Origin of the sequence: Streptomyces umbrinus (assembly GCF_030817415.1) — a bacterium.
Taxonomy (GTDB): Bacteria; Actinomycetota; Actinomycetes; order Streptomycetales; family Streptomycetaceae; genus Streptomyces; species Streptomyces umbrinus_A.
The window spans coordinates 9159499-9217169 of record NZ_JAUSZI010000002.1 but is presented as its reverse complement, the minus strand read 5'-3'; the positions used below and the strand labels follow the sequence as shown (position 1 = coordinate 9217169).

At 70.8% G+C, this 57671-nt stretch carries 45 protein-coding genes and 1 pseudogene (2 of these 46 only partly in view); 15 read left to right on the top strand and 31 right to left on the bottom strand.

The genetic code is table 11. From position 1 onward, the window contains the following. Positions 1–610: the 3' end of a hypothetical protein gene (locus QF035_RS40730; protein WP_307526296.1), read on the top strand. The gene continues 797 nt to the left of window position 1, outside the view; the window shows 610 of its 1407 coding nt (coding positions 798–1407); its start codon lies off the left edge, out of view; the stop codon is at positions 608–610. Positions 611–690: 80 nt separating this feature from the next. On the opposite strand, the gene QF035_RS40725 is transcribed toward QF035_RS40730, so the two are convergent. The 21 genes from QF035_RS40725 to QF035_RS40625 all read right to left on the bottom strand — a co-directional run bounded on the left by QF035_RS40725 (position 691) and on the right by QF035_RS40625 (position 31291). Then, positions 691–1587, bottom strand: a complete 897-nt coding sequence (locus QF035_RS40725; protein WP_189840058.1) for a peptidoglycan-binding protein — start codon at positions 1585–1587, stop codon at positions 691–693. Continuing rightward, the gene (locus tag QF035_RS40720) at positions 1587–3179 is read right to left on the bottom strand and encodes a DUF6519 domain-containing protein (protein WP_307526293.1); all 1593 of its coding nucleotides are present in this window, start codon (positions 3177–3179) and stop codon (positions 1587–1589) included. Before QF035_RS40720 ends, QF035_RS40725 begins: the two co-directional genes overlap by 1 nt. 96 nt (positions 3180–3275) lie before the next feature. Further along, positions 3276–5417 carry a hypothetical protein gene (locus tag QF035_RS40715; RefSeq protein WP_307526291.1) on the bottom strand — a complete coding sequence of 714 codons (2142 nt, stop codon included), beginning with the start codon at positions 5415–5417 and terminating at the stop codon, positions 3276–3278. A 55-nt stretch (positions 5418–5472) separates the two neighbouring features. Beyond that, positions 5473–9444, bottom strand: coding sequence for a putative baseplate assembly protein (locus QF035_RS40710; RefSeq protein WP_307526289.1), 3972 nt, complete (start codon positions 9442–9444; stop codon positions 5473–5475). Further along, on the bottom strand, positions 9441–12614 hold the full coding sequence (locus QF035_RS40705) for a putative baseplate assembly protein (protein ID WP_307526287.1): 3174 nt from the start codon (positions 12612–12614) through the stop codon (positions 9441–9443). Before QF035_RS40705 ends, QF035_RS40710 begins: the two co-directional genes overlap by 4 nt. Beyond that, the gene (locus QF035_RS40700; RefSeq protein WP_307526285.1) at positions 12611–12997 is read right to left on the bottom strand and encodes a GPW/gp25 family protein; all 387 of its coding nucleotides are present in this window, start codon (positions 12995–12997) and stop codon (positions 12611–12613) included. The genes QF035_RS40705 and QF035_RS40700 overlap by 4 nt, the downstream gene beginning before the upstream one ends. Next, complete coding sequence (locus QF035_RS40695) at positions 12994–13347, bottom strand: hypothetical protein (RefSeq protein ID WP_307526283.1); 354 nt, start codon at positions 13345–13347, stop codon at positions 12994–12996. The genes QF035_RS40700 and QF035_RS40695 overlap by 4 nt, the downstream gene beginning before the upstream one ends. 20 nt (positions 13348–13367) lie before the next feature. Continuing rightward, positions 13368–13904 (bottom strand): phage baseplate assembly protein V, encoded by a 537-nt coding sequence (locus QF035_RS40690; protein WP_307526281.1) that lies wholly within the window; start codon positions 13902–13904, stop codon positions 13368–13370. Positions 13905–13958: 54 nt separating this feature from the next. Continuing rightward, a complete protein-coding gene (locus QF035_RS40685; protein WP_307526279.1) occupies positions 13959–15098 on the bottom strand; it encodes a hypothetical protein in 1140 nt (379 codons plus the stop codon). Further along, entirely contained in the window at positions 15091–15471 is a 381-nt protein-coding gene (locus QF035_RS40680) for a hypothetical protein (RefSeq protein WP_307526277.1), read from the bottom strand. Before QF035_RS40680 ends, QF035_RS40685 begins: the two co-directional genes overlap by 8 nt. 10 nt (positions 15472–15481) lie before the next feature. After that, positions 15482–16183 (bottom strand): hypothetical protein, encoded by a 702-nt coding sequence (locus tag QF035_RS40675; RefSeq protein WP_307526276.1) that lies wholly within the window; start codon positions 16181–16183, stop codon positions 15482–15484. After that, entirely contained in the window at positions 16180–16842 is a 663-nt protein-coding gene (locus tag QF035_RS40670) for a hypothetical protein (RefSeq protein ID WP_307526274.1), read from the bottom strand. Before QF035_RS40670 ends, QF035_RS40675 begins: the two co-directional genes overlap by 4 nt. Before the next feature lie 7 nt (positions 16843–16849). Further along, positions 16850–22087, bottom strand: coding sequence for a hypothetical protein (locus tag QF035_RS40665; protein WP_307526272.1), 5238 nt, complete (start codon positions 22085–22087; stop codon positions 16850–16852). Positions 22088–22094: 7 nt separating this feature from the next. Then, positions 22095–23675 (bottom strand): eCIS core domain-containing protein, encoded by a 1581-nt coding sequence (locus QF035_RS40660; RefSeq protein WP_307526271.1) that lies wholly within the window; start codon positions 23673–23675, stop codon positions 22095–22097. Beyond that, a complete protein-coding gene (locus QF035_RS40655) occupies positions 23672–23992 on the bottom strand; it encodes a hypothetical protein (protein ID WP_307526270.1) in 321 nt (106 codons plus the stop codon). The genes QF035_RS40660 and QF035_RS40655 overlap by 4 nt, the downstream gene beginning before the upstream one ends. Next, positions 23983–26100: an ATP-binding protein gene (locus QF035_RS40650; protein WP_307526268.1), complete on the bottom strand. Its 2118-nt coding sequence runs from the start codon at positions 26098–26100 to the stop codon at positions 23983–23985. Before QF035_RS40650 ends, QF035_RS40655 begins: the two co-directional genes overlap by 10 nt. Positions 26101–26133: 33 nt before the next feature. Further along, positions 26134–27204 carry a DUF4255 domain-containing protein gene (locus QF035_RS40645; protein WP_307526266.1) on the bottom strand — a complete coding sequence of 357 codons (1071 nt, stop codon included), beginning with the start codon at positions 27202–27204 and terminating at the stop codon, positions 26134–26136. Between the two features lie 76 nt (positions 27205–27280). After that, positions 27281–28057: a hypothetical protein gene (locus QF035_RS40640; RefSeq protein WP_307526264.1), complete on the bottom strand. Its 777-nt coding sequence runs from the start codon at positions 28055–28057 to the stop codon at positions 27281–27283. Then, positions 28050–28778 carry a T4 family baseplate hub assembly chaperone gene (locus tag QF035_RS40635; RefSeq protein WP_307526262.1) on the bottom strand — a complete coding sequence of 243 codons (729 nt, stop codon included), beginning with the start codon at positions 28776–28778 and terminating at the stop codon, positions 28050–28052. The genes QF035_RS40640 and QF035_RS40635 overlap by 8 nt, the downstream gene beginning before the upstream one ends. Positions 28779–28844: 66 nt before the next feature. Further along, complete coding sequence (locus QF035_RS40630) at positions 28845–29369, bottom strand: phage tail protein (RefSeq protein ID WP_055614510.1); 525 nt, start codon at positions 29367–29369, stop codon at positions 28845–28847. Between the two features lie 56 nt (positions 29370–29425). Further along, entirely contained in the window at positions 29426–31291 is a 1866-nt protein-coding gene (locus QF035_RS40625; RefSeq protein ID WP_307526260.1) for a phage tail sheath family protein, read from the bottom strand. A gap of 374 nt (positions 31292–31665) precedes the next feature. Here QF035_RS40625 and QF035_RS40620 point away from each other — a divergent pair, with 374 nt between their 5' ends. Further along, the gene (locus tag QF035_RS40620) at positions 31666–32088 is read left to right on the top strand and encodes a YchJ family protein (RefSeq protein WP_307526258.1); all 423 of its coding nucleotides are present in this window, start codon (positions 31666–31668) and stop codon (positions 32086–32088) included. 105 nt (positions 32089–32193) lie between these two features. Here the strand turns inward: QF035_RS40620 and QF035_RS40615 are convergent, their stop codons facing one another. Further along, complete coding sequence (locus tag QF035_RS40615; protein ID WP_307526257.1) at positions 32194–32901, bottom strand: FadR/GntR family transcriptional regulator; 708 nt, start codon at positions 32899–32901, stop codon at positions 32194–32196. Positions 32902–33085: 184 nt separating this feature from the next. Between QF035_RS40615 and QF035_RS40610 the strand changes: the two genes are divergently transcribed. The 4 genes from QF035_RS40610 to QF035_RS40595 all read left to right on the top strand — a co-directional run bounded on the left by QF035_RS40610 (position 33086) and on the right by QF035_RS40595 (position 36993). After that, positions 33086–33595, top strand: coding sequence for a gluconokinase (locus tag QF035_RS40610; RefSeq protein ID WP_307531795.1), 510 nt, complete (start codon positions 33086–33088; stop codon positions 33593–33595). A 62-nt stretch (positions 33596–33657) separates the two neighbouring features. Next, the gene (locus QF035_RS40605) at positions 33658–35085 is read left to right on the top strand and encodes a GntT/GntP/DsdX family permease (RefSeq protein WP_307526256.1); all 1428 of its coding nucleotides are present in this window, start codon (positions 33658–33660) and stop codon (positions 35083–35085) included. 25 nt (positions 35086–35110) lie between these two features. Next, a complete protein-coding gene (locus QF035_RS40600; RefSeq protein WP_307526254.1) occupies positions 35111–35869 on the top strand; it encodes an SDR family oxidoreductase in 759 nt (252 codons plus the stop codon). A gap of 86 nt (positions 35870–35955) precedes the next feature. After that, positions 35956–36993, top strand: coding sequence for an L-idonate 5-dehydrogenase (locus tag QF035_RS40595; RefSeq protein ID WP_307526252.1), 1038 nt, complete (start codon positions 35956–35958; stop codon positions 36991–36993). An 88-nt stretch (positions 36994–37081) separates the two neighbouring features. Here QF035_RS40595 and QF035_RS40590 read toward each other — a convergent pair whose 3' ends face one another. From QF035_RS40590 to QF035_RS40570, 5 genes and pseudogenes are all read right to left on the bottom strand, one after another. Continuing rightward, positions 37082–37747, bottom strand: a complete 666-nt coding sequence (locus tag QF035_RS40590; protein ID WP_307526250.1) for a cytochrome b/b6 domain-containing protein — start codon at positions 37745–37747, stop codon at positions 37082–37084. Beyond that, positions 37734–38471 (bottom strand): molybdopterin-dependent oxidoreductase, encoded by a 738-nt coding sequence (locus QF035_RS40585; protein WP_260694997.1) that lies wholly within the window; start codon positions 38469–38471, stop codon positions 37734–37736. Before QF035_RS40585 ends, QF035_RS40590 begins: the two co-directional genes overlap by 14 nt. A gap of 203 nt (positions 38472–38674) precedes the next feature. Then, a pseudogene (locus QF035_RS40580) lies at positions 38675–40245 on the bottom strand (APC family permease). 50 nt (positions 40246–40295) lie between these two features. After that, positions 40296–41246 carry a hypothetical protein gene (locus QF035_RS40575; protein WP_307526248.1) on the bottom strand — a complete coding sequence of 317 codons (951 nt, stop codon included), beginning with the start codon at positions 41244–41246 and terminating at the stop codon, positions 40296–40298. A 200-nt stretch (positions 41247–41446) separates the two neighbouring features. Then, positions 41447–43102, bottom strand: a complete 1656-nt coding sequence (locus QF035_RS40570) for an FAD-binding dehydrogenase (RefSeq protein WP_307526246.1) — start codon at positions 43100–43102, stop codon at positions 41447–41449. Positions 43103–43253: 151 nt separating this feature from the next. Here QF035_RS40570 and QF035_RS40565 point away from each other — a divergent pair, with 151 nt between their 5' ends. From QF035_RS40565 to QF035_RS40535, 7 genes are all read left to right on the top strand, one after another. Beyond that, on the top strand, positions 43254–44141 hold the full coding sequence (locus QF035_RS40565; RefSeq protein ID WP_307526244.1) for a DMT family transporter: 888 nt from the start codon (positions 43254–43256) through the stop codon (positions 44139–44141). Continuing rightward, positions 44138–44653, top strand: a complete 516-nt coding sequence (locus QF035_RS40560; RefSeq protein ID WP_307526242.1) for an NUDIX hydrolase — start codon at positions 44138–44140, stop codon at positions 44651–44653. Before QF035_RS40565 ends, QF035_RS40560 begins: the two co-directional genes overlap by 4 nt. Positions 44654–45191: 538 nt before the next feature. Further along, on the top strand, positions 45192–45584 hold the full coding sequence (locus tag QF035_RS40555; protein WP_307526240.1) for a YidH family protein: 393 nt from the start codon (positions 45192–45194) through the stop codon (positions 45582–45584). Next, positions 45584–45904 carry a DUF202 domain-containing protein gene (locus QF035_RS40550; protein WP_307526238.1) on the top strand — a complete coding sequence of 107 codons (321 nt, stop codon included), beginning with the start codon at positions 45584–45586 and terminating at the stop codon, positions 45902–45904. Before QF035_RS40555 ends, QF035_RS40550 begins: the two co-directional genes overlap by 1 nt. Before the next feature lie 126 nt (positions 45905–46030). Beyond that, entirely contained in the window at positions 46031–46327 is a 297-nt protein-coding gene (locus QF035_RS40545; RefSeq protein WP_307526236.1) for a hypothetical protein, read from the top strand. Positions 46328–46494: 167 nt separating this feature from the next. Then, positions 46495–47517, top strand: a complete 1023-nt coding sequence (locus QF035_RS40540) for a phosphotransferase family protein (RefSeq protein ID WP_307526234.1) — start codon at positions 46495–46497, stop codon at positions 47515–47517. A gap of 6 nt (positions 47518–47523) precedes the next feature. Next, the gene (locus QF035_RS40535) at positions 47524–48747 is read left to right on the top strand and encodes an acyl-CoA dehydrogenase family protein (RefSeq protein ID WP_307526231.1); all 1224 of its coding nucleotides are present in this window, start codon (positions 47524–47526) and stop codon (positions 48745–48747) included. A 79-nt stretch (positions 48748–48826) separates the two neighbouring features. On the opposite strand, the gene QF035_RS40530 is transcribed toward QF035_RS40535, so the two are convergent. From QF035_RS40530 to QF035_RS40520, 3 genes are all read right to left on the bottom strand, one after another. Continuing rightward, positions 48827–49420, bottom strand: coding sequence for a TetR/AcrR family transcriptional regulator (locus QF035_RS40530; protein ID WP_307526229.1), 594 nt, complete (start codon positions 49418–49420; stop codon positions 48827–48829). 82 nt (positions 49421–49502) lie between these two features. Next, on the bottom strand, positions 49503–51170 hold the full coding sequence (locus QF035_RS40525; protein ID WP_307526227.1) for a class I adenylate-forming enzyme family protein: 1668 nt from the start codon (positions 51168–51170) through the stop codon (positions 49503–49505). Further along, entirely contained in the window at positions 51167–51931 is a 765-nt protein-coding gene (locus QF035_RS40520) for an SDR family oxidoreductase (protein WP_307526225.1), read from the bottom strand. The genes QF035_RS40525 and QF035_RS40520 overlap by 4 nt, the downstream gene beginning before the upstream one ends. Before the next feature lie 208 nt (positions 51932–52139). Here QF035_RS40520 and QF035_RS40515 point away from each other — a divergent pair, with 208 nt between their 5' ends. Both QF035_RS40515 and QF035_RS40510 read left to right on the top strand, forming a co-directional pair. Continuing rightward, positions 52140–53405, top strand: a complete 1266-nt coding sequence (locus QF035_RS40515) for an exo-beta-N-acetylmuramidase NamZ family protein (RefSeq protein WP_307526223.1) — start codon at positions 52140–52142, stop codon at positions 53403–53405. Positions 53406–53513: 108 nt separating this feature from the next. Further along, on the top strand, positions 53514–54887 hold the full coding sequence (locus tag QF035_RS40510; RefSeq protein ID WP_307526221.1) for a serine-threonine protein kinase: 1374 nt from the start codon (positions 53514–53516) through the stop codon (positions 54885–54887). A 24-nt stretch (positions 54888–54911) separates the two neighbouring features. On the opposite strand, the gene QF035_RS40505 is transcribed toward QF035_RS40510, so the two are convergent. Beyond that, on the bottom strand, positions 54912–57671 hold the 3' portion of the coding sequence (locus QF035_RS40505; protein WP_307526219.1) for a penicillin acylase family protein. The gene runs 42 nt beyond the window's last position; the window shows 2760 of its 2802 coding nt (coding positions 43–2802); its start codon lies beyond the right edge, outside the window; it ends in the stop codon at positions 54912–54914.

Below are 57671 nucleotides of genomic sequence, written 5' to 3'. Positions count from 1 at the left end.
GCGCCACGGCTCGATCAACGCGATCACCTTCACCGAGGACTCCATCGTCACGGCCGGCTACGACAAGGGCCTGTACCGCTGGCAGGTCATCGGCGGCCGTCTCCGCGGACTGCACGACGGCTGGCACTCGTCACCGCGTACGTTCTTCCGGCTCAACCCGGTGGCTCCGTGGAACCTTCTGGTGGCGGAGGGCGGCAACGTCAACTACCACTACGACATCGCCACCCTCGAACGCTCCCCGGCCCCGCCCTTCCTGGTGCAGGCGGGGCCCGACAGCAAGGACGACGATCTGGCGCTCCCGCGCGCCGTCGGAAAGTTCGCGTCGTCGCCGTACGGACGGCTGGCGGTGTACGAGGGCATGCTCGCGCTTTCCACGAGGAACTCGTCGACGGACTTCTACTCGACGATCGTCCAGGACCTGGAGCACCCGCTCAACCTGCTGATGAAGCCGCTCTCCACCCTCACCGCCGCCGACGCCGACCGGGCCCGCCCGCACCTGGACGCGCCGTCGGGCACGCCGGACACGTACGCCCTCACCGCCACCGAGCGGGCGGTGCTGGCGGCGGCGGTCGAGGCGTGCGCGTGGGCGCCGAAGGTGACCGGCGGCTGACCCTCGGCCGGGTCCGCGGCTCGTTCGCGGCCCCGGCGCGGCCGCGGCTCGTTCGCGGCCCCGGCGCGGCGGGCCGCCGGTCAGTCGCCCGACCTGGGCACCTTCAGCGCGTCCCACGTGACCTTGCCCGGGATGCCGTCCGCGTCCTTGCCCTTGAAGCCCCGCTTCTGCTGCCAGGCCGCGTAGGACTTGCGGTCGGCCTCGGTCCAGTCGGGGCTTGGGCCGCTCTCGTAGCGACCGCAGCCCTCGGCGACGAGACGGCGGCCCATGGCCGTGATCACGGCGGACTTCTGGCCGATGTGGAAGAAGCCGCCGCCCGGGAAGGGCTCGTACGACGGTTTGGGCGCGGGCTTCGGGTCGGGGGCCGGCTTGCCGCTGTCGCCCTTGCCGCGCAGCCGCTCGGCTATGCGCTTGCGCATGCCGTCCATCGTGAATCCGCGCGGGTCCTGCTTGCCGGGCTGCCACTCCTTGTGGCCGATGACGGAGCGCTCGGTCCACCCGTGGGCGCGGCAGATCGCGGCGGAGACCTTCTCGATGGCCTCCTTCTGGGCCTCGGGCCAGGGGTCCTTGCCGTTGCCCAGGTTGATGCACTCGAAGCCGTAGAAATGGCGGTTGCCGTCGGTGTCGGCCTCGTTGTCGGCAGGCAGCTTCGACTCGTTGATCACCGCGCGCAGGACGTCTCCGTCGCCGAGGCCCGCATGGTTGGCGCGGCCGTTGCCGACCAGGTGGACCTGGCCCTTCTTGTCGATGACTCCGTGGCACAGGGGTCCGGGCAGGCCCGAGTAGCCGTCGTAGCAGATGTCGACGGAGGCGGCGGTGCCGGAGGTGACGGTGTGGTGGATCATCACGCCGTTCATCGGACCCCAGGGGCCCTTCGAATTGCGGTTGTGGCGGCGCCAGTTGCGCACCTCGTGGACCGTGAGGCCCTCGGCGCGCAGGATCTCCACCAGCTTGGACGCGGTCAGGGGCTTCGCCATTACTTGTCTCCTTCCACGGCTGCCTCCGCCTCGGCGGTGGTCTGCGACCTCCCGCCGGAGGGGTCGGCCTCCGCTGCCTGTTCCTCCTGTCGCGCCCGGGTCTCCGCCGCGAGCGTCGCCTCGTCCGCCGCCGGGATGCTGCTGGCGAGCGGGCCGAAAGCGAGCCGCAGGTCCAGGGCCTCGCCCTCGCCCTTCACCAGGGCGAGCGGCGCGAAGTGACGGGCGATGCCCGCCGGACCCTGGAGCAGCGGGCGGCGCGCCGGGTCGACCGGCCACTCGACGCTACCGGTGGCCGTACGGGCGGGGACGATCCAGTGGTCGCCGGTGCGGTACGTGCCGCCCTTGGCGAAGTAGACCTCGACACCGTCCTCCAGGGGCAGCCACTCCCCCTCGGTGACCGGAACCGCCCCGCCCCGCAAGGTGGTTGACCCGCCCTTGCGCCTCGGGCCCTCGTGGTGGTCCCAGCGGCGCAGGAACGGGTGCAGGTGCGGGAGGCGTCCGACGCCCGGCTCCGGCTCGGCGGACAGGCGTACGCGTCGGCCGGGCAGGTCCAGTTCCTCGACCCTGAGCAGCGGGAGGGGTTCGAGGCGGGAGGCGTACGCGGTGTCGGTGAACTCCACCCGGTCGCCGACGTCCAGGTCCAGCTTGTCGTCGTGACCGAGGGACGCCAACTGGACCCAGGTGCCGTCGAGTTCGTCGACCGCGAAGACCACGGAGCCGTTCTCGCGGGACCACTTGAAGGTGGCACCCTTCTTCGACTCGCCCCCCTTGGCCCCCTCGCCGGGCGCGCCGCCCTCGTGGACCTCCACGCGGTACAGCTGGTTCTCGGGGCCGCGGTAGCGGGAGTCCGGCCTGACCAGGCAGGGGTCCTCGTCGGCGTGGTCGGGCCGTTCGGCGCGGGCGGCGAGGCGGGCCGTGGGCGCGGCCTGCTTCTGCGCCCAGCGGGCGAAGGCCGCGCGGACGACCTCCTTGGACGGCTCGGGCTCCTCGGTCTCCAGCTCGTCGAGGGCCAGCGGCAGGACCTGCCAGACGACCTTGGCGCGGGCGGCGGTGTCCGGCATGGCCGCACCGAGCGCGACCTCGCGCAGCGCCGGGTCCTCGGCCGCGGTGACCGAGCGCTCCCACACCTGGAGGTAGACCACGAAGGGGGCCTGGGCGGGCGAGGGCAGCCGGTCGCCGGGCTTCTCCGGGTCGCGGTATCCGTCGGGCTGGTCCCAGTAGGTCCAGTACGCGGGCGGCTGCGCGGAGTCCTGCGCCTTCTCCTCCTCCTCGTCGCCCTCGTCGGGTACGGGGACGCCGGGGGCCGGGCGGCCCGCGTCGCACAGGATGCCGTCGACGTAGTAGCGGCCGCCGTGGATGTGCAGGGTGTCGATGTCGTGCTTGCCGCCGACGTACTCGATGCGGAAGCCGGCGGCGTCGCGCGGGCCGCCGTGCTGCCCGATCAGGTCGGCGGTGAGCGCGCGGGCCTGGTACAGCTGGATCGCGGTCTGCTCGTTGGCGTCCGCGTCGAGCTGGACGCGGCCCTGCTGGGCGATGACCGCGGAGTAGTGCCGCTCCGGGCGGAACGTGGAGCGGGAGAGGTCTGCGTGCATGAAGGGGATCCCCCTGGTTCAGGAAGTGCGTGCGGGTTCTGGGGCTCGTCGAGCCGGGTGGGCGTCGAGCCAAGTGCGCGTGGAGGCAGGCGGGGGTCAGGTCACGAAGAAGATCCCCGCGTCCGTCCCCGTGGGCGTGTACTCCGCGAGCCGTGCCCGCAGGCTGTCCTCGCGCTGCGGCCGGTACAGGTCGTGGAAGGCGCCCAGTTCGGCCCCGTCCTCCGCGCCGCGCCGGATCTCCTCGGCACACCGGTCGGCCAACAGCCCGTACCAGGGCGTCCCGTAGCGCTGGGAGGTGAACAACGGCCGTACGCGGGCGGCCTGTTCGGGGCCGGCCAGGTCCGGCTGGCAGCGGTGGCGGCGTGGCGTACGGGACCCGGTCGGCACGTACGAGAAGCGGACGCAGCCGATGCCCCGGCGGGCCACGTGGAGCCGTCCGGTGAAGACGGAGTTCTCGGCGATCCGGACCGCGTGCGTGTGGATCTCGCCGATGACGGTCGTCCGGTGCAGGTGCAGGACGGCGTGGGCGTGCCGGCAGTCGGGGGCGGAGAGTGCCTCGCGGTCGTCGGCGGTGGCGTCGAGGACGCTGTCGCGGAGGTGGATGTCGAGGGGTTCCTCGGAGACCTCGTCGCCGATGACCTCGATCGTGCCGAGGATGCTGTGCTCGACCTGGAGGCACGCGGTGGTGCGCTCCAGGACGATGCTCGGCTCCTCGGGCGAGTGCGGATCGCACTCCGGCTCCAGCGACCAGCCGGGCACGAGCGTCGAGTGCCGTACGACGACCGCGCCCATCGGGCCCGTGACGTTGATGCCACGGCCCGCGACGAGCAGCCCGTCGAGCACGATCCGCGGTCGCTCGCCGGGGGCGCAGTCCTCCGACACCGCACGGATGTTGAGGGCGTCGGGGCGGTTGCTGTACCAGTCGAGAAGCCGGATCACCGGCCGCGTGCCCTCGGCCGCGCGCAGTTCGAGCCGGTCGCCCGGGTCGAGGTCGAAGTCCAACTGCTCCTGGTACGCGCCGCTGTGGGTGATCTCGATGATGCCCTCGGGACCGCAGCGGCCTGCCCGGCGGTCGTTCTGCCAGGCCCGGTAGGCGTCCATGATCTGCCGGTACGTCTCGCCGGGGCCGACCCGGTAGAACTCGGCGTCCGGCCTGGACTCACGATCGCGTACGTACTCGCCGCCGCCCATGTCCGCGCCGAACCCGTAGTGGTAGTCCACCCAGACGCCCTTGCGGGGTGCGGTGCGGGCGCCGAAGGCGATCCGGCCGAGCTCCGGGTCGACCGCGACCTGCCCGCGCTTGGGCCGGTAGCGCCAGTCCGACAGGTCGGCGACCACGATGTCCGAGGGCGGCACGGGCCGGTCCTCGCCGTCGCGGCGGATCACGAAGCTCTTGCCGGGGCCGTAGTAGTCGGCGAGGCGGTCGTGAAGCTGACGGCGGCGGATGAAGGCCGGGACGTTGTCGATGGTCGCGATGTGGGTGGGCGACGGCTCCGGGACCGGCCTGGTGACCAGCGGGGTGTCGTTGCCGAGGATCGAGAAGCTGTAGAGGTTGCGGGCCCGGTCGATGCAGTATGCCGGTGAGGACGTCAGCGAGTACGCCTTCAGCCGCCACACGAAGAGTCCGACCCCGGCCGGGCTCCAACCCCCTTGCCGGTGACGGGAGTCGGCCCTGCGGACGTCGACCGAGCGGGCCACCGCGCCGAAGGGGCCGCCCGCCAGGTCGAGCGCGGAGCTGTCCCTGAGGTCGACCGTGCGGCCGCGTGTCCCGCGCCCGGCGCCACCGGTCCCGTACAGCTTCACGGGCTGCTGGTGGGAGACGTGGCGGGAGAGTTCGACGGCGCGTGCGGGCCAGTCGGCCACCCGCTCGGAGAGTTCTTCGAGGAGGTGGAGGGTGCCCTTGCGGCGGCGGTTGCCGACGGTCGCGGCGACATCGCGGCGCGGAGCGACGGCCTCGGTGAGCGCGGCCGAACTCCCGCCCCGCAGACCGGTGGTGAGGACACGCTCGTAGCCGGGCAGCGTGCGGTAGCCGACCAGGTCGCCGAGGTACGGCAGCACCCAGGGGGCCGCCGTCTCGACGAACAGGTCCTCGTAGCCCTGCTCGACCCCGTCGCGTACGAGGTCGAGTTGCTCGGCCATGACGGCGAGCAGGGCACGCAGTGGTTCGCCCTCCTGGGCGTCGCGCAGCCGGTGCCACTGGGGCAGCAGCTCGGCGAGTCCGTCCGGCTCCCTGGCCATCACACGGCCTCCGTCTCGAACTGGACGTCCGGGAACGTCACAGACATCGCCGCCATCACTTGACCTCCGTCAGAATCAGGGTGTCCGCGGCCTTCGGCGACAGCAGTGCGAGCTGGGCCGGGCTGATGCCGCGGAAGACGTACACCGAACGGTCCTTCGCCAGGCGGCGGGTGTCGGTGATGTCGGGGTTCAGGCGCAGGAGTTCGGCGAGCGGGACCCAGTGCCGGGCACAGACTTCCGAGAGCGTCTCGCCGTCCTTCTTGCGGACGGTGTGGACCTTCTCGTCGTACGTCGCCCCGCGCGCCGGTACCGACGCCTTCGGCAGGCCCGGGTTCGCGAGGAGCCTGGTGAGTTCCTCGGCGGTCGCGGAGGCGGGGACGCCGGTGAAGACGTCGACGTCCATGTAGTCGACGCCGGGCACCTGGTGGGCCGTGGCCAGGATGTCGGAGAGGCGGGCGGGCTGCCCCAACTCCCGTCCTTCATATCCGAGTCGGCGCAACAGGGCTTGGCGCAGGCGGGGTTCGACGATCTGCCAGGTGTGGTCGGGTGCCACCTTCACCTTCGCGGCGACGAGGAGCGCGACGAGTTCACGGACGTCCACGCGGACCGGGAGGTTCGGGTCGCCGTACTCGGTGAGCGCGCCGCGCAGGGCCCGCAGCAGGTCCGAGTCCTCGGCGATCGGCACGTCGTCCGTGCCCGCGACCGTCACGTGCAGCACGCGCCGCCGTCCGTCGAAGAGTTCGCGCGCGGCGGCCCGGCCGATGCCGGCCCGGGAGCGGGCGAAGTCCTCGTAGTCGGTCTCCGAGACCAGACGGTCCAGGGCCGAGACGGCCAGCGGGACCGTGCGCCGGGTCAGTCCGGGGCCGTCGGCGTCGGCGCCGCCCGTGGCGGAGCGCGGGTTGGTGACCGCGGTGACGCCGAGGGGGCGGGTGAGCGCCTGGGTGATGCGGCCGGCCGCCACGTTGGCGGCCCTGCCGGTGCCGAAGCGGTAGCGGGCACGGATGTTCTCGTGGCCGCTGGGCAGTCGGGCGCCGTGGACGCCATCACCGAAGGTCACGGTGGTGCGGCCGTCGGCGGTGGTCCCGGTGATGAACACGCGCTCGCGGGGGCCGCGCCCGGCGAGGCTGTCGACCTCGTGCCAGAGCACTCCGTCGACCCGCACCTCCAGGACGGGGGTGGCGCCCAGGGGGTTGTCGTCGGCGAGCCAGGTCAGCGGGGACTGCCAGAGCCCGAACGTCTGGTTCGTACGGTCCGAATCGCCGCTGCCGATCGGCTCGTCCCGGCCCTCGCCGTGGGTCGCCTCGACCACGTTGCCGAGGATCCGCACGGTCTCGCGGCGGAAGCGGTACGCGAGGTCCGCGGTGAGCGTCAGCTTCGTGTGGACGTGGTCGCCGGGCAGTTGGGGATCGACGGCCGGGTCGGCGGCCGCGATGGTGACGACCTCGGTGGCCTGCACGGCTGCCACCCCGGGGATGTCGCTGCGCTCGCCCGCGACGATCAGCGTGCGGCCCGGCCTCAACCCGTCGTACAGCTCGGCGAGTTCGATCTCGTTGCCGTGCACGTCCTCGCCCAGCGGCTCGTCGGCCAGGCGCAGCGGCTCGCCGTCCGCGTGGACGGTGGTGTCGCGGATGTGCGAGAGCAGGACGTCGAACTCGTCCAACCACGGTTCCGCCAGGACGAGTTCGGTCCCGCGCCCGGTGATCCCGTAGTTGGTGTACGCGGCCGTCCGCGCCGCCACGACCTTCGTGGTGACGAACGCGAGCTTCTTGTCGCCCGGGATGCCGCCCTCGGCTCCCTTGCCGGGCCGCTGGATCGCGACCCAGCTGCCGACCGTGATGCCGTCGTGCACCCGGTCCAGCTGCAGGACGCGGCGGTTGGTGGGCTCCGGCTTCGAGGCGATGACCACCTCCACGTTCGGAGCGGCGCTGCCCACGGTGTACGTGAGGCTCACTTCGTACTCGCCGTGCGTGAACCGCTCCGGGACGCCCGGCCGGAGGGCGACCTGCTCGGACGTGCCGTTGTGCACGCCCACGTGGACCAGGCCGTCCGCGTCCGGGCGGGACACGAAGAGCGTGCGGTTGGGCAGGCCCTCGCGGAGGACCGCGGTGACGCCGGGCTCCTGGGAGTCGGTGGGGCGCCGGTTGAGCCAGCTCAGCTCGCGGTCCTGGCCCGCACGGGTGGACAGGTCCACCTCGCCCGCGCCGAGGCGGAAGGTGACCGGCACCGCGACCGGCAGGTTCTCCGCACGCTGGTCGGAGCTGCTGCCCTCGACGTACTGGAACTCCGCCCGCACCGGGACCTTGCCCGCCGGGTCGAACACGACGCGCATGCTGACCAGGGCGGCACCGGTCAGGGGCCAGTCGGCGGTACGGATGACGCGGCCCCGGTCGTCCTGGACGGGCTTGAGCGGGGCCATGGCTCCGAAGGGTGCCGTGGTCACGCGCATCGCGAGGAGTTCCCGCAGGAGCCCCGGGGTGCCGGGGGCGGCGGCCGTCCGCCAGGCCGGGTAGAGGCCGGTCAGGCCGGGGTTCAGGGCCGAGAGCAGCCGGGCCGTGTCCGCGCCCGGGCGGCGGGGCCGGCCGGCTCCGGTGGTCGGTGCCGGGGCCCTGCCGCGGAGGGCGGGGAGGACTGAGCCGAGGGCTTGGAGGGCGGCTTCGCGGTGGCCCAGAGGGGTGGTCGGGGTGGCGAGGGCCGTCGGGCTCGCGGCGGCGAGAGCTGTCGGGCTCGGGGCGACGGCTGATGCCGGGCCCTGGCCGGTGGCCCCCGCCGAGCCCTGGTCGCCCGAAGCCGTCGTCGCGCCCTGCTCGTCGCCCGTCGGCGGCACCGGCTGCGAGGGCGCCAACTCCAGGGCGCGCTCGGCCAGTTCGGCGAGGACCGCCTCCAACTGCTCGAACCACGCCGCGACATCCTCGTACGGCGCCGCGAGGACCTGGGCCTCACCCAGGCGCGCCACGGGCTCGGCAAGACGGGCCGCGAGGCTCTCCGGGGTCTTGATCCCGTCCAGGTCGGCACGCAGGGGGGCGAGGACCTGGTCGTCGAAGTCCTCGATCAGGCGGCTGACCGGGCGCGGGTTGGGGACCTCCGGGGTGGGCGGCTCGTCGCCGGGGTCGCCCGGCGCCTCGGGTTCGGAGGTCCACCGCCGTACCTCGTCGACGAGTTCCCGGAGCGTGGGCGGGGCCGACTGGGCCAGACCGATCGCGGTGATCTCGTCGTCCCGGTCGATCCGCACCTTCGCGACGGGCAGCAACTTCGGCTCGGAGGCCGCCTGTTCACCGAAGACGAAGAGCAACTGGTCGCCGGTCTGGAGAGAGTTGGCCGTGCCCTCGACGAAGAGCTCCGAGCGGCGCTCCAGGTCCGCCGGGGTGACGAGGAACGGGCGGCGGCGCCGGACCTTCAGCTCGTTCCAGTCCCAGCGGGCCGTCAGGTCGCGGCTCGTCTCGAAGGTCTGCGACTCCTCGTCGGCCGACGCCGGCACGCTGTGGCTCTGCGCCCCGCGCGGGATCACCACGGGCAGCGTCTCGGCGCGCGGATCGCGTTCGAGGCTGTACGCGAGGTGCGTGGAGGCGGCGACGCCGGGGCGCGGCCGGTGTCCGACAAGTCGGCCGAGCAGCGCGAGCGAGCGGTGCTCGTTGGCCGTCCGCAGATAGGCCTCGTCGGCGATCCGCTCGGAGTGGAAGGTGAGCAGGTCACCGAGGACGGCCGTGGCGTCGAGCAGGCCGATCGCCGGGTCGTCGGGGGTGCGGACCGTGAGCCCCCTCAGGGCCGGGTACGCGGGCGAGGCGAGCCGGTCGAGCTGGGCGGCCAGGAAGGAGCCGTATTCGCCGACGCGGTAGTCGAGGGCCGTGCGGCCGGGCGGGTTGTGGAGCGGGGCGGGGGCGAGGCGCTCGTCGTGGCCTCCGCACGCGCCACCGCAATCGCACGTACCGCCGCCACCGCATGTGGCGCCGCCGGACACGCCGTCGCCGTACGCGCCGCCACCGGACGCGCCGTGGCCGCATGCGCCGCCGCAGGTGCAGTCGTCGTTCATCGGGCACCTCCGAGGGATATCGCGAGGCGGCCGTTCTCCGGCCGGTCGGGGTCGTTGTCGCAGGTGGCGATCTCCAGCGGGCCGAGCCGCAGCACGCCGTCCTCCCTCTCTCCTCGGTCCTCGTGGAACAGCCTTCGAAGCCATGTGACATGGACGCTCTCAACACCGGGCACCGCGGCCGCGACGGCGACCAGACGGCTCAGCCGGACCGGTTCGCCGAAGGTCAGCGCGTCCGGGTGGAAGAAGCCGAGCCGTCCGCCCGGGAGGCGGCCGTTGCCGAGTACGCGGTAGAGCTCGGCCAGGATCTGCCCGTGCTGGTGCCCCGGCTTGGCGCACACCTTCAGCTCGATGTCGAGCGGCACGAGCCGGGCGGGCGCGACCACGAGGTCGTGGCCGATGCGCCGGTACGCCTCCAGCGCCTGGGCCACCTCGGCGAGCAGCCCCTCCGAGGGGGCACCGGTGCCGTACGGGTCGACGGCGATGTGGGCCTCCTGGACGCTGCCGGTCCAGCGGATCGCGGCGGCGGCGCGCTGCACGCCGGGCAGGGCGGAGGCGAGGGCCGCGTAGTCCTCGGCGGTGACCGCTCGGAGGCGGGTGCGGCGCAGGTCGAGCGGGGCCAACTGGCGTACTTGCTCGACCGGTTCGGGCTCGGTGCCGCCGACGGCGGGCAGTGGGTTGCGTACGCCGGCCACGGGCGGTTCCGCGCGGTCGCCGTCGTCACTTTCATTGCACAGGACGAGGTGGTTGATGGCCTCCGCGCCGACGTTTCCGGCGGTGCCACCGCCGAGCCGGTAGCGGAGTTCGAGGCGGGCGCCGGGGGTCGGACGGGTGCCGTGGCGGCCGTCGCCGAAGCGGAGGGCGAGGCGTCCGTCGTCCTCCAGTTCGCCGACGAAGTGCCGGTCGCGGGGAGTGCTGTCGAGCAGGTCGCGGTGCGGCTCCCACACCACACCACGGTCGCCGTCGCCATCTCTGTCGCTGTCGCTCTCGTGGAGGCGTACGGCCGGGAGTGCCTGGCGCGGGTCGTGGCGGAGCGCCGCCGAGGCGGGGCCGCGCAGCACCAGCTCGTCCGGGTGCAGTCCGGCCGCGTACGCCGGTCCCCAACTGTGGGCGATCTCCCAGGCGATGTGGCCGTCGAGGACCGTTCCCGCGCGGGCCCGTGCCGTGAGCACCTCGACGCGGCGCAGCTTGGCGTCGAGCAACTGGTCGCTGCGGAAGAGGAGTTCACGCAGGGCGCGGACGGGGTGGAGGTGGAGTTCGAGGTGTTCCAGGGTCTTCAGGCCGTAGATCACGGTGAGTTCGGCGATCTCCTGCTCGCCGAGCCCGTCGCGGGCGCTGCGCCACAGCTCGACGAGCCGCTGCCTGACCCTTCCGGGGATGGCGGCGATCCGCTCGGCCTGGCCGCCGGCGACGGTCCCCGGGTCCGGGAACGGCACGGTCTGCGCCACGGGCGAGCGGCCGAGGACCGGCCGGAAGCGGGGCGCGACACCGGGGTACACGGACTGGGCGAGCAGGGTCCTCAGGGCCGCGACCTGCGCGTACGCCGTGCCAGGCACCACCCTTTCCTGCCGCTGCCCGGCGAGTTCCAGGCCCAGGCCGGCGCGTACGGTCGCGTTCTCGCCGACGACGTCGAACAGCTCGCGGATATCGTCAGGGGTGAGCGGGTCGCCGCATTCGGCCTTGTCCGTAAGGGAGTTGATGAGCCGGGCGGGCGCGTTGCCCTCGTCGCGGTCCCGGCAGCCGAAGGCGGGAGGGTCGCAGGAGCCGACGACGGCGGGTACGGGCGGCACGGTCACCGTCTCCGGCAGGCCGTCGCCGCACCAGTTCAGGGAGCGGCCGTGGTCGACGAGGACGACGTTGCCGCGTGCGAGCGTCACGTCCTCGACGGGCTCGCAGTCGCGTCCACCGCGCGTGGCGAGGCAGAACGGAAAGCGCAGCGCGTCCCCGGCGGCCCAGGTGACCTCCAGGACGGGCTGGTCCTCGATGCGGTCGACGCCCGGGGTGACGGAGGTCAGGCGCACGACCTGCCGGTGGGCGGGGTCGGCGTCGCCCGGGGTGCCGGTGCGCGGCCCCTTCACCTCCTCCAGTACGAGCAAGTCGCCGGGCTTCAGACCGAGTTGGCGCTCCTCACACGTCTCCGCGTCACGCCACTCGTCGCGCAGGGTCGCGGCGGTCGCGCCCTTCGGAAGGGAGGACACCTCGCCGCCCCAGGTCCACAGCCGGATCGCGTTGTGGGCGGCGCGCAGCTCCAACGGGTCGGCGGACACGACCGGTTCGAAGACCTCCACCGATCCGCGCTCGTCGAGTCCGGCGAGGTCCCCGTCGTCGATGACCGTGCCGGGCTCCGGACGGTCGTGCGGGTCGAGGGTGCGTACGTCGACGGAGGCGAAGCGGTACGTGCCCGGCAGCAGCGTGTGCTCGCCCGCGGTCTGCACGGTCACGTACGCGCGGGAGTTGGCGCCGTCGTGCATCGCGTAGTCGATGAGCCGGACATGGCGGCGTACGGAGACCCGGCGGCGCGCGGTGTCGAGGTACGCCTCCGTGGCGACCGCGTCCTGCTGGTAGCTGATCTGGTCGCCGGTGTACGCGAGCAGTTCGACGAGCGTCGTGCCCAGGTCGGCGGGGTTGCGCTCGATCCAGTCGGGCGTGGTGAGCGCGAGCCGGTCGAGGAGCAGCTTGCGGATGGTCTCGTAGTCGCGCGCGGTGTAGTCGACGACGGGCGCCTCGGGGAACTCCCGTGTCCCGTGGGGCTCTTCGGCGCAGTCGAAGGGTGTCGGGCAGTCGGGACGGAAGGCGAAGGTCGCGCTGTGGTAGCGCTGGTCGAAGCCTCGGTACGGCTCGGTCCCGGGGCGTCCGTACGGGTCGGTCTCCACGAGGGAGAGCCGGTAGCGGGAGGTGTCGCCGGCCTTGTCGAGGGTGACGTACAGCCGGTCGTCGAGTTCGGGGTCGTCCTCGCGCTCGACACTCAGGTCGACAACTGTGATGTCGGTGAGTCCGATGATGCGGCGGCCGCCGTCGAGGCGTACGTTCTCGGCGCACAGGCCGTGCGGGGCCTTGCCGAGGAAGGTGACGGTGAGCGTGAGGCCGTCGTCGCCGACCTCGACCGCGTCAACTCCGTTGAGCTGGGCGGCCCTTGCCTTCGCCCGCCGGGAGGTGGTGATCGTGACCGTCATGCCGCTGCCCTCCCTTCGAAGACGTCGTCGCGGCGCGTTCCGGTGGTGCGCACGGCGTACGAGAGATGCACGCGGATGGCGTTGTCCTCGCTGACCACGTCGAGGTCCTCCACGTCGATGAGGTCGCCGAGCCAGCGCTGCAAGGAGGCCTGCACGGAGAGTTCGAGGGTGCTGGTGAGTTCGGGGCTGTTGGGCGCGAACACCAGGTCGAGCAGTCCGCAGCCGAAGTCGGGGCGCATCACGCGCTCGCCGGGGCTGGTGAACAGCACCTGCTCGATCAGGTCGCGGACGTGCTCGTCGTGCCGGGCGTGCGCGGTGCGGCCCCGGCGGTCGGCCCGGAACGGGAACGCGATGTCACTGCGGGGGCGGGTGCGTGGGCTCATCGGACGGCCACCTTCCGGCGCTCGGCCTGGACGACGGGCGGCCCCTGCGGCACGAAGGCCGCCGTGAAGCACTCGGCCGCGCAGGTGTCGAGCAGCACGGACGCGCCGCCGACCGTGACGCCGGAGCCGTCGGCCGTCCAGCGGACGGAGACGCACGGCACGGGCACCCCGTCGACGGTGTGCGGGCAGCCGGTGACGGCGTACCCGTGCTCGGCCGTGGCGACGGGCATGCCGTCCATGAGCACGGCGGAGGTGGATGTGGTGGCGGTGGTGGCGCGGCCGCCGTGCGGGCAGCTGATCACGGCACCGGTGCCGAGCAGACCGCCGGATGCCCCTGTTGCGCTGGACACTTGATTCGTCCCCCGTCTTCCTATCGCTTCGAGAGCACGGTCAACTGGCCCTCGTTGATCGTCACTTGGTTGCCGCGCAGCAGGACCTCGGCGCCCGCACCGGTCGCGATGACCACGGCTTCCTTGGTGATGCGGATGTAGGCGCCGCCCTGGGCCTGGAGCAGGATTCCCTGGTCCGCGCCAGGCGGATCGCTCATCACGATCTTGTGCGCCCCGGGCGTCTGCACCACGACCGGTTTGGCCTGCGAGGCCGGCTGGACCAGGCGGCGCGCGTCCGGCGGCAGCTCGCTCTGGTCGCCGTACCAGCACCCCGTCCACACGGGGAAGCTGGGATCCCCCTGCTCGAACTCGACCCACACACCCGCTCCCGGCGGCGGCACCACGAACTGCCCCGCCTCCGGCCCGGTGAACGGCAGACAGGGCAGCGCCCACGTCGACGGCTCGTCGCCGAGGACGTCCGGGACCTCGACGGTGATCCGCCCGATGTGCAGCGGGTCGTTGTTGTCGATCACCCGGCCGCGGAACTTGCCGAGGTAGCGATTGCCGGTTGCCGCCATGCTGAACTGCTCCTGCTCTGTGGGGTGTTGCGGGGCCGTGCGTGCGGTTGTGGGTCAGGGCCTGACGTAGGCGCTGCGGGCTTCGAGACCCTCCCTGGAGAGGGTGAAGTTCTGCTGGTACGAGCCCGGGCGCAGCATGTGCGTGACGGACTTGACGTAGTAGTCGCCGTCGTACGCCCGCCCCGACCCGCGCACGCCGACCAGTTGGCGGGGCTGGAGGAGGTATCCGTGCCGGTTGACGTCGAGCGAGCCGGAGCCCGAGATGACGTCGGCGGACACGGCGGCCCTGGCGAGGAGTTCGGCCTCGGCCTGCTCGCGCTGCTGCTTGGCGGTACCGGCCAGCGTCCTGCGCTTGAGCGCCGGGGTCGGCCGCTTGCCGAGGGGCGGACGCAGCGGGCTGATCGGCGGCTGCGGGAGCAGCGTGGACTGCCGGGTGCCGGGGTCCTGCCAGCGGGCCTGCGGTTCCTCCCGCGCCGTGCCGTCGTACGCGAACGTCAGCTGGTCGACGGTGGAGTTGTTGTCCATGTTGACGTTGAGGGCGTGCTGGCGGATGCCGAGCCTGACCTCGGGGCCCCAACGGGCGGACGACTGGCCCGGGTTGGGGCCGGGCTCCAGATAGAACGTGTAGCCGTTGGCGCGGGCCAGCTCGTTGACGTACTGGAGGTCGGTGCCCGTCTGGTAGTGGACGCGGAGGTCCTGGTGCGGGGGCTGGGACACCTTCTCCGTGTAGACGTCCGGCCGGATGCCGTAGTCGGAGTACCGGCGCAGGATGGCCAGGACGCGCTGGGAGGGAGGGAGGTTGGGGTAGCGGTCGGTGCGCTCCTCCAGGTCCATGAGGAGGCTCAGGTCCTCGCCGGTGACGGTGAGCGTGGAGTGGCCCGGCTGGTTGCTGGCGCCCACCTCCTGCCGCACGATCAGGCCGTCGAGGAGTACCTCGGGCGTGCCTTTCACACTCACGGAGACGATGACGCGGGTCTTCGGGTCGAAGAACCCCTCCGGGAGCAGGGTGCGGTTGATGAGCCCGTTCTTGGTGAGGTCGAAGGCGAGCTGGAAGCCGCTGCGTTCTCCCGCGGTGGCGGTGATCTGGGCGGAGAGCAGGGCTTCCGTCACCTCCGCCTGGACGGGCCGGGTGAGCTTCGGTCCCATCTGGAGGGTGATGTGTACGGGGCCCCGGCCCACGGGGAGTTCAGACACGCCGGTCTCCCCGGTCCGCCCGCGGGAAGCCGCCGGCGAGCGGCACCTCGATGACGTTGCCCGCCTCGTCGGTCAACTCCCGTGGATCGAGTACGGGGTTGGCGTCGGCGATCTGCCACCACTGGGCGGGGTCGCCGAAGTAGCGCTGCCCGAGGAGGTCGGGGCGCTCGCCGCTGCTGACGGTGTGGCTCTGGCCCTCGTCCTCGGTCTCGGCCAACGGGGGCAGCAACCGGCGCTTGGTGTACCGGACTTCGGTCCCGTCCGCCTGTCGGTGGATCCCGATCTCGGCGTCGTGGTAGCGGCTGGTGCGGGGGTAGGGGTGGGCACCCGGGATCGCGTCCAGGGCGTTCTCGTACGGCTCGATGTCGGCCATGGCCTCTGCCTCAGCCCCTTCCGCTCAGTGTTGCCGTGCCGCCGATGTCCCCGCCGGTGAGGCCGAGTCCGCCGAGGCTGCCTCGGCGGGCGGCCGCCGCGAGGCGTTCCTTCTGGGCGAGGTGGGCCATGTACAGGTCGGCGCCTCGGTGTCCGGCCGGGAGGTCGCTGACGGTGAGCACCTTCAGCCCGATGCTGAGCGAGGCCCGGATCGGGTTGAGGTTCACGTCGAAGGCGGACTCGTTGATGGACAGCTCGGTGAGCCGCACGGGCATCACCCGCTTGCTCCCCCACGTGAACAGCGTCAACGGCATCTCGATCGGGCTGATCTCGATGGCCCCCTTCTGGGACAACCGCGAGGCGTCCCGTATCTGCTGGGTCGTGGGCTGCACCAGCATTTCGAGGGTGGCGAGTTGCGGGTGAATTCCGTCGGGTGCGGCAACCTCGAACTGATCGGTCGCGTCGATCTCGGCGGTGAACTTCCAGGTCTCCTGGGCGGGGCCCTTGAGGCGCAGGGCCTCATTCCGGTCTCCGGTCCCGCTACCGCCTCCACCGGAGTCGCCACTGCCTCCCGCCGACTGGGGACTGAGGCTGCGTTCCAGGGTGTCCGGGTTGAACTGAAGCACGATGATCCGCTGGGGCGTGCCTCGGTCGTGGTCGACCACGACAATTCCGGAACGGATGGGCTTGGGGATGTCTGCGTAGCGGGTCACAGGCGGGCCTCCAGGCGTTCTTGCAGAGGCGCGTAGTCGTGATCCGGGAACTGTTCCGGGAAGACTCGCAGCATGGTCCTGAGATCATCCAGGGTGTTGCCGAACTCGTCGGCGCCGAGCGGGACATCGGCGAAGAGGTACTGCCAGCCGATGACTCCCTTGGTGACAATGAGGTTGTCGAGGTAGTCGCGGTAGTCCATGTCGAGCTTGACGAAGGTGTGGAACCTGTCGAGGTACCAGATCTCCGGACTCGGCACGCCTGGCAGGAACCGCATCGTGGTCAATTGGCCGCTGCCGCCCCGGGAAGCGTCATCGAGGATCGTGAGTTCCGACAGGAGCGCCTTGTCGCTTTCGTACCAGGCATGGTCATCCAGGTTGAGGAGTCTTTCCTCGCTGCTGGCGCTGATGTTCATCACCCTGAAGTCGCCGACCAGTTCCGGTTGAGCGGAAGCCCAGTGCAACGCCATGAAGCGGTGCGGGAAGAGTGCTTCCTTGATGCGCTCGGTGAGCTCAATACCGTCCTCCGCCATCAGATCGAAGATGCCCATGGGGTCCCGACGGGCAGCGCCCGGGCCCAGCTCCTCGTACATGACCTCGCAGAACGGCGATTCACGCACCTCGTCGATGGCATCGAGCAAACGGCGCTCGTATGGAAGCATTCGGTCCTCACTTTTCCCTGTGGAGCTTGGTCCACTCGACCTCTCCCTTGCGTTGGAGCAAGGCCAGTTGGTCAATCGCGTCTTGTAGCTTGGGGAGCGAGCCGGGCCCGCTCCTTCTCTGCCGGTCGCGCATTTCCTTCCTGAAGTCGCGGAGGTCGGCGAACTCCTTTCCGGGCGTTAGGTCACGCTGATCCTTGATGTGTTTCGCCAGGCTCTTCGGGATTTTGAGCCAGGTCTTGATCTGCGTGTCCCCGTATGTGTTGATGTGGAGCTTTTTCCCCTCGTCCTGTTGCGGTCGCTCAATGTCGAGCGTGTAGGACTTCTCGACGCCCAGTCGATTCCAGTGAGTTCGGCGGTCACCGGATTGACCGTGCTTCTTCTCATGCCTGCCGTATGTGGAGGTGATCTGGGTCGGGATGTGCTTGATCGGTACGTCGGGCCCCGACCTGATCACTCCGGTGTTTCCGAATACCACCTTGGATTCGTACCAGATGGGATCCTTCATGCTGGCGTCGTAAGCTGGCTTCTCCAGGTTCAGTTCCAGGTCCTTGTTCACGCCGCGCCGAGCCGGCACGAGGTTGTTCTCGGAGTTCCACCCGCCCAGTCGGTCCGGGAGGAGGTGCGCTCTCACCCACGCCCCTCGCTCTCCCCAGAGATGGCTGTTGGCGGGATCGATGAGGTAGGCCCAGCCCGGCGGCATTGCGTTGCCGGGCGCACGCCCCTTCGGTTTGCGCTTGTGGCTCAGGAACTCGGCTTCGATGCTGCTTGCCCTGGCGCTGGTCCACGCGGGCATCTTCGGTTCCGGAAGTCCCGCGGCCGGCGCGCCGGGAGGTTGGTTGTAGACATGCGGCTGGGACCGGGGCTCCGAATAGTCGCCGTCGAGCACAGGGAGCGAATACCTCAGGGATGCGACGAGAGTGAAGGGGTCGCCGCCGCCAGGCCTGAGTCCGGTGAGCCGATAGCGGAGCTTGTATGCCTCCAGGACAGCGAGGTACGTGGAAAGGGGGATGCCGTGACGCATCTTCCGGCGCAGTGGAGGCCGAATCCTTGCCACGATCGCGGGCAACCGATCGTCCTTGGAGTCCTCCTCTTCCTTTTCCTTCCTGTCCTTCTCCTCCTTGGACTTGGGCCTGCCTGGGCCGTCCTTGCCGGGGCGGGGGCGTGCTGGGCCGTCGCTCCTGCCCTTGTCGTCCGTGTCCTTCCTGCCGGACCCGTCCGAGTCCTTCTTCCCGGGCCCGTCCTTCCCGTCCGAATCGGTCCTGTCTTTCGTGCCGGACCCGTCGGTGTCCTTCTTGCCGCCGCCGCCGGAGTCGTCCTTCTTGGAGTCGCGGTCGGGGCGCTTGTTGTTGGGGTCCTGCGCCTTGTCCTCGTTCCCCTTCGGGCTGTCCTTCTTCGTGTTGTCCGGGCCGTCACCCTTGCCCGGCTTCGGTGTTGTGGGCTTCGGGGACGGAGTCGGCTGCGTGTCCTTCCTGTCGCTCGCGTCCGCGTTCTTCGGGTTGCCGTTCCTGTCCTTGGACGTCGGCGGCGTCGGCCTCGTCGACTTGTCGCTCGGGGTGTCGGTCTTGCCGTTGCCCTTGTCGTTCTTGTTCGTGGGACCCGTGGGCTTCGTGGGCTTCGTGGGCTCGGGGGACGGGGCCTGAGTGTCCTTGGGCTTGGCCGGCGCGTCCTTGTCGTTCGGCCTGGCCGGGCCGTCCTTGTCCTTGGGTTTGCCGGGAGAGGTCTGGTCCTTCGGCCTACCCGGACCGGCCTGGTCCTTCGGCCTGCCCGACGCGTCCTGGGACTTCTTGCCGGGAGGCGTCGTCACCGGATTCGGCTTGGGTGCCGTCGACGCAGGCGCGCTCCTGTCGCCGCCCTTGTCTCCACCCTTGTCGTCCCCGCCCTGCCCGTCCTTGCCCTTGTCCTTGCCGCCGCCCTTGTCCTTGCCCATGTTGGCGGCGACGCCCTTGAGCCGCTTGCCTACCTTCGACACGTACTTGCCGATGCCGCTGAGGATCAGCTCGTAGGCCATTTCCAGCAGGACGACGATTCCCGCCGCTATCGCCTTGGCGAAGAGGACGCCCGCGCCGCCCTGGCGTACGGACTTCAGCCAGGTGATGACGGCGCCGACAGCCTTGAGGATCTCGCCCAGTGAGCCGATCGCGGCCTGGATGGCCTCCAGGATGGCCGCGCCCCAGCCGGCGCCGGGGATCAGCTTCGCAAGGACCTTCGTGATGACGATCTCGCCGATGATGAACGGGAGTTGGGGGACGATCGCGTCCCACACCTCCTTGGCGATCTTGTCGAGGGTCCAGCCGCCCTTCATGAGCTTGTTCCAGACGGCTTCGGTCAGGCCGGTGATCTCCTTGACCTTGTCGTTGAACCACTGCTTGACCGCGCTCTTCACCTCGTTGAAGAGGTGGTTCTTCGCGCCGTCGTACGCGGAGTTCTTCGCACCGCTCAGCCAGCCGCCCGGATCCGCGAGGATGTCGACCAGGATCATCATGAACTCGCCGAATGCGGCGATGAACTTCGTGGCGAAGTCGAGGACCGCCTTGAGGGCTTCCTTGCACGCGTTCAGGACGTCCAGGAGCATTTTCTTCAGGACGTTCAGGATGTCGCTGAGGAGTTTCGCGATGGACTCCAGCAGATCGTTCATGATCTGCCTCAGCACCGTGGCGAGCCTGTTGACGAGCGCGATCGCCGCCTTGATGAGGTCCGCGATGAACTTGCGTATACGGCGGGCGATCTCGATGACCGCTTCCACCAAGGACGTGACGAACTCGATCAGGTCCTCGATGAACTTCTTGATCATCTCGACGATGCCCTCGCGGGCCGCGTTGATCCAGCCCTCGACCGTCTCCTTGAAGCTCTTCAGCGCTTCGACGATCGCGTTGCGGGCGTCCTTGATGATCTGGACGATCTTGTCCCGCAGCTCGATGAACTTCTCTTTGATCCAGTCGAGCGTCTTGGAGAGCCAGCCCTTGGAGTCGTCGACGTTCTCGTCCTTCTTCTTCCCCGCGTCCTCCTCGGCCTTGTCGCCCTTGTCCTTGATGTCCTTGTCGCTGGTCTCCTTCTCCTTGCCGACGTCCTTGTCGGTGTCCTCCTCCTCCTTCTTGACGTCGTCGCGGATCTTCTTCTCGCGGTCGGACTTCTTCGTGCCGAGCTTCTTGAGCTCTTCGTCCTGCTCCTTGGTCCAGTCGGAGCGCTGCTTGTCCACGTCCGTCAGGACGCCCTCGCGCTTGCCCGTCTGCTCCTTGGTGTTGGACTGGACTTCCTTGTCGACCTGCCGCTTGTGCCTGTCCTGGGACGTGCGGGTGTCCTGAGTCTTCTTCTCCCGGCCCTTGCCCATGTCCTGGCGGCCGTCGCTCAGGGCCTTCTTGAACTGTGGCTTGCGCTCGTGCTCGGCCACTTCGGAGGCCGCTTCGGGAGGCACCGCACCGGTGCCCGCTCCGCCGCCGCCGACCTGCGACCTGCCGCCCTGCTCGGCCGGCACCTTCCCCTCGAGCCGTTCCTTCGGCGCGTCCGGGTAGACCTGGTCCTCGCCCATCCTGCGACCGGCGTCGTCGGCGCCGGTCTCGGCGGCCTCCTGGCTCTTGTCGTCGGTGTTGCCGCCCTGTTCCTCGGCCTTGTCGTCGGCCTGGCCCTTCATGTCGACGCCCGGGGCGGTGCCGTTCTGCGCCTCCTTCATGGCCTCGTCCTTGGTGGGCATCCCGGCGAACTGCGCGGCCAGGTCCTCCGCCGTCACATCGAAGCCGAGCCAGTCGCCGATCCCGCCGATGACGTAGCCGGCCATCATCCCGACCTGGTCGAAGAAGTCCGGCTCCTCCATCTCCTCGGCGTCGATCTTGCCTTCCGGCTTCTTCTCGCCCTTGACCTCGGCCTTCTCGTCCTTCGCGTCGTCGGCTCGACTGGCCTTGTCCTCGTTGTACTGCGCCGCCTCCTCGGAGTCCGGCGCGCCGTGCAGGGTCTTCGGGGCGCCGGAAGGGCGGTCCATGGCGGGCGGCTTGGCCGCCAGCTGCTTGTGCTCCTTGCCGACGTCCTTGTCCACGGCGCCGCCGACGCTGTCCATCGCCTCGACGGCCTGGTGCGGCTTGAGGTTCGACGCGGCGGAAAGGCCCTCCTCGGGGGAGCCACCCGAGAGGTCCGGCGCCGCCTTGGACGCCTTCTTCCCCTTGGCCGCGCTCCCCTTGGCTCCGCCCTTCGACCCGCCACCGCCACCGCGCGCAGCCGCGGGAGCGGCCCGGGAGCCGGAGTCGTCCCCGCCCGCGGATTCGGCCTGGCCGTCCGCCTTGCTCTCCGGCTGCGGAGCCTGTTCCTTCGGCTTCTCCGTCCGCGCTTCCTGGGCCCCGGGGCTCGACTTCTCCGTACGGGAGGGGGAGCGGGACTCCGTACCTGGGCTTGAACTCCCCGTGTCCGAGCCAGAGTTACCCCCGTCGGAGGAAGCGAGGCTGGACGGCGATGTCGCACCCGTATCGGCCGAGCTGTCGGAGTCGGTCGTGCCACCGCCGGACGCCGAACCGTCCGAAGTGCCGCTCCCGCCCTGGTCCTTGGGCCCCTTCGACTCCTGCGGGCCAGGGGACTGCTCGGCCTTCGCCGCTCCCGTGGCCCCCTCGTCGGAAGCCGCCTTCTCGCCCTCGGAGCCCTTCCTGGCCGAGTCCGTCGGGGACTCGGTGGCCGAGGTGTCGGAGCGGGTCTGCGCGGAGTCCTTTCCGCCGCCCGACGCCTTGTCACCCGGTCCGCCCGCGGTCGGGGTGCCCTTCTCCTCCTTGGCGGCCTGCTCGGCCGTGTTGCCGCCGGTCTCCTTCGAACGGTCCTTGGCCTCCTGCGCGGTGGCCTCGGCAGCGACCGGACCGGCCTTGGGGTCGTCGCCCTGCTTGAGGTCCTTGGAGGCGACGCCCGGCGCGGGCTTCGGCCCGGACTTCTCCTCGGGGTCGAGCTCGCTCTCCGTACGGCGGCGCTGCTCAGCGGCCTCCTCCTCGGCGCCCGGCACGGGCGGGGAGTCCTCGGTGCCCGGGTCGTCCTTCTCCGCCGCCGCCTCGCGCTCGGCGTCCTCCTGGTCCTCCTGCTCACGTTCCGCATGGACCTTGTCGGCCCTGGTCGGCGGCGGAGCGGGAAAGGTGGGGGTGGGCGGGACAGAGTTCGCGGCGGACTCATCGATCTGGTCGGAGGTCGGAACGTTCGACACGTCGAGGTCCTGCTCCGGCAGGAAGTCCTCCGGCCTGAGCTTGACGTCCCAGGCGCTCTCCTCCCCGCCGCCGACCTCCACCTCGGAGTCACCGCCCTGGCCGGCGGACTCCTCCCGCGTCTCCTCGTCCTCCTGGTCCTGGGCGCGGGCCCCGTCCAGCGTGCCGGCGCGGCCGGGGAAACCCTCGGCCCCTGCCCGCGTCCATGGGGGTGCCCTCGTCGCGGCCCGGCTCGTCCTTCTTGGCCGCCTCGGCCGCGGCGGCGCTCTCGCGGGCCTTGGCGGCGGCCTCGTCTTCGGCGCGCGGACCCGCCGCCTCCTCCTGGCCGGCTTCCTTCCTGGCCTTCTCCTCGGCCTGCTTCGCCTCGGCCCGGTCGCCGTCCTTCCCGCCGCCCTGCTTCCCCTTGTCCTGCCGCTGCCCCTGCTGTCCGTTCTTCTCCGCGCCGGACTTCTCGCCCTGCTTCCCGGCCGCCCGTGCTCCGGCCTTCCCGCCGGCCGCGGACTCCTGCTGCCCCGCCTTCTGCTCCGACTGCGCGGCGGGCGAAGCGGCCTGCTCGCCGTCCCCCCTGGGGCTGGACGCGTCCCCACCCGTCCGGGGGTCGGACTCCTTCTCGTCCTCGGCCTTCCCTGCGTCCGCGCCCGGAGTACCGCCCTGCGGGATCGTGCCGCCCGCGTTCTCCGGCGTACTGCCCGCGGCGGGAGCGGTGTCCCCGGCTCCGGCCCCGTCGACGGCCTGCTTCTCCGGGCCGGGAGCGGGCCCCGTCCTCTCGGTGCGCTGCTGCTCCTCCCGGGCGGCCTCCTGCTCCTTCTCCCGCTCCGCCCGTACGTCGTCGGCCGTGTCCTCCTCGACCTCCGGAGCGAGAAGGCCGCGCTGCCGGGCGGTGGCCTCGCTCTCCGCCCGGCCGTCCTCGTCGATCTCCGTGACCAGGTCCAGCACGAAGTCGTGCTCGGAGGAGAGCAGCCGGTGCTCCAGGCGATCAAGTACGCGCTCCTGAAGCTCCTCCGACAGCTGGGCCAGGGAGGCGCGGACGCGCTGCGCGCTGTCCGTCGGGTCGGTGCGGAGCGACCGGACGACCGTGTTGGCGAGGCGGTCGACCAGCGTGGCGGGGTCGAGGTGCTCGAGCCGATTGCGGTCGGCGTGGACGGTGGTGTAGCGCATCCACGCCGGTGTGCTGGCCTCCGGGGCGACCTCGGGTGCCTGCTCGCCGCGCGCCACGGCCTGGGCGGTGTCCTCTGCGGCGCGCTCGGCCGCCTCGTGCGGCGCGCTGACCCGGCCCAGGTCGCGGCCTGCCGTCAACGTGCCGCTGGCGAACGGGTGTTGGATCGTGTGCAGCAGCTCGTGCGCGAGCAGGGCAAGGCCCTGCTCCGTGCCCGGCCGGTACTGGCCCTCGCCGAAGAAGATGTCCTGGCCCACCGCCACCGCGTCCGCACCCAGCATGCCGGTGAGCGCACCCGCGTCGCGGTCGGTGTGCAGACGTACGGATCCCAGGTCGTGGCCGAGCTGCTCCTCCAGTTCCCGGCGCACACCGGCGTCCAGCGGCTGCCCGGCCCCGCTGACGATGTTCTTCGGCTCGGGCGCGCGGTTCTTCGCCGCGCGCTCCTTGCGTTTGCGGCGGCGCTCGGCGGCGGCCTGCTCGGCCGCCTGGGAGTCCTGAGCGGCGGAGGTCGTCATCGCGTCACCTCCCCACGGCCCGAAAGCCCCGCGTGCACCGCGCGTGCCAGCTCCTGGCCGAGCCGGCGCGCGGACAGCCCGTCAGGCATCGGAGGCAGTCCCGACACCCCGTCCACGGACACGGTGCCGTCCGAGGCCAGCGGCACCCCGTGTTCCCGTACGAGACGGGTCAACTCCCGCTCGAACGACGCCGATACGCGCCCCGGATCCACGGACGGGCCGAAGCCGTCCAGGACCAGCTCGCCGATGTCGACACGGATCTCGCGCGGCTCGGGACGACCTGCCGAATTCTCCCGATGCGGCCTGCTCACACCCATCCGCGGACCTCCCCCGGCGTCAGGGAGCGCTCCAGCTTGAGGTACTCGGTGCGGGCGGCCGCGAGCATGTGCCGCATCTGCAGCCGGTCGCCCTCCTCGGCGGCGAGGAACGCGCCGGACAGGGCGATGTTGCGGATCGAGCCGCCCGCGACGGTGAGTTGGGCCAGCAGTTCCGGCTCGATGCCCTTCGTCGGGGTCCGCGACGGCAGGACCCGGCGCCAGATCTCGGCGCGCTCGTGCTCGGCCGGGAACGGGAAGTCGACGACGAAGCGGATCCGCCGCATGAACGCCGTGTCCAGGGCCTTCTTCATGTTGGTGGTGAGGATCGCGAGCCCCCGATAGGCCTCCATCCGCATCAACAGATAGCTGACTTCGAGGTTGGCGTAGCGGTCGTGGCTGTCCTTGACCTCGCTGCGCTTGCCGAAGAGCGCGTCGGCCTCGTCGAAGAGGAGGAGCGCGCCACCGGCTTCGGCTGCGTCGAACACCTTCCGCAGGTTCTTCTCGGTCTCGCCGATGTACTTACTGACCACCTGGGACAGGTCGACGATGAAGAGGTCGAGCCCGAGCTCCTTGGCCATGACCTCGGCGGCGAGCGTCTTGCCCGTCCCGGAACCACCCGCGAACAGGGCCGTCACGCCCAGTCCTCGGCGCAGGGTCGCCGCAAATCCCCACTCCTGGTGGACAGTTGCCCGCTGACGCACGTGCGCGACGATCTCGCGCAGCACACTCGTCTGCCGCTCGTGCAGCACGAGGTCGTCCCAGCCCGCCTCGGGCTCGATACGGCGGCCCTGGTCGTCCATGCCGACACGGGCCTCGTTCATTCCGGCACGCCAGGCGAGTCGACCGGCGTCCAGCTCGTCCTCGCCGGGCAGATCACGGCGTACGGCGGCCGCAGCGGCACGTACGACATGGGGCGGAAGCTGGAACTGCGCGACCAACGACCGCAGTTCGCCTTCCGGGATCTCGGCGACACCTTCGAACGCGCCTGTCCACAGGCCGAGTTGCTCCTCGTCGTCCAGGCGGGGCACGGCCACCCGTTCGCCGTGCGGCCGGTCCGTCTGTCGCGGGTCGGCGCTGGACACCACGACGGGGACGGCGGCTCCGGCGAGGAACGTGTCGGTGGCCGCGTGCTGGTCACGGTCGAGTTCACCGGCCTCCACCAGCAGGGCGGCGGGCAGCAGGATCGCCTCGCGCTGCCACAGCCGGGCCAGTCGGTCGCGGTCCGCGGGGTCCGTGGGGATGTCCTCGGCGCTCATCGCGTACAGCCCGAGCCCGGAGCGGGCGGCGGCCGCGGCGGCGATGTCGGCCCGGCTGCGCAGATCGCCGCCGACCACCTCGACGAGCAGGGGCGCGTCCGGCCGCGCGCCGGTCGCCCAGCCCGTGGCGACCCGGCTCGCGGCCAGGTCGTACGACGGCGGCAGCTCGTCCGGCACCGGCGTGCGGCGCAACTGGCCGTGCAGACGGGCGTCCAGGTAGGGCGAGCCGAGCAGGAAGTGCAGGATGCGCTCGTCGAGCCGCAGCCGGGACAGCGTGAGCCGCGAGTCGTCGTCCAGCTCCACGATCCGCCAGCGCCGCAGGGGCGCGACCGGGGTCAGCGCACTCCAGTGCGGTTCGGCGAGAGCGGCCAGCGCGAGCGAGAACGTGGGGTACGCGCGCTCCGGGTCCCCGCTCGCCGCGGCACACCGGGCGGCGGTCGTGGCGTCCAACTCGTGGGCGGCGGTGAGGAGTACAAGGTCCCGCTCGAAGGCGGTGAGCCCAAAGCAGGCGACGAGGGCGTCGAGGGGCGCGGTGGCGGGACCCGCCGGGTGCTGTACCGGGTGACCGGCGTCCTCCGGCCCACCGGGACGGGGGCCGGAGCCGGGGCCAGGGCCGTCGTCGGGCTCGGGCGCCGAGCCCGTTCCCCGGCCGGATCCCGATTCCGAACCCGTCTCCGAGCCGGATCCCATTCCCGAGCCAGTGCCCGTCCCCCGGTCCGGCTCGGCGGCACGAGCCGCGCGGGCCGCCCGCGCCGCATGGGCGTCGACACGGGCCAGGACGCGCCGGATCTCGGCGGTCAGCGTCGTGCTGCCGTCCGCCGTGCCGGGTGTGCCCGTCTCGTTCGTCCCCATGCCTTCACCTGCCCCCGTCGTTCCCACGCCGCCTCAGTCCTCCGTGCCCTCGGGGCCGTCGCCGGCCGTGGTGGCTTCCGGGGAGGCTGCGGAGGCCGCGGCTCCCGTGCTCTTGGCCGCACCACGCGCCGGCCTGCCGGACTGGGGCGAATTACCCGACTTGCCCGACTGGGCGGCCTTGTTGGGCTGTCCCTCCTTGCGGGCGCGAGCCGGCGCCTTCGCGGCGGCCTTCACGGGTGCCTTCGCGGCGGCCTTCACCGGTGCCTTCGCGGGAGCCTTCGCCGGGGTCTTGGCCGCAGCCTTCGCGGCAGGCTTGGCTTCGGACTCGGACTCGGACTCGGACTCGGCTTCAGGCTTGCCGGGCGTCTTGGCGGCAGCCTTCGTCCCCGCCTCACCGGCCCTCTCGCCGGAAGCCCCGCCCTCCGGGGACGCGGACCCATTCGCGGACCCATTCGCGGACGCGCCGGGCGGAACCGGCGCCCCCGGGGCCCCCGGCGCCCCGAACGGCAGCACCCGCACCGCACTCCGCTCCACCGGCTTCGCCGGCACCGGCACCTCTCGCCCGTCGATGAAGACGAGAGCCGCCTGGTACACCACGGACAGCGTGTACGGGGTCTGGTGGAGCATCCCCCACAGCTTCGAGGTCTCGTCGATGTCCATCACCGTCGGCGAGAACCGCACCCGCTGCGCCGCCTCGGCCAGGTCGCTGCTCGCCAAGTAGGGCTTCTCCCCGGCGAGTTCGATGATGTCCTTCGGCAGGACGGGTATCTCGTGCAGCGTGCGCACCACGGAGCCGATCAGCCGCTGCCCGACCAGTTCCGACTCCTCGCCGTAGGCGCTGATCAGGAAGTGCAGGTCCAGTGCCGCGGCGGCCCGCTTGAGCAGCGTGCCGTCGGAAGCGCGCGTCGGCAGGTCGTTGTTCCGCTGCGAGGTGTTGGGCGTGACCTGGTACAGGAACACGGTGATGGTGGGCTCGGCCGGCGGATCGGCCGACGGCTTGCGCGGTTCGACCTTGACGGCCATGTCGATCTCGGGCTGGAGATTCGCCTCGATCAGCAGGGCGAGGGCCTGGGTGACGTGGGCGATGGCGAGTGCGTTGCTCATGACGTCAGTTCCTCAGTCCCAGGTTCCTCAGCATCACCGTGTCCACCCTCGGTGCTCCGGGTTCGTCGTACGTTCCTCACTCACGCCCCCTCGCCAGGTAGTCGGCCAGGCTCAGCGCAGCTCCCGGCCGCCGCGCGGCAGCGGCACCCCGGCTCCCGCCACCCGCGGCCGCGGGACCCGCCGCCGTCACTTCGAGCCGCCCGATCTGCACCTGCACCACCTGCTCGCCCCCGCGGCCCGACCGTCGGCCCGCGGCCTGCCGTACGGCGTCACGGGCCGCCACCGTGTCCGCCGAGCTGGGTCGCAGCGCGGCGGACACGGCGGCAGGGGAAGCGGTGGCCGCACCCGAGGGGAGGGGCACGGACACCGCGCTTGGGGAGGACCGCTCCGGCTCGCCCCGCCCGGCGGAGCGCCGCGCGGTGTCGAGCACGGGCCGCGGCCCCGGCGCCACCGGCACGGCGGGCCTGAGCAGCGGCGCCTCGGGCAGGTCCCGCGCCACGGGCCGGGGCGCGGATTCGTCCGACAGCGCCCGCTCGGGCCGTACGACGGTCCGCTCACGCTCCGTACGGAACTGGACCTCGCGGACCGCCGGGCGCGCCAAGTCGCCGTCGGACATGGGTGATGGGGCGGAGGTCGGCCACAGCGGCTCGGCCGTCTCCGGCTCCTGCGCACCGGCCCGTACCGCCTCGGCCCGTTCGAAGGGGCCGGCGAGCCGCGGGCGTACGCGCGCCACGCCGGGGTGCGGCGCGGCGGCCGGGGTGTGCCGGGCGAGCAGCCGGTCGAAGAAGTCGGGTGCCCGGGACTCCCCCACGTCCCCCTCGTTCACGGGGTGCTCCCCCACGGAGTCAGACATCCGCACACAGCTCCAGGTAGTAGCGGCGCCGCAGCGGACTGAGCGCCAGGATCTCCGGCTCGCTCCAGCCGTACGCGGTGGCGAGCAGATGGACGTCGAGGAGCACGTCCCGTGCCCAGGCGTCCAGTTCGGTCCACAGATAGGAGGCGATGTCGAGCTCGGCCCGGGTGGCCGCTCCGCACTCGGGGCAGTTGACGCTGAGCGTGACGTCGGCGCCCGGGTCGGCCTCCTGGGCCGCCTCGGCGAGCCGCCGCTGCACCGTCTCGGGCAGCGCGTCGGCGGGGACGTCCACCCCGCCGCGCACCGCCGAGACGACGCAGCGGGCGAGCAGCGCCCGCCGTGGATCCGGGTGCCGGGCGGCCGCCGTCAGGTCGGCGACGCCCGGCACCCGGAACTCGATCTCCCAGCCGTCCTCGGCGACTTGTACCGAGGACTGGGCGGGAGCGCCTGTCGACCGGGCCAACTCCCCGGCGTCCAGGTCGAATTCCATGTCCTCGCCGCAGGCCGAGCAGACGAGGCGCACCTGCATCCGCTCGCCGAACAGGGCCCGGCGCAGCGCGAAGAGGTCCGCCTCCCGCTCGCCGACCGGCAGCGCGGACAGCGTCTCGCCGCCGGTGTCGGGGCGGGCGGCGCGGTGCAGCAGCAGGGCGCGTCCGGACGGAGCCTGGGCAAGCCCGGTCTCCCAGGTGGTGAGCAGTTCAGCCGCCCGAGTGTTCGTCATGCCCGCCCCCGTTCCGTACCCGCCCCGCCGCCCCCGCGGCCCATCTGTCGTTCAACTCGCCGCCGTTCAGGCGGGGTTGAGGAACGAGGGCTCCTCCGGCTCGGGCACCTCGTAGTCCCGCTCCCAGCCCTCGCACTCGAGCTTCAGCGACTGGATGGCCACCGCGTTGGCGTTGGCGTCCAGTTCGCCGAGGACCTGGTACTCGCTCGGCCAGGTCCGGTAGAGCTTGTGCGAGACGGCGACCTGACCGGCCTCGTTGAGGACCTGGATCACGATGTCCTTGCGGAAGTCGGCGAGGGACACCTCGGAGCCGAGACCGGCCCCGACCTGCCAGACCTTGTTGGCCCAGCGGTCGAACTCGGGGTCGTGCGTGACCCCGCGCTCCAGGGTGATCCCCTCGAACTCCGAGCGCCCCGGCGACTTGCGCGGGGAGCTGGGGTCGCCGCCGTGCCGGTGCTTGACGACCTCGGTGGTCCGCTTCAGCGGACTGATCTTGCTGATGCCCGCGACCGTACGACCGTCCCACAGCACAAGGAACTTGAAGTTCTTGTACGGGTCGAAGCGCTGGGCGTTGACAGTGAACTCAGCCATCGGTTTCCTTCACGTTCTCCGTCGTCGATCTCAGAACTCGAACTCGGAGTTCGAACTCAGAGCTCGAACTGCCCGGACGTCTGCTGGATCCTGACGATCACGAACTCGGCGGGCCTGACCGGCGCGATACCGACCAGGACGTTCACGACGCCGTTCGCGATGTCCTCGTCCGTCGTGGTGTCGTGGTCGCACTTGACGAAGTACGCCTCGCGCGGCGTGCCGCCCTTGAAGGCGCCCTGACGGAACAGCGTGTGCAGGTACGAGGAGGCGCCGAGGCGGATCTGCTGCCACAGGTTCTCGTCGTTGGGCTCGAACACGACCCACTGCAGGCCGCGTTGGAGGCTCTCCTCCACGTGCAGCGCGAGCCGCCGCACGGGCACGTACTTCCACTCGCTGTCGAGCGCGTCCGAGCCCTCGAGGGTGCGCGCGCCCCAGACGAGCGGGCCCACCATCGGCATGGTGCGCAGGCAGTTGACGCCGAGCGGGTTGAGCAGTCCGGTCTCACGGTCGGTGAGGTTGACCGTGAGGGAGTGCACACCCGCGAGCCGCGCCTCGGTGCCGGCCGGCGCCTTCCACACCCCGCGCTCGGAGTCCGTGCGCGCGTAGACCCCGGCGACGGCGCCGGACGGCGGGAAGGAGCGCAGCCGACCGGTGAGCGGGTCGGTGAGCTGAAGGTGCGGGAAGTACAGGCCCGCGTGGTTGCCGCGTACGGCGTCGTAGGCCGCGAGTCCGGCGCGGGCGGTGTCCACGCTGACCCAGGTGCCGGGTGCGTCGACGAGGAGGAAGATCCGCCGCTCCTGGCAGAGCCGCTGGGCCGCCGAGACGACCGTGATGGCGTCCTCGGTGGACTCGTACGCCGCGAGTTCGGGCAGGACGAGCAGGTTGACGTCCGCGACGCCGCGCAGCGCCTGGATGCCGGTCTTGTCGGCCTCGCTGCCGATGAGGTCGCGCGGTCCGGGCGCCTCGCCGTCCTCGCCGCCCTCCAGCGGGAAGACGGGCGGGTTGACGGAGGCCTCAAGGCCCAGGTCGTTGGCGCACTCGCCGACGAAACGGACGACGTCCTCGGGGTCGGTGGAGCCCGCGACGACCTGGAGGCGCTTGCCGAAGGCGGTGACCTCGGCGCCCGCGAAGGCGTGCTTGCCCGGCGCGTCGGGCAGCGCCCGCAGCTTGCGTTCGAGCAGCAGGGCCAACTCGGCCACGTTGGACGGGGCTTCGCCGTCGCAGTCGGGGTCGTACAGGGTGAACTCGCGCTCGACCTCACCGATCTTCACGGTCAAGTCGACGGCCAGGTCCGGGAGTTCGTGCCCGAACGGCTTGGAGACGGTGCCGGACGGGTCGGGACGGCCCTCGCCCACGGCCTCGACGCGGATGAGCCGCGACCCCGCGTTGATCACGGTCGGCGCGTGCCGGCCGTGCGAGGCGTCCATGGACAGACCGGTGAAGCTCTCGCGGGCCTCGCCCTTGGCGTCGTACACCCGCAGGTTGAACGTTTCGTCCGGGCAAGGTGTGTCGTAGTCGACGGCGACCCGCAGGCCGTTGCCCCACACGCCCGGTTCCTTGGCGTGCACTTCGAGGACCGCGGACTCGCTGTGGCCCTCGGTGGACTCCAGGGTGACGCAGGCGGCCTTGCCGCTGCCCGCCTTGGCGACACGGACGATCACGGCGACCGTGCCGCCGTTGCCGAAGAACTGGTGCACGGCGTAGCCGACGGCGCTCTGCGAGCTCAGGCCGCCGAAGCGGCGCTCGAACTCGGTGAAGCTCGTGACGCGCACCGGCTCGTTCAGCGGGCCGCGCCGGGTGTGCCCCACGAAGGCGGTCACCGAGGTGGTGACGGTCGAGATGGTCCGGGCGCTGCTGGGAAGCTCTTCGACGTAGACGCCGGGATACGTCGGCCTGGCAGTGTTCACCGCGCTCATCGGCATTCCCCCTCCTAATCCGTTCTCGGGCACCGGGTGAAAGGCACCAAGAGGCGGCAGAGGGAGACGTCTCGTTCACGGCGCACGCGGAGGTCTCCGGACACGCGTGAGCGCACCGGACCGCGGCACCGCATCAGCTTTCCCCCGTCAGTGCCCCGGTCGGACGGCCGTCCGGGGTCAAGCAGCACGCTTGTGACTCCTGATGCTCAAGTGCTCAACCCACCGTGCTGTGTCGGCAGTTGCGCATGCAAGTCAGGTTCACGCCACGCCTGGGGGAGGTTCGATGAAGAGCACAGCGCACAGCTCGCACACGATGTACTCGTGTCGCGGCAGCTGATTCACGGATTCCCCACAGGCCGTGGTGCAGCAGAATGGAGCGTATGTCCCGACGCACCCCGCAATCCCGCAACCAGCGCCGTTCCGCCCCCGCGCACAACCCCTCCTGCCCTTGCGGTCTTGCGGAGACGTACGAAAAGTGCTGTGGCCGATTTCATCGGGGTCGGGCCACGGCCCCCACCGCCGAGGCGCTGATGCGCTCGCGCTACTGCGCATTCGTGAAGCGCGACGAGGCGTACCTGCTGCGGACCTGGCATCCGCGCACCCGCCCGACCCGCGTCGATTTCGATCCGGGCATGCGCTGGACCGGCCTGGAGATCCTCACCACGAGCGAGGGCACGGCGTTCCACACGACCGGAACGGTGACCTTCCGGGCGTCGTACACAGGGGGCTCACTCCACGAGCGCAGCCGCTTCGAGCGGATGGACGGGTCGTGGGTGTACGTGGACGGGGACATCAGCAAGTAGCCCCGACAGGGGGCGCGGGGCTGTGCCCCGTTAGGGGCGCGGGGAACTGCGCGACCAGCCCCCACGCACCCGCAGCCGAACAACTACCCACCGAGGCCCAGAAGTTCAGGCCTCCGGACTAAGAACATCCAGTTCCTGAAGCGCACCCACGACGATCTCCCGTGTCAACTCCTCCGCCCGGACCGCGTCACCCCCACGAATCGCCTCGGCGACCTGAACGTGGAGAGTGACGGCGGCCGGATCCGGATCCTCGAACATGACCTGATGGTGAGTACGGCCGGCGAGAACCTCGGCGACCACGTCACCGAGCCGCGCGAACATCTCGTTGCCGGAGGCGTTCAGCACGATCCGGTGGAAGGCCACGTCGTGGACGAGATACCCCTCCAGCCTGTGGCCACGCGAGTTGGCCACCATGCCGAGGGCACACTCGGTGAGCTCGGCACACTGCTCGGCCGTGGCGTGCTTGGCGGCGAGCCCCGCGGCGACCGGCTCGACGGCACACCGCAGCACGGTCAGCGAGCGCAACTGCCGGGGCCGGTCGGCGCCCGCCAGCCGCCACCGGATGACCTGGGGATCGTAGACATTCCACTCGTTCGCGGGACGTACGGTGACGCCGACCCGGCGGCGGGACTCCACGAGGTGCATCGACTCCAGGACCCGGACCGCCTCGCGCATCACCGAGCGTGACACCTCGAAACGCTGCGCCAGCTCGTCGGTGCGCAGCACGCTGCCCGGCGGGTACTCACCCGCGGTGATGGCGGGACCGAGGCTCTCCAGTACATGGCCGTGCAGCCCCCGGCCCGGTGTGCTCATGGGGTTCAGCCTACGAGTCGGACGCCGGGAACAAAAAGTCAGACTTATACGTCACAGACTCTTGAATTCATCTGACCTATGGGTTTCAGTGTCGTGACGGATGCGGCACCTGACGTACATCCGGCATCTGGATGTCGACACCGGGAAGCCGAATCCGGGTGTCGAGGAAGACAGCGAGGCAGTGATGAGCACCCCCCACGTCGTCGTGGTCATGGGAGTGGCAGGCACGGGCAAGACCACCATCGGTCCCCTGCTCGCCCAGCGGCTCGGCGTTCCCTACGCCGAGGGCGACGACTTCCACCCCGAGGCCAACATCGCCAAGATGACGGCCGGGACACCGCTGACCGACGAGGACCGCTGGCCCTGGCTCGACGCCATCGGCGCCTGGGCACACGGTCGGGCCGGCCTCGGCGGAGTGGTCAGCAGTTCCGCACTGAAGCGCAGCTACCGGGACCGGCTCAGGTCTGCCGCTCCCGGAGTCGTCTTCGTCCACCTCACGGGCGACCGGCAGCTCATCGAGGACCGGATGACGCACCGCCAGGGCCACTTCATGCCGACGGCGCTCCTGGACTCCCAGTTCGCCACCCTCCAGCCGCTCCAGGCGGACGAGACGGGTGTCGCGGTGGATGTCTCCGGCAGCCCCGAGGAGATCACCGACCGGGCCGTGACCGCGCTGCACGGCCTCGACGGGTAACTCCCGCAGCCCCCACTCAGCCCCACCCCCACAGTCCTCCCCTCCCCTCAAGGAAAACCACCGTGACCAGACTCAGTGTCGAGATGCTGGCAGCGGACCCCGTCGAGCCGATCACCTCGGCGGGCCACGCTCAGCTGGGCATCGCCGTGCTGGCGGGCATCGCCGTCATCGTCCTGCTCATCACCAAGTTCAGGCTGCACGCCTTCCTCGCCCTGACCATCGGGTCGCTGGCGCTCGGCGCCTTCGCCGGAGCGCCCCTCGACAAGGCGATCACCAGCTTCTCGGCCGGCCTCGGTTCGACCGTGGCCGGTGTGGGCGTCCTGATCGCGCTCGGCGCGATCCTCGGCAAGCTGCTCGCGGACTCCGGCGGCGCCGACCAGATCGTCGACACGATCCTCGCCAAGGCCGGCGGACGCTCGATGCCGTGGGCGATGGTCCTGATCGCCTCGGTGATCGGACTGCCGCTGTTCTTTGAAGTCGGCATCGTGCTCCTTATCCCGGTCGTCCTGATGGTCGCCAAGCGCGGCAACTACTCGCTGATGCGCATCGGCATCCCGGCGCTCGCAGGTCTCTCCGTGATGCACGGGCTGATCCCGCCGCACCCCGGCCCGCTGGTCGCGATCGACGCGGTCAAGGCGAACCTCGGCGTCACCCTCGCACTCGGCATCCTGGTCGCCATCCCGACCGTGATCATCGCGGGCCCGGTCTTCTCCAAGTACGCGGCCCGCTGGGTGGACGTCCCGGCGCCGGAGAAGATGCTGCTTTCAACTGGGGGTTCCCCCCAGACCCCCGCGCAGCGCGCCTCCGAGGACCTGGAGAAGCGCCCCGGCTTCGGCGTCACCATCGCCACCGTGATGCTGCCGGTCGTGCTGATGCTGGCCAAGGCACTGGTGGACATCGTCATCGACGACCCCGAGAACATGGTGCAGCGCGTCTTCGACGTGATCGGCTCGCCGCTGATCGCCCTGCTCGCGGCCGTGCTCGTCGCCATCTTCACCCTCGGCCGGGCGGCCGGGTTCACCAAGGACCGGATCTCCTCGACCGTCGAGAAGTCCCTCGGCCCGATCGCGGGCATCCTGCTGATCGTCGGTGCGGGCGGCGGCTTCAAGCAGACGCTGATCGACTCCGGCGTGGGCCAGATGATCCTGGACATATCCAAGGACTGGTCGATACCCGCGCTGCTGCTCGCCTGGCTGATCGCGGTGGCGATCCGGCTCGCGACCGGTTCCGCGACCGTCGCCACCATCTCGGCGGCCGGTCTCGTGGCCCCGCTCGCGGCCGACATGTCGACCGCGCACGCGTCGCTGCTCGTGCTGGCCATCGGCGCCGGTTCACTGTTCTTCTCCCACGTGAACGACGCCGGGTTCTGGCTGGTCAAGGAGTACTTCGGCCTCAGCGTCGGCCAGACCATCAAGACCTGGTCGGTCATGGAGACCATCATCTCCGTGGTCGCCGGCGCCCTGGTCCTCCTGCTGTCCCTAGTGATCTAGCTCGCTCTCCGGGAGTAGTACAACGATGACTCACCCTCTCTTCGACATCAGCGGCCGTACGGCACTGGTCACCGGGTCCAGCCGGGGCATCGGCCTCGCGCTGGCCCGGGGTCTCGCCGAGGCAGGCTGCACGGTGGTCCTGAACGGCCGCGACACCGACCGGCTCACCAAGGCCGCCGCGGAACTGCCGGGCGAGATCCACACGGCCGCCTTCGACGTGACCGACGGCCCGTCGGTGGCCGCCGGGATAGCGGACGTCGAGGAGCGGGTGGGCCCGCTGGACATCCTCGTCAACAACGCCGGGATGCAACTGCGGGCCCCGCTCCTGGAGTTCGCCGACGCCGACTGGCACCGCATCCTCAACACCAACCTCACCAGTGCCTTCCTCGTGGGCCGCGAGGCCGCCCGCGGCATGACCGCGCGCGGACACGGCAAGATCGTCAACATCTGCTCCCTGCAGAGCGAGGTGGCACGGCCCGGGATCGCGCCGTACGCCGCCACCAAGGGCGCGCTGAAGATGCTGACCAAGGGCATGTGCGCCGACTGGGGGCCGCACGGCGTCCAGGTGAACGGCCTCGGCCCCGGCTACATCGAGACCGAACTGACCCAACCCCTCGTCGACGACCCGGAGTTCAGCGCCTGGGTCCGCCGGAGGACCCCGGCCGGCCGCTGGGGCCGTACGGAGGACCTGGTCGGCGGAGTCCTGTTCCTCGCCTCCCCGGCGGCGGACTTCGTCAGCGGACAGGTGCTGTACGTCGACGGCGGCATGACCAGCGTCCTCTGAGTTCTCCGAACGTGAGCTCTCAGGACATGAGCTCTCAGGGCATGAGCTCTCCGAAAGCCTGAAGTTCCCCGAAAGGGTGTGTGCTGATGCTCGGTTGTGTGATCCACGGCCAGGACGACCTGCGCGTGGACGAACTCCCGGTCCCCTCCCCCGGCCCCGGCGAGGCCCTCGTCGCCGTACGGTACGGCGGAGTGTGCGGATCCGACCTCCACTACTGGCGGCACGGCGGCGTCGGCGACTTCCGCCTCCGCGAGCCGATGGTCCTCGGCCACGAGGTGGTCGGGACGGTACTCCTCTACGGTGACGGAACATCAGGCCCCGCCCTCGGTACGCCCGTTGCCGTACACCCGGCCACGCCCTGCGGGGTGTGCCCCGAGTGCTCCGACGGCCGCCGGAACGTGTGCCGCGACACCCGCTACCTGGGCAGCGCGGCCCGCACGCCCCACGTCCAGGGCGGTTTCGCGGCACAGGTCGTCGTCCCAGCCGAGCAGTTGCGTCCGATCCCCGCCGGACTCCCCCTCCGCCGGGCCGCGTTGGCAGAGCCGCTCTCCGTCGCACTCCACGCGGTACGACGGGCCGGAGACGTGACCGCCAAGCACGTCCTCGTCACCGGTGCCGGCCCCATCGGCTGCCTGGTCGTAGCGGCGGCGAAGGCGGCGGGAGCCGCACGGGTCACGGTCACGGACCTGCTCCCGCGCGCCCTGGAGTACGCGGTGGCGGCAGGCGCGGACGAGGCACTGCGCGCGGACGACCCGTCCGCTCCCGCCTGGCCCTCCGAGGTGGACGCGGCCATCGAGGCCTCGGGCGTCGCCGCCGGCCTCGACACCTGCCTCCGCCTCGTACGCCGTGGCGGGGTCGTGGTCCAACTCGGCATGCTGCCCCCCGGCCAGTCCCCCTTCGCGGGCAACCTCGTCGTCAGCCGGGAGATCGAACTCCGAGGAGCCTTCCGCTTCGACACGGAGTTCGACGACGCCCTCGCGCTCCTCGCCCGAGAGCCCCGCTTCGACAACTTGGTCAGCGCGGTGGTCCCCCTCAGCGAGGCCGAATCGGCCTTCACCCTGGCGGCAGACCGAGCGGAGTCGTGCAAGGTTCTGCTGGACTTCGAGGCCCCGGCGCCCCTCTAGGGGCGCGGGGAACTGCGCGACCAGCCCCAACACACCCGCACCCACTCAACAACCGGTCATCCCCCCGCCCAATCGCCGGAGGCCACCCCTACGGCCGCCAGAGCGGATGCTCTTCCTCCGCCCACTCCTTGCTGACGGACCCCGTCCGGAGCCCTCGCCGGGCCTCCGGACGGGCCATGGCCATCCCAATGTGCCCGGCAAGAACAAGCCCGATGGTCAGAGCAAGCCAGTCATGCACGAAGGTCGCACTCGTGCGCCACACAAGCGGCGCAAGATGCGTGAACCACATCAACAACCCGGTCCCGAGCATGACGAGAACGGCCCCGGCGATCCACGCCGCGTACACCTTCTGCCCGGCGTTGAACTTCCCGGCCGGCCGCGACTCGGGCCGGGCGTCACGCCGAAGCGCCGCCCGCAGCCACACCCCGTCGTGCGGCCCGAACCGGTTGAGCATCCGCAGGTCCTTCCGGAAGGCCCGCGAGACGAGCCCGGCCAGGACAGGCACCGGCAACAACAGCCCCGACCACTCGTGCACCCGTACAACCAGTTCACGCCGCCCGACGAGTTCGGCGAGCTGCGGCAGGTACAGACAGGCCGCGGTCGCCACGCACACCCCCATCAACACGGCCGTCACCCGGTGCACCCACCTCTCGGCGGGCGCGAACCGCGGCACCCGCACCGCACCCGCAAAGCGCTCCCCGGTGTCCGGCGTCCGGTCGGGCGCTCCCGGGGCCTCGGTCTCAGGTCGCGTCATCGTCACGTCCGTTCGAGCGGCCCACCCACGCGTCCACGTCGTAGCCCCGGTCCTCCCAGTAGCCGGGCCGGACGTCCGACGTGAGGGTGATGCCGGAGAGCCACTTCGCGGACTTGTAGAAGTACATGGGGGCGACATAGAGACGGACGGGACCACCATGCGAATGGTTCAGGTCCTTGTCCTGCATACGCAGGGCCACGAGGACATCGGCACGGCGGGCCTGGGCCAGGGTCAGGCTCTCCGAGTACGCACCGTCGAAGCATGTGAACCGCACCGCCCCGGCAGAAGAGCGCACCCCCGCGGCGTCCAGCAACTGGGACAGTCGTACGCCTTCAAAGGGCGTGTCGGGCACTCTCCACCCCGTGACGCACTGGACGTCGCGGACCATCCGGGTCTGCGGCAGGGCACGCAGATCGGCCAGCGTGTACGTGGCGGGGTGGTCGACCAGGCCGTCGATCTTGAGGCGGTAGGTGTCCTCGTTCTTGTGCGGGACGGACGAGGTGACCGAGTAGTAGCGGAAGCCGCCGCCATTGGGGAGCAGGCCGGTCAGCCCGGTCGGATCCTTGTCCGCGGCGCCGCCGAGGAAGGACTCCAGGCCTCTCTGGAGCGTGGGCGCGGTGGCCACGCCGAGTGCGCCGAGCCCGAGCATGCCGAGCATGAGCCGCCGCCCGACCGGAGTGCCGCTCTCCTCCGGATCCGAAGCGGTCGGTTGTTCCGTGTTCACCTGTTGATTCGAACATCCTCGGCCCCCGGAAGCCAGGGGCCAAGGATGTCCGTCAGAGTTCCGTAATCACTTCTTACGGCTTTCTCAGAATCGCGGCGCCCATGAGCCGAGTGCCGTGAGCGAGTGCCCAACGGGCAGGATGCCCGCCCGCGAGACGCCCGTCAGCCGGAGGCCGGCCTGCGACACCCGGGCGACCGAGCCGCTCACACGTCCTCCTCGGCCGCCTTCTCCAGCTGGAACGCCTCGTTGCCGAGCCCGATCCTGGCGTGCGCCTCGGGCTTGCGGGCCCGCAGGTAGAGGCCCTGGAGGATGCCCGCCAGGGCGGCCAGCACGATGATGCCGGGCAGCACCCAGCTCAGCGAGGAGTCGGGGCCCGCGCCCACGAGGACGTCGAAGTCCTTGACGGTGTAGACGGCGATGACGAGCAGCGAGACACCGGCGATCACGGAGGCCACGAGACGCCAGGCCTGGGCTCCCGCGGCGCCCCGGCGGGCGAAGAACACGACGACGGAGAGCGAGGCCGCGGCCATCAGCACGATCACGCCGAGTGCGCCGACGTTGCCCATCCAGGTGAACAGCTGCAGCACGGGCGCGGTCGGGTCGCCGGTCGGCTTGTCGTCGGCGACGGCGAACGCCCCGACGACCACCACGGCGATGACGGTCTGCAGCAGCGATCCGGTGCCGGGCGCGCCGCTCGCGCCCGTGGTCCGGCCGAAGACGGAGGGCAGCAGGCCCTCCCGGCCCATGGCGAAGGCGTACCGGGCGACGACGTTGTGGAAGCTGAGCAACGCCGCGAACATGCCGGTCACGAACAGCACATGGAGCACGTCCGTGAACGTCCCGCCGAGCCGCTCCTCGGTGAGGAAGAACAGCAGCCCCGCACTCTGCTTCTGCGCGGCGCCCACGATTCCCGAGGGCCCGGCGGCGACGGTCAGCGCCCAGGAGCTGAGCGCGAAGAAGGTGGCGACGAAGCCGATCGCAAGGAACATCACGCGCGGGACCAGGATGTGCGGGCGGCTGGTCTCCTCCGCGTACACGGGGGCCTGTTCGAAGCCGGTGAAGGCGGCGATGCAGAAGCACAGCGCGGTGCCGACGCCCGCTCCGGTGAGGGTGTCGGGGTTGAAGGCGTGCAGCGACAGGCCCTCCCTGGCGGGGTCGGCGACGGCCGCGACGTCGAAGATGACGACCAGCGCGACCTCGATGACCAGGAGCACGCCGAGCACCCGCGCGCGTTCACGTCGATCTTCAGCCAGCCGAGCGCGCCGACGGCCAGCGCCGCCACCAACGCCGGTATCCACCAGGCGACTTCGACCTCGAGGTAGGTCGCGAACAGGCCGGACACCTCGAAGCCGAAGATGCCGTAGATGCCGATCTGCAGCGCGCTGTACGCGACGAGCGCGACCGCCGCGGCACCCGAGCCCGCGGTGCCGCCGAGGCCTCGGGAGATGTACGCGTAGAAGGCGCCCGCGTTGTGGACGTGGCGGCTCATCTCGGCGTACCCGACGCTGAAGAGGACGAGCACGATGCCGAGAAGGACGAAGAGCAGCGGCTGGCCGACGATGCCCATCACCGCGAATGTGGTGGGCATGACACCCGCGACCACCATGAGCGGGGCGGTCGCCGCGAGGACGGAGAGCAGCAGTCCCCCCGTGCCGAGCCGGTCGGAACGCAGGGCGCGGTCCTGACCCTTGAATGTACTGATGCCGCCGCCGTCGGCGGCGGCCTGTCTACTCGTGCTCGACGCACTTGAGGTATGCGAACTGCCCGTCGTCATGGCGGGATTGTCCTTTCGGATGTTCCAGTGGCTGCGGTGTGGGCGTTTGTTCAAACCGTCCCGAGCACGCTGTCGCGTGCGGCACGGAAGGCTTTGTGCGGGTCGCGGTCGGGGTATGACCACGGCACCGGGGTGGCGTACGGCCCGACGCGATGGAAGAGGGCGGCGGCCTCGGCGCCCCGACCCTCGCAGAACTTGGCGTGGGCAAGGAAGTTGAGGTCGATCTGGCTGCGCGGATGGTCGTCGCGCTCCCACTCCAGCCACCAGTCGAAGGCCGCCTTCATCACCTGGCGGGCCCGGCGCCCGACCCAGTGCCCGGAGGCCACGGGATCGGCGGGCTCGACGCCGGCGGCGGCCAGGACGCGATAGCGCTCGGCGTGCGCGACGACGGGGAGGATGGCCAACGGCGAGTCGGCGGGGGCCTGTTCGGCCGACCAGGTCGCGAAGTCGTAGACCTCGTGCAGCGGGTCCTGCCCGGCGTCAGGTCTTCGCTCGGCGAGCCGGGCCACCATCAGATGGTGGGCGTGGTGGTGGTCGGCGTACCGGTGCCGCACCTCGTCGAAGAGCTGGACCACGTCCTGCTCACCCCCGAGCACGCGCTCCAGCATCAGCAGCCCGAGCCAGGGCGTGGGGTCGGCGGGCAGCAGTCCGGCCGCGACACGACAGGCCTCGCGCGCCCGGGCGGGCTTGTCCTTGCCGTTCAGGGCGCGCTGCACGGTGGCGAGGGCGAGCAGCACGGAGGCGTCGCCCGACTCGGGCTCGGCGACCAGCCAGTCACGGGCCCAGGCCTGGGTGCTGGACTCCTGCGCGAGGGCGGTGACGCGGTGACCGCGGCGGTCCCAGTCGTCGCCGGTCTCGACGAGCAGACCGCGTACGGCTGTCCACCGGCCCTGGGCCAACGCGGCGCGGGCGGCGACGAGTTCGGCGTCGTCGAGCGCGGCGTCGAAGGCCTGGGCCGCGCGTTTGCGACCGCGTCCCAGGGGTGGTGGGGGTGGAGACACCGCGGAACTTCCTCACACGACGCGGTAATTCAGTGGGCGTTTTGTGCAACCGGTTGACATTTACCGGAGGTTGGATTCTGTCAGGGGCCAATTACGGACAGCCAACCCCCAGCCAATGGTTCGCGTCAAGCCCGGACAGCGCTTTACACGCGTCAACGACCTGTCGGCGGCCCCCAGTTGAGGCCGCCGCAACCTCACCGTCAGCCGACGGCCTTCGCCGCGGCCCGCCCGGCCGCACGCCCCGAGAAGAGACATCCGCCGAGGAACGTCCCTTCCAGGGACCGGTATCCGTGCACTCCGCCGCCGCCGAACCCGGCGGCCTCCCCCGCCGCGTACACGCCGGACAACGGGTCACCGCCCTCGGTGAGCACCTGGGACGAGAGGTCGGTCTCCAGACCGCCGAGCGTCTTGCGGGTCAGAATATTGAGCCGTACGGCGATGAGCGGCCCGGCCTTGGGGTCGAGAATGCGGTGCGGAGTGGCCGTACGGATCAGCTTGTCGCCGAGATAGGCGCGGGCCCCGCGAATGGCCGTGACCTGAAGGTCCTTGGTGAACGGGTTGGCGATCTCCCGGTCCCGCGCTGTGATCTCGCGCCGCAGCTCACCCTCATCGATGAGCGACTCCTTGGTGAGCGCGTTCATGCCCCGCACCAGAGCACCAAGATCCTTCTCCACCACAAAATCGACGCCCTTGTCCATGAACGCCTGCACCGGCCCCGGCACATCGGCCCGCGCCCGCTGGAACACGCCCTTGACGGACTTGCCCGTCAGATCGGGGTTCTGCTCGGAACCCGAGAGCGCGAACTCCTTGCCGATGATCTTCTGGTCGAGCACGAACCACGTGTAGTCGTACCCGGTCTTCATGATGTGTTCGAGCGTGCCGAGGGTGTCGAAGCCGGGGAAGAGCGGGACCGGCAGCCGTTTGCCGCGCGCGTCCAGCCACAACGACGACGGCCCGGGCAGGATGCGGATGCCGTGCTTGTCCCAGATGGGGTTCCAGTTCTGGATGCCCTCGGTGTAGTGCCACATGCGGTCGCGATTGATGAGACGCGCACCCGCGCCCTCCGCGATGCCGAGCATCTCACCGTCCACATGCGCGGGCACACCGGAGATCATCCGCTCGGGCGGAGAGCCCAGCCGCTCGGGCCAGTTGGCGCGCACAAGATCATGGTTGCCGCCGATCCCTCCCGACGTGACGATCACGGCCTGGGCCTTGAACTCGAAGGCGCCGGCAACAGCGCGCCCACTGGCCTGTCCACGCAGGATGTCCGACGGCTCAAGCACCTCACCGCTCACGGTGTCGACGTCACCCGCGCTCCGCGACAGCCCGGTGACCCGATGCCGGAACTTGAGCTGTACGAGCCCACGGGCAACCCCCGCCCGCACCCGCCGCTCGAAAGGCGCGACAAGCCCCGGCCCCGTACCCCACGTGATGTGGAACCGGGGCACGGAATTGCCATGCCCATTGGCGTCGTATCCGCCCCGCTCCGCCCACCCCACCACGGGAAACCATCGAACGCCCTGCTTGTGCAGCCAGGACCGCTTCTCGCCGGCCGCGAAGTCGACGTACGCCTCGGCCCACTTCCGGGGCCAGTGGTCCTCCGGGCGGTCGAAGCCCGCGGTGCCCATCCAGTCCTGGAGGGCCAGCGCGTGACTGTCCTTGATCCGCATCCGGCGCTGCTCGGGAGAGTCCACGAAGAAGAGCCCGCCGAACGACCAGTGCGCCTGGCCGCCGATCGACTGCTCCGGCTCCTGGTCGAGAAGGATCACCTTGCGCCCCGCGTCGACGAGCTCCGCGGTCGCCGCGAGCCCGGCGAGGCCCGCCCCGATCACGATCACATCTGCGTCGTACGCCATGAGCAGTGCCTCCTCGGCCTTGTTACTGGTCGGTCAGATCCTTGGGCAACGGAGTGACCCAGTCAACTGCCGGGTTCCGCGGACTCGGGCTACAGTCGGTCGATACCCGCACCCCGCCCCGCCACCGTCCGAAATCCCCGAGGTACGCAGCGTGTCGGTCCTGGTTCTCCTCCTCTCCGTCGGCGCGGCCTGCTGTCTCGGCTTCGGTTTCGTCCTCCAGCAGAACGCCGCCTCGCACGCTCCGCTGGGCGACTTCCTCTCCCCCCGCCTGCTCCTCGACCTGGTGCGGGTGCCTCGCTGGCTGGGCGGCATCGGGCTGATGGTCGTCGGCATGGTGCTCGGCGCGATCGCCCTCTCGAACGGCGAGATCTCCCTGGTCGAACCACTGCTGGCGACGAACCTGGTATTTGCACTCGTACTCTCCCGCCGCCAGACCCGACAGCCGCTCGGACGACAGGGCTGGGCAGGACTCCTCCTGCTCGCGGGCGGCGTGACGGCGTTCATCGTGGCCGGCCAGCCACAGGGCGGCGACGCCCGCACGGACCCGTTCCGCCAGTGGCTGATCATCGGCACAGTGCTCGGTCTCGCCCTACTCCTCACCACCTACGCCAAGCGATCCCTCCTGAGCGCAGGCCCGGTACTCCTCGGCGTGGCCGCCGGACTCCTCTACGGCGTCCAGGACGCCCTCACCCGCGTGAGCGGCCAGCGCTTCTCCGACGGCGGCTGGATCGCGCTGGCCACGGGATGGCAGGTCTACGGGGTCGTGGCGCTCGGCATCACGGGCCTCGTACTGGTCCAGAGCGCGTTCGAGACGGCCCCCCTCCGCATGTCACTGCCCGCACTCACCGCCGCGCAGCCGCTCGCCGGTATCGCCTGCGGAGTGGGCTTCCTCGGAGACCGGCTCCGCACCGACGCGGGCGCTCTGACCTGGGAGGTCCTGGGCCTCGCCGGGATCGTGGCCGGAGTGGTGCTGCTGGGCATGCACCCCGCGATGCCGAGCGGTACGGCACCCAAGGAACGAGTCCGGGTCCAGGTATGAGCTCCGCCGACGAGATCCTGGACATCGTCAACGAACACGACGAGGTCGTAGGGCAGGCCAGACGCGGCGACACATACGCACAGGGGATGCGACACCGCTGCGCGTTCATCCAGGTCAAGGACGCTCAAGGCCGACTGTTCATCCACCGCCGCACCCCCACCAAACTGGTGTTCCCCTCCCTGTACGACATGTTCGTGGGCGGAGTCGTAGGCGCGGGCGAGACGTACGACGAAGCGGCGCTCCGGGAGGCCGAGGAGGAACTCGGCGTCTCCGGGCTCCCCCGCCCGACCTTCCTCTTCAAGTTCCTGTACGACGACGGGGCCGGGAAGTCCTGGTGGTCGGCGGTGTACGAGGTGCTCTGCGAACTGCCGGTCGAACCTCAACCGGAGGAGGTCGCCTGGCACGGGTTCCTGCCGGAGGCGGAGGTGCACCGGCGCCTGACGGAGTGGGAGTGGGTACCGGACGGCCTCGCAGCGTATTCGCGGCTGCGGGCTTTGCGGGAACGGGGTTGAGTCTCACCTGCGGGTAAGTGGGGGCTGGTCGCGCAGTTCCCCGCGCCCCTGGGTAAGAGGTGGTTGAGGTCGGCGTACGTCTGCGGGCGCGCTGTGGCTGATCGCGCAGTTCCCCGCGCCCCTGGGTGGGAGGGGGTGGGGGCCGTCGGTCCTCCGCGGGCCGCGGTCGTGCGCGCCTGCCCATCGCCCTGGGGGGCGGGGTCGCGGCGGGGTATCCGTCCTCGGTGTGGCGCGACTGCGTAAGTTCCGTAGGGGCCCGGTGCGGACGCGCCACCCGCTGCGGGCGGACACCCCGCCACGTCCCCTCGGGCCGTACGGCGACTGACGGCCGTCCCACAACCGGGCCGCAAGCCGCCGACGCGCGTGGGGCGGGGCCGTGGCGGTGTGTCAACGTTCGCGACGTACGGCTCCCGCTGGAAACGCCCACCATTGATATTCAGGGCCGTGTGCCCAGCAGTCGCGAACGTGACATACCGGTACGGCCCCGCCCCACCCACCGACAACGGGCGCCACCCCGGCCATGGGTAAGGTCCTACAGGTGATCGAATTCAGGCGGAACATCCAGTTGTGGTTCGCACCTGAGCGGATCAAGGAAGACGGCCGTACACCGGACTACCGCTTCTCGCTGGCGAACGAGCGGACGTTTCTGGCCTGGTTGCGGACCGCGCTCGCCCTGATCGGCGGCGGCTTCGCCGTGGACCAGTTCCTTCCGGACCTGCGATGGGCCTGGCGGGCCGGCCTGGCGCTCGGACTGCTCGGCGCCGGAGTGCTGTGCGCGCTGCGGGCAGTGAACCACTGGGTGCGGTGCGAGCAGGCGATGCGAAGGAACGAGGACCTCCCAGTGTCCCGGTTTCCCGCACTGCTGAGCATCGGTGTGGCCGTCGTGGCCGTCGCCATGGTCGTGGTCGTCCTGTTCGGCTGGGAGGGGTGATGGAGCCCCACCAGGACGACCGGGACCCCGGCCTGCAGCCGGAACGTACGAGGCTGGCATGGCGCCGTACAACCCTGGCAGGGACCGTCGCGACCGTACTGGCCGTGAAGGCGGCGCTGAGCGGCGGAGCGGACGCGGCGGACATCACAGTGGCCGCACTCTGCTGCGGCCTCTGGCTGGGTTTCCTGGCCGTGGCACACCGCAGGATCCGCGTACTGGCCGACGGCGGCGAGCCAACCACGCTCACACCGAGACACGCCGGGACCGCCGTCCTCTGCACGGTCGCACTGGCGGCATGCGCGGTGGCCCTGGTCCTCTGAAGGCACCCCGCCCGCTCCCCCTCCGAGGCATCCGGACAACACGCAAGCCATTTTGGACAGATATGCGCCTTTTATCTGGCTAGCCTGACCGGCGTCACACTCCGCACCCCTCCGAAGGCGAGCACCATGACCACCCTCCACCAGGAACACACCGCCCACGAGCACGCCCACGGCCCGGACTGCGGGCACGCCGAGGTGCCGCACGGCGACCACGTCGACTACGCGCACGACGGGCACCTGCACCGGCAGCACTCGGGACACTGGGACGAGTGCGAGCCGGGCGGGCACGTCACCCACGAGGCGCACAGCCACGAGCACGGCAAGGACTGCGGACACCCGGCCGTGACGCACGGCGACCACGTGGACTACGTTCATGACGGTCACCGCCACGCCCGGCACGACGGGCACTGGGACGACCACTAGGCGACCGCCGGGCACGAAGAGCAAGGAACCCCCCGAGTCGCCGACGACGACTCGGGGGGTTCTTCGCGACCGAGACGCCAATCACGTTTCGCCCCCGCACTGGACTGCATACCGACCGGTCGGCATCATGTGGGGAGCCCCGATTTCCGGCGTACGGAGGAAACACGATGAGTTCAGACCACCCGCCAGGTCTCGATCTCGACCGGCTGCGCGGCCTGCTCGACAGCGAGCGGCCCGGACTGGTCGACGGCCCGTTGACCGGCCGGCTGATCGAGGGCGGACGGTCGAACCTCACGTACGCGGTGACGGACGGCACCTCGAAGTGGGTGGTACGCCGGCCCCCGCTGGGCCATGTCCTGGCGACCGCGCACGACATGAAGCGCGAGCACCGGGTGATCAGCGCACTGCACCCCACGGCCGTACCGGTGCCGCGCACGCGCCTGCTGTGCGAGGACGTGGAGGTGCTGGGCGCGCCGTTCTACGTCATGGACTTCGTGGAGGGCACGCCCTACCGGACCGCCGAGCAGCTCGCCCCGCTCGGCCCGGAGCGCACGCGCGGCTCGGTGCTCGGCCTGGTGGACACGCTGGTCGAGCTGCACGCGGTGGACCCCGCCGAGGTGGGCCTCGCCGACTTCGGCCGCCCCGAGGGCTTCCTCGACCGGCAACTGCGGCGCTGGGGCAAGCAGTTGGACGCCTCCCGCAACCGCGACCTGACCGGCATCGACGAACTGCACGCCGCCCTGGGCCGCGAGCTGCCCAACTCCCCCACGCCCACGGTCGTGCACGGCGACTACCGCCTCGACAACGTGCTGATCGGCGAGGACGACGAGATCAAGGCGATCCTCGACTGGGAGATGTCCACGCTGGGCGATCCACTCACCGACCTGGGGCTGCTGGTGATGTACAGCATCCCGCTCGGCATGCCCGACTCGCCGGTCTCCACGACGGCCAGGGCCGCCGGGCATCCGGAGCCGGCGGAGCTGATTGAGCGGTACGCCGCGCGCTCGGGGCGCGACGTGTCCGCCGTCGCCTGGTACACGGCGTTCGCGTGGTTCAAGCTCGCCGTGATCCTGGAGGGCATCCACTACCGCTACACACTGGGCCAGACCGTCGGCGCGGGCTTCGACCGCATCGGCGACCTGGTCCCCGTCTTCATCGAGCACGGCCTGACCACTCTTCAGGAAGGCTGACCGGCCATGGACTTCGCATTCGACGCACGCACCGAGGAGCTGCGCGCCAAGCTTCTCACCTTCATGGACGAGTACGTCTATCCGGCGGAGGCGGTCGCTCACGAGCAGCGCGAGCAGCTCGCCTCGCCGTGGGACACCCCGGCCGTGGTGGAGGAGTTGAAGGCGGAGGCCCGCCGCCAGGGCCTGTGGAACCTCTTCCTCCCGGACTCCGAGTACGGGGCCGGGCTGACGAACCTCCAGTACGCGCCGCTCGCCGAAATCACGGGCCGTTCACCGCAGTTGGCGCCGACCGCGCTGAACTGCGCGGCGCCGGACACCGGCAACATGGAGGTGCTCGCGCAGTTCGGCGACGATCAGCAGCGGAAGCAGTGGCTGGAGCCGCTCCTCGCCGGTGAGATCCGTTCGGCGTTCGCGATGACGGAGCCCGAGGTGGCCTCGTCCGACGCCACGAACATCACGACGCTGATCGAGCGAGCCTCCGACGGCACAGACGAGTACGTCGTGTCCGGCCGCAAGTGGTACATCTCCGGGGCGATGAACCCGGACTGCAAGATCTTCATCGTGATGGGCAAGACGGATCCGGACGGGTCGGACATCCGCCGCCAGCAGTCGATGGTGCTGGTGCCGCGTGACACCCCGGGCGTCGAGATCAGGCGTGCCATGCAGGTCTACGGCTACGAGGACCACTCCCACGGCGGTCACGCCGAGGTGGTGTTCCACGGGGCGCGGGTTCCGGTCTCGAACCTCATCGGTGAGGAGGGCGGCGGCTTCGCCATCGCGCAGGCGCGGCTGGGTCCGGGCCGGATCCACCACTGCATGCGGCTGATCGGCATGGCCGAGCGGGCGATCGAGCTGATGTGCCGACGGGCGGTGTCCCGTACGGCGTTCGGCAAGTCGCTGGCCCAGCAGGGGGTCGTGCACAACTGGATCGCGGACGCGCGGGTGGCAGTCGAGCAGTTGCGTCTGCTCGTCCTCAAGACGGCCTGGATGATGGACACGGTCGGCAACAAGGGTGCCCACGCCGAGATCCAGGCCATCAAGATCGCCACGCCTCGTACGGTGGTCGACATCATCGACAAGGCGGTCCAACTGCACGGCGCGGGCGGAGTCAGCCAGGACTTCCCCCTCGCCGAACTCTGGGCCGGCGCGCGCACCTTGAAACTGGCCGACGGTCCGGACGAGGTCCACCAGCGGTCCCTGGCGCGCCGGGAACTGAAGCGGTACGTCTGACCCGCAAAAGACTGCGCAGTTCCCCGCGCCCCTGAAAAGGGGCGCGGGGAACTGCGCGACCAGCCACAACGACCCTGCGCTACGGTCTCAGCGCCCGCAGCAGCAAGTCCGCCAAGTGGTCGGCGACCTCCGTCGGGGTCATCGGGCCCTCCGGGCTGTACCACGTGGACAGGTGGTGCACGGACCCGAAGTGATAGTCGACGACGAGATCCGCCGGAGTCGCCTTCGAGAAGACCCCGGCCTCCTGCCCCTCCTCGATCAGCGCCCGGAACCGCTCGTGGTACCGCCGCCGCTCGGCCCGCACCTGCTTGTTCTTCTCAGGACTCAGATGGTGCATCGAGCGAAAGAAGATCGCCGCGTCGTCGAGGTTGTCGATCGTCGTGACGACGACATCGGCGGCGGCCCCCCGCAACCGCTCCTCGACAGGCGCGTCCGCGTCGGCGAAGGCGTCGAGCCGCTCCTGCTGAACCCGCAGCACACGCGCGTACACCTCGTGGAGCAGGTCGTCCTTGGAGCCGAAGTAGTGGTACAGCGCCCCCTTGGTGACACCGGCCGCCTCGACGATCTCCTGGACCGAGGTGCGGTCGTAGCCGCGCTCGGCGAAGAGCCGGGTGGCGGCCGCCAACAGCCGCCGCGGGACGGGCGTGCCGTCCCCGTCCGTCGTCCTGGGCACTGCCGCCACCTGCCTTCCAGTGTTCTGTGTGCAGTTCTGTATGCGTGGTCCGCCGGTCGTCCCCCGGCCGCCCGACGGCGGTCTACTGACCGTCCTGCGACCGGTGACGCAGCTCCCGACGGAGGATCTTCCCACTTGCCGTCTTCGGCAAGTCGGGCAGGATCTCGACCTGGCGCGGGTATTTGTAGGCGGCCAGTCTCTCCTTGCAGTACGCGGCGAACGCATCCGGGTCCTCTTCCGCACCCGGCCGAAGGCTGACGTAGGCCTTGACGGTCTCGCCACGGTATCCGTCGGGCACCCCGACGACGGCCGCCTCACGGACCGCCGGGTGGGTGTACAGGACGTCCTCGACCTCGCGCGGCCACACCTTGAATCCGGAGGCGTTGATCATGTCCTTCTTGCGGTCGACCACGTAGAGCCAGCCGTCCGCGTCCATGAAGCCGATGTCGCCGGTGCGCAGTTCGCCGTCAGGGAAGGTCTCCGCGGTGGCCTCGGGGCGGCGCCAATAGCCGGGCACGACCTGCGGACCGCGTACGAGGATCTCGCCCTGCTCGCCGAAGGGGACCTCCGCGCCCTGGTCGTCGACGATCCTCACCACTGTGTCGGGCCCGGGCAGGCCGACGGCCAGCGTCCCGGAGACGGGGTCGACGGGGGCCTCGCGACCGGGCGGCACGGAGGCGCAGGGAGCGGTGCACTCGGTGAGTCCGTACCCGTTGCGGATGTACGGCCCGAAGCCCGCCCGGAACTTCTCGACGAGCGCGGGAGGCACGGGCGCGCCGCCGGAGGAGATGTTCACGAAGGAGGAGAAGTGGTCCGGCGTGACGGACGGGTGCGCGGCCAGGGCCATGAAGGCGGTCGAGGGGCCGACCGTGTAGTGGGGCCGGTGCTCGGCGAACGCGTCGAGGACGACCCCCGACTCGAAGCGGTACGCGAGGACGAGCGTGCCCACGCTGTTGAGGCACGCGGCGAACTGGCAGACCATCCCGGTGATGTGGAACAGCGGCGCCATCGCGAAGTACACGGGCGCCTCGGGCAGCGCGAGGCCGGTCCGCTGCCGCTCGGCGTTGTACATGATGTTGCCGTGGGTGTTGGTGGCTCCCTTGGGGGCGCCGCTGGTGCCCGAGGTGTAGCTGATCAGCGCCACGTCCGAGGGGCCGGGGTCGCGGTCCTCGGGGGCCTTGTGTCCGGCCCTCGCGACGGTGAGCAGGTCGTCGGCGTCCGGAGCCTGCGGCAGCCGCTCGAAGTTCAGCACGCGTACGTCGCCCCGGGTCTGGAGATCCAGTTCGCAGCCGGTGAGCACGACGCGTACGGGCGAGTCGGCGGCCGTCTCGCGCAGGTACGACTCCCAGGCCCGGTCGGAGCAGATCAGCGCGGTGACCTCGCCGTCCCGCAGGACGTGGGTGACCTCCCCCGACTTGTACATCGGGTTGACGGGCAGGACGGTCGCGCCGGCCTTCCAGGCGCCGAGGACGGCGAGGACGAAGAGCGGGGAGTTCTGCAGCAGGACGGCGACCCGGTCGCCGCGCTCCAGGCCACGGGCGGCGAGGTGCCCGGCGACGGAGTCGCTCAGCTCGTCGACCTCGCGGTAGGTGAGCCGTCCGTCGAAGTAGGCGAGAAAGGTGGTGTCGGGGGCCTCGGCGACGGCCCGGCGCAGGGCGTGCACCGGCGAGTCGACCGGGCTTATGGACCCGCGCTGGGCCTCGTTCAGAAGCGCGAGCCACGGCTGGGCCGCGTACAGGGAGGTGGTCACCGGCCGTCCGCCTCCCACTTCTGCTGGATGTGGTTCATGTTCGTCAGCCAGCGGTCGGGGTCGGCGGCCCGCGCCCGGTAGTAGTCGGCGACCTCGGGGTGCGGCAGGATCAGGAAGCGGTCTTCTTCGATCCCGGCGAAGAGGGCGTCGGCGACGTCCTCGGGCTCGATGGCGGTCGGCACGAGGACGAGATCGCCGGCGCTGCCGGTGCTCGCGAGCATGTCGGTGCGGACGCCCTGCGGACAGATCGCGTGGACCTTCAGACCGCGGTGGCGGTAGGTGAGGGAGAGCCACTCGGCGAAGGCGTACGCGCCGTGCTTGGTGACGCTGTACGGGGCCGCGCCGACCATGGTGAGCAGCCCGGCCGCCGAGACCGTGGAGACGAAACGGCCGCTGCCGCGCTCCAGCCAGCCGGGGATCAGCTGGTTGGCCGCACGGACGTGGGCCATGACGTTCACGTCCCAGGCGAGCTCCCAGACCCGTTCGGGAGCCGCCTCCGAGCCTCCGGAGCCGAGCCCGGCATTGGCGCAGTACACGTCGACCGTGCCGCCGAGGGCGTCCTGGGCCTCGGCCACGATCGCGGAGGCGTCCCCCGGAACGGCGATCGCCCCTGTCTCCTCGGCAACGGCCTTCGCCTTCCCGGCATCCAGATCATTGACGACGACCCGGGCCCCCTCGGCAGCGAACCGCCGCGCCAACGCGGCCCCGATGCCCCCTCCAGCTCCGGTGACAACCACTCCGGCACCCTGCACGGCTTCCACCTTCGGTCTCCTTCGACACGACGAGATGAGGCTCTGCTCGACCGTCAGACTAACCGGTCGGTATGCGCCCCGTAAGGGGCGCGGGGCTGCGTCAATCTGCGGCTCCGCCGCGCGGGCGCGACAAGCCACAATGCACCCGCAGCTTACGAACGACCTGCGGAGCCCTTAGCGTGCTCGTGCCAGTCTTCCGCGACCACGGAGGTCACACATGCGCCGCCTCTCCAGACGGAGTCTCCTCGCCGCAACGACCGCCGCGGCGGCGTTCTCGGCGAACCCGCCCACCACAGCCGCGGCCGCCCAGGAACCACAGGAACAAAGGGGCGCCCGCCGCCTGCGAACCGGCTTCGAACGCCTCGCCGCGGACGGCTACACCCTCCTCGACGGCGAACGCGTCGGCATCGTCACCAACCCGACCGGCATCACCCGGGACGTCCGCCACATCGTCGACGTCATGCACGCGGACGACCGAGTGGACCTCGTGGCCGTCTTCGGCCCCGAGCACGGCTTCCGGGGCACCGCCCAGGCGGGCGGCTCCGAGGGCCGCTACGACGACCCGGCGACCGGCCTCCCGGTCTACGACACGTACCTGAAGAGCGGGCAGCCGCTGGCCGACATCTTCACGGCTTCCGGCGTGGACACCGTCGTCTTCGACATCCAGGACGCGGGCGCCCGCTTCTACACGTACATCTGGACGCTGTACGACTGCATGGAGGCGGCCCGGCTCGCCGGGAAGCGGTTCGTGGTGCTCGACCGGCCGAACCCGGTGACCGGCCGGAGCGCCCAGGGCCCCGTGCTGCACAAGGAGTTCGCTACCTTCGTGGGCCGGGAGCCGATCTCGCAGGCGCACGGGATGACGGTGGCGGAGCTGGCGCGGCTGTTCAACAAGGAGTTCCTCGCGGCGCCGGTTCCGCTGGACACCGTGCTGATGTCGGGCTGGAAGCGGTCGGACTTCTATGACGCCTCGGGTCTCCCCTGGGTGCCGCCGAGCCCCAACATGCCGACGCCGGACACCGCGCTCGTGTACTCGGGGACCTGTCTCTTCGAGGGGACGAACCTGTCGGAGGGACGCGGCACGACCCGCCCGTTCGAGCTGCTCGGCGCGGAGGGCATCGACCGGCGGTGGGCCGCCGAGGCGGGGCAACTCGGGCTGCCCGGTGTGCACTTCAGGGAGGCGTACTTCGCGCCCACCTTCTCGAAGTTCCAGGGCAGGACCGTCGGGGGCGTACAGATCCATGTCCACGACCGGGCCGCGTACGACCCCGTACGCACCGGGATCGCGCTGCTGGTGACCGCCAAGAAGGTGTGGAGCGGCTTCGCCTGGCGCTCCGACAACTGGATCGACAAGCTGACGGGGTCCACGCAGGTCCGCACGATGATCGACGCGGGCGCGGGTGCCGACGAGGTCGTGGCGGCCTGGCAGGGCGAGCTGGCGGCCTTCCGCCGGACGCGCGGGAAGTACCTCCTGTATCGCTGAGACATGGGTTCGGGCCGGTCGGACCGCACCTGACGTATGGCCAACTCCCCTCCGCGGCGGGACGATGCCCGCAAATGAGCGGGTTACGGGGGCCGAAGGAGGCTCGTCATGGCGGAGCCGGAAGTGGGTGTGACTCCCTACTGGGAGCTGACGTTCGACGCGGACGGGGATGTGAACGCGGGGCAGCGCGACCGGCTGCTGAAGGAGGCGCCGGAGCGGGGCGTCAAGGATCTGATCGTGTTCGCGCACGGCTGGAACAGCGACCGGTCGGGGGCGACACGGCTCTACAGCCGGTTCTTCGAACCGTTCCCCGGGCTCGCGCCGAACGCCCGGCTCGGGTTCGTGGGCGTGGTGTGGCCGTCGATGCGGTTCTCGGACGAGCCGATCCCCGACTTCGAGCGGACGGTGACGGCGGCGGCCGTGGGGCCGGCCCTGGACAACAGCACACGCACCGGTCTGCTGGAGGTGTTCCCCGGCCGGGCCACCCTGGTCGACCAGATCGCCCGGATGCTCGACCAACAGCCTGACGAGGAAGCGGCGTTGGAGGAGTTCGGGCGGCTCGTACGGCTGCTCGTCGAGCTGCATCCCGAGGCGCCGGGAACGGCGTTCGCCGCGGACACCGTGGCGGCGGCCGGGCCGCAGTGCGACCCGGAGATGTTCCTCGGGGACGCGGCGGAGATGTGCCGGGAGTTCGCGCGGGCGCTGGCGGAGGAACGGGCCGGAGCCGACGGCGAGCTCGCGGTCGGAGTCGGTGCCGGAGCCGGGTTCGGGGCCGGAGCCGAGGGAGTCCAGGCCTCGTTCGGGCTCCCCCGGGTCTGGGACGGCGCTCATGAACTGCTGCGGCAGGCAACGTACTTCGCCATGAAGCGGCGGGCGGGCACGGTCGGTGAGCGCGGTCTTGGCCCGCTGGTCGGACGGCTCTCGCAGGTGGCACCCGGGCTGCGGGTGCATCTCGTGGGGCACAGCTTCGGCGGGCGCCTGGTGTCGTTCGCGCTGCGCGGGCTGCCCAGGGGCGTACGGAACGTGAAGTCGGTGACCCTGCTCCAAGCGGCCTTCTCCCACTACGCGTTCGCGGCCCGGCTGCCGCACGACGCGCGGGGCAAGGGCGTCCTGCACGGCCAACAGGACCGTGTCGACGGCCCGTTGGTCTGCTGCTTCTCGCGCTTCGACTCGGCGCTCGGGACGGTCTACCCGATGGCCTCCCGCATGGCGGGCGACAGCAGCTCCGCCGCCGACCTCCGGCTGCCGCGTCTTCTGGGCAGCAAGTGGGGGGCGTTGGGGTTCGACGGGGTGCAGGCGGTGGCGGGCACGAAGGGCTTCGAGCTCGCCGACGCGCTGCGGGCGAAGCTGCCCGTGTCGGGGTGCGTGAACATCGACGCGTCCGCGGTGGTGAAGCGCGGCGGAGCCCCGTCGGGGGCCCACAGCGACATCTGCCACCGGGAGTTGGCGCAGGTGGTGCTGGCGGCGGGCCGCATCCAGTGACCCGCCGCCTGCTGGTGCCTGTCGTCACCGGTGCGAGGCGAACTCCACGACCTGCTGGTAGGTCGGCCGGTTCTGCCAGCTGATCCTGCCGTGCTTGATGCCGCCCAGCGTGCGCTGGTTGACCGAGTCGGCACACCACTGGTCGCCGGCCGAGCAGAGGTCGTCGCCCGGGTAGACCTGGGCGGCGGTCTTCGCGGCGGCCTCCTTGAGGCTGTTGATCAGGATGGTCCGGCAGGCGCTGAGACTGCCGCCGCCGCAGTACGGCTTGGCGAGTCCGCCCTCGACGGTCTCGCCGAGCACCGCCCGGATGTCCTTGTGGACGTAGCTCCACCAGCCGTACTGGAAGGAGCTTCCGGCGTGCGAGCCGGTGGGCCCGTGTCCGGCCGACGGGGCCTCGTCCACGGGGAGGTTGCTGGTCATGGCGGTGTAGAGGTCGCTGCCGAGACCGGGTTCGAACTCGGCCTTCACCAGCAGCGGCCACCAGGCGTCCAGGATGCGGATCGCCTCGGCGTTGGCGTACGCCTTCGAACCGGCCGAGGTCTCCTTGCGTTTGGCGCCGGCCGTCACCCAGTCGGACAGTTTCGTCACGGCCGCCGCGGCAGCCGAGTCGGTGACCGGCGAGCTGTTGACGACCTTCAGCAGCTTCGGCAGTACGTCCTCGGCGCGCAGGTCGGCCAGCGCCGCGTCGGCCATCGCCTTGGTGAGCGACGCCCTGGTCACCCCGCCCGCGGTGACCAGCTTCTTCACCCGGTCCTCCAGGAGGTTGCCGCGGTGGACGGAGCCGTTGCCCCAGGGAGCCGTGGTGTAGTCCTTGGCCTGTTTGTTGTTCCAGGAGATGTAGTAGTCCTGGTCGACGGAGTTGGGGTGGGCGGACGCCGGGGTGTAGTCGGCGGTGTTCGTCGTCGGCGTCCAGTTCTTCCACTCGTACGCGGACTGCGCCCAGACCGGGAACTCGGCGTCGACACCGTTGGCGCGGACCGGGTTGTCACCGCTGTTGTAGTACGCGGTGTGCTGCGAGTCGGCGTAGAACCAGTTGAAGGTGTAGTTGATGTGCTGCACCGCCGACTGGAAGGTCTGGGGGCTCTTCACATAGTCCGGGTCGTTGAGCATCTGGAAGCCGATGATCGAGTCGGCCTCGTGCATGTAGGAGGAGCGCAGGGTGGTGTACGCGACCCGTTTGCCGTCGACGGTGGCGCGGTGCGTCACCGGGCCGTATTTGGTGCGCCAGACCTGCATGCGGTACGAGCCGGCCGCGGTGCCGTCGGCGGTGGTGGGCTTCCAGGCGTTGGTCTGCTCGATCTTCTCCATGGCCGTGCAGGTGCCGCGGTAGAGGTAGTGGGTGTCGTCCTGGCACAGCTCGACCGCGTAGGTGTCGATGATGTCCTGGCCGGAGGTCGTGGCGCTCCACGCGTAGTCCTGGCCGCGGCCGAGTTCGACGTACATGCTCAGGCCCGCGAAGGAGGCGCCGCGGGCGCTGAGGCCTGGGCCCTGGATCTCCTGGAGCATCAGCAACTGTGGCGCGAAATAGCCGGTCTGCGGTCCGAAGACGGCGATCGGGTTGCCGCTCGCCGTGCTCTTGCCGCTCACCACGAGGGCGTTGGACATGCCGCGCTTCGCCGAGCTGAGGGCGCTCGCCGTCGCCGCGGCGGACGTCCCGGTGGCCGTGGCGGTGGCCGCGCTGCCCGTGCGGTCGTAGACCAGCAGCACCTCGGCCACCGAGCCCGCGGCGGGCAGGGCTTCGCCCTGGGGGTCGGCCGGCTTGGTGGCGTACGGGAAGCTCTCGCCGTTGTGGACGGTGAGTACTGCCTCGGGGTCGTTGCGCTCGCGGAAGGACTCCCAGACCTTGGTGCCCTCCTCCACGCCGTACTTGGACTGGGCGGCGAGGAGCGAGATGGCGTTGTTGACCTCGCCGCCGCCTCCTGAGCCGAAGAGCGCGCCGATGACGGAGGCGAGGGCGACCAGGTCGGTCTCCTTGAAGTGCTCGATGGTCCCGGCGTTGGTGACGGAGTCCTTGTGGCCGGTCAGGACGTACTCGCCGGGGAAGTAGCGGCCGCTGTCGGAGGCGTCGATGTAGGCGTTGATGCCGGCGATGTAGGCCCTGACGTCGTCGAGGGCCTGCCGGCCGCGGGCGCCGTTGGTGGCGACGGCGTTGTCGATCTGGGCCTGGAGATCGGCCTCCGTGTAGGGGGCATGGCGCCAGAACTCCTGCTCAAGGCCCTGGTTGGAGGGTGCGCCGCCGGCGAAGGGGGTCAGCTTGCCGCGTCCGACGTGCCGGAAGACGTCCATCAGCCACAGCCGGTCCTGGGCGGCCGCGTATCCGGCGCCGAACTCCGTGCCGTAACGCGTGGTGCCTGTGATGTGCGGCACACCGGTCTTCTTGTCGCGGACGATCGTGACGTCGGTGCGTCCGGCGGGCTTCAGGGTCGACTCGACCTGGTCGGCGGGGACCCCGAACGAGGCGTCCCTGAAGAAGTCGTTGATCTTGGCGTCGGTGAGCCCGGAGTAGCCCGACGCGAGGCTGCCGTAGGGCGCGAGCTGGTCGTCCGCGTGTGCGGGCTGGGTGCCGAAGGCCTGGTTCAGGAGAATCTCGGCAAGGGTCGCGTTGCCGTTCTGGCCCGCCGGGAGGATGTCCGAACACCGGCCGCCGCAGTAGTCGTTCGCGGCTGCCGCGGCCGTCGCCGAGGCGGGCTGCGCGGCGGCCGCCTGGGAAAGCGGAGACAAAAGACCGGCAACGAGAACGCATATGGATGCGCCCTTGAGGAACTTGGTGAATCTGCGGGGAGT

Bases quoted from the DNA above. Each gene is read 5' to 3' on its own strand.
- QF035_RS40715 (WP_307526291.1), bottom strand. From the start codon at position 5,417: ATGGCCAGGGAGCCGGACGGACTCGCCGAGCTGCTGCCCCAGTGGCAC.
- QF035_RS40645 (WP_307526266.1), bottom strand. From the start codon at position 27,204: ATGAGCAACGCACTCGCCATCGCCCACGTCACCCAGGCCCTCGCCCTG.
- QF035_RS40705 (WP_307526287.1), bottom strand. From the start codon at position 12,614: ATGACGGTCACGATCACCACCTCCCGGCGGGCGAAGGCAAGGGCCGCC.
- QF035_RS40570 (WP_307526246.1), bottom strand. From the start codon at position 43,102: ATGGCGTACGACGCAGATGTGATCGTGATCGGGGCGGGCCTCGCCGGG.
- QF035_RS40545 (WP_307526236.1), top strand. From the start codon at position 46,031: ATGACCACCCTCCACCAGGAACACACCGCCCACGAGCACGCCCACGGC.
- QF035_RS40510 (WP_307526221.1), top strand. From the start codon at position 53,514: ATGGCGGAGCCGGAAGTGGGTGTGACTCCCTACTGGGAGCTGACGTTC.
- QF035_RS40615 (WP_307526257.1), bottom strand. From the start codon at position 32,901: ATGAGCACACCGGGCCGGGGGCTGCACGGCCATGTACTGGAGAGCCTC.
- QF035_RS40710 (WP_307526289.1), bottom strand. From the start codon at position 9,444: ATGAACGACGACTGCACCTGCGGCGGCGCATGCGGCCACGGCGCGTCC.
- QF035_RS40560 (WP_307526242.1), top strand. From the start codon at position 44,138: ATGAGCTCCGCCGACGAGATCCTGGACATCGTCAACGAACACGACGAG.
- QF035_RS40690 (WP_307526281.1), bottom strand. From the start codon at position 13,904: ATGGCGGCAACCGGCAATCGCTACCTCGGCAAGTTCCGCGGCCGGGTG.
- QF035_RS40540 (WP_307526234.1), top strand. From the start codon at position 46,495: ATGAGTTCAGACCACCCGCCAGGTCTCGATCTCGACCGGCTGCGCGGC.
- QF035_RS40595 (WP_307526252.1), top strand. From the start codon at position 35,956: ATGCTCGGTTGTGTGATCCACGGCCAGGACGACCTGCGCGTGGACGAA.
- QF035_RS40630 (WP_055614510.1), bottom strand. From the start codon at position 29,369: ATGGCTGAGTTCACTGTCAACGCCCAGCGCTTCGACCCGTACAAGAAC.
- QF035_RS40655 (WP_307526270.1), bottom strand. From the start codon at position 23,992: ATGGGTGTGAGCAGGCCGCATCGGGAGAATTCGGCAGGTCGTCCCGAG.
- QF035_RS40600 (WP_307526254.1), top strand. From the start codon at position 35,111: ATGACTCACCCTCTCTTCGACATCAGCGGCCGTACGGCACTGGTCACC.
- QF035_RS40650 (WP_307526268.1), bottom strand. From the start codon at position 26,100: ATGGGGACGAACGAGACGGGCACACCCGGCACGGCGGACGGCAGCACG.
- QF035_RS40670 (WP_307526274.1), bottom strand. From the start codon at position 16,842: ATGCTTCCATACGAGCGCCGTTTGCTCGATGCCATCGACGAGGTGCGT.
- QF035_RS40725 (WP_189840058.1), bottom strand. From the start codon at position 1,587: ATGGCGAAGCCCCTGACCGCGTCCAAGCTGGTGGAGATCCTGCGCGCC.
- QF035_RS40590 (WP_307526250.1), bottom strand. From the start codon at position 37,747: ATGACGCGACCTGAGACCGAGGCCCCGGGAGCGCCCGACCGGACGCCG.
- QF035_RS40640 (WP_307526264.1), bottom strand. From the start codon at position 28,057: ATGTCTGACTCCGTGGGGGAGCACCCCGTGAACGAGGGGGACGTGGGG.
- QF035_RS40660 (WP_307526271.1), bottom strand. From the start codon at position 23,675: ATGACGACCTCCGCCGCTCAGGACTCCCAGGCGGCCGAGCAGGCCGCC.
- QF035_RS40700 (WP_307526285.1), bottom strand. From the start codon at position 12,997: ATGAGCCCACGCACCCGCCCCCGCAGTGACATCGCGTTCCCGTTCCGG.
- QF035_RS40635 (WP_307526262.1), bottom strand. From the start codon at position 28,778: ATGACGAACACTCGGGCGGCTGAACTGCTCACCACCTGGGAGACCGGG.
- QF035_RS40625 (WP_307526260.1), bottom strand. From the start codon at position 31,291: ATGCCGATGAGCGCGGTGAACACTGCCAGGCCGACGTATCCCGGCGTC.
- QF035_RS40535 (WP_307526231.1), top strand. From the start codon at position 47,524: ATGGACTTCGCATTCGACGCACGCACCGAGGAGCTGCGCGCCAAGCTT.
- QF035_RS40515 (WP_307526223.1), top strand. From the start codon at position 52,140: ATGCGCCGCCTCTCCAGACGGAGTCTCCTCGCCGCAACGACCGCCGCG.
- QF035_RS40620 (WP_307526258.1), top strand. From the start codon at position 31,666: ATGTCCCGACGCACCCCGCAATCCCGCAACCAGCGCCGTTCCGCCCCC.
- QF035_RS40610 (WP_307531795.1), top strand. From the start codon at position 33,086: ATGAGCACCCCCCACGTCGTCGTGGTCATGGGAGTGGCAGGCACGGGC.
- QF035_RS40680 (WP_307526277.1), bottom strand. From the start codon at position 15,471: ATGGCCGACATCGAGCCGTACGAGAACGCCCTGGACGCGATCCCGGGT.
- QF035_RS40720 (WP_307526293.1), bottom strand. From the start codon at position 3,179: ATGCACGCAGACCTCTCCCGCTCCACGTTCCGCCCGGAGCGGCACTAC.
- QF035_RS40550 (WP_307526238.1), top strand. From the start codon at position 45,584: ATGGAGCCCCACCAGGACGACCGGGACCCCGGCCTGCAGCCGGAACGT.